This is a genomic window from Noviherbaspirillum suwonense (assembly GCF_900182955.1).
GTDB lineage: Bacteria > Pseudomonadota > Gammaproteobacteria > Burkholderiales > Burkholderiaceae_D > Noviherbaspirillum_A > Noviherbaspirillum_A suwonense.
In genome coordinates, this window is record NZ_FXUL01000023.1 from 1 (window position 1) to 56,516 (window position 56,516).

At 65.6% G+C, this 56,516-nt stretch carries 50 protein-coding genes and 5 tRNA genes (1 of these 55 running past the window's edge); 29 read left to right on the top strand and 26 right to left on the bottom strand.

Annotation, left to right across the window (positions count from 1 at the left end; genetic code table 11):
* The coding region (locus QOL82_RS22835; protein WP_283444716.1) for a hypothetical protein at window positions 1-153 on the top strand (153 nt) is incomplete at its 5' end.
* A 7-nt stretch (window positions 154-160) separates the two neighbouring features.
* Here the strand turns inward: QOL82_RS22835 and QOL82_RS22840 are convergent.
* The 6 genes from QOL82_RS22840 to QOL82_RS22865 all read right to left on the bottom strand — a co-directional run bounded on the left by QOL82_RS22840 (window position 161) and on the right by QOL82_RS22865 (window position 8,052).
* Complete coding sequence (locus QOL82_RS22840; RefSeq protein ID WP_283444629.1) at window positions 161-2,506, bottom strand: response regulator; 2,346 nt, start codon at window positions 2,504-2,506, stop codon at window positions 161-163.
* Window positions 2,503-2,943 (bottom strand): response regulator, encoded by a 441-nt coding sequence (locus QOL82_RS22845; RefSeq protein ID WP_283444630.1) that lies wholly within the window; start codon window positions 2,941-2,943, stop codon window positions 2,503-2,505. Before QOL82_RS22845 ends, QOL82_RS22840 begins: the two co-directional genes overlap by 4 nt.
* On the bottom strand, window positions 2,927-5,293 hold the full coding sequence (locus QOL82_RS22850; protein WP_283444631.1) for an ATP-binding protein: 2,367 nt from the start codon (window positions 5,291-5,293) through the stop codon (window positions 2,927-2,929). Before QOL82_RS22850 ends, QOL82_RS22845 begins: the two co-directional genes overlap by 17 nt.
* Before the next feature lie 808 nt (window positions 5,294-6,101).
* The gene (gene panC, locus QOL82_RS22855) at window positions 6,102-6,941 is read right to left on the bottom strand and encodes a pantoate--beta-alanine ligase (RefSeq protein ID WP_283444632.1); all 840 of its coding nucleotides are present in this window, start codon (window positions 6,939-6,941) and stop codon (window positions 6,102-6,104) included.
* 51 nt (window positions 6,942-6,992) lie between these two features.
* Complete coding sequence (locus tag QOL82_RS22860; protein ID WP_283444717.1) at window positions 6,993-7,817, bottom strand: segregation and condensation protein A; 825 nt, start codon at window positions 7,815-7,817, stop codon at window positions 6,993-6,995.
* Between the two features lie 28 nt (window positions 7,818-7,845).
* Entirely contained in the window at window positions 7,846-8,052 is a 207-nt protein-coding gene (locus tag QOL82_RS22865) for a DUF3460 family protein (RefSeq protein WP_283444633.1), read from the bottom strand.
* A 79-nt stretch (window positions 8,053-8,131) separates the two neighbouring features.
* Between QOL82_RS22865 and bamE (QOL82_RS22870) the strand changes: the two genes are divergently transcribed.
* Window positions 8,132-8,644 carry an outer membrane protein assembly factor BamE domain-containing protein gene (gene bamE / locus QOL82_RS22870; RefSeq protein ID WP_283444634.1) on the top strand — a complete coding sequence of 171 codons (513 nt, stop codon included), beginning with the start codon at window positions 8,132-8,134 and terminating at the stop codon, window positions 8,642-8,644.
* Window positions 8,645-8,670: 26 nt separating this feature from the next.
* On the opposite strand, the gene QOL82_RS22875 is transcribed toward bamE (QOL82_RS22870), so the two are convergent.
* The 3 genes from QOL82_RS22875 to metG form a co-directional block, all read right to left on the bottom strand.
* Window positions 8,671-10,359 carry a SulP family inorganic anion transporter gene (locus QOL82_RS22875; protein WP_283444635.1) on the bottom strand — a complete coding sequence of 563 codons (1,689 nt, stop codon included), beginning with the start codon at window positions 10,357-10,359 and terminating at the stop codon, window positions 8,671-8,673.
* Window positions 10,360-10,472: 113 nt separating this feature from the next.
* A complete protein-coding gene (locus QOL82_RS22880; RefSeq protein ID WP_283444636.1) occupies window positions 10,473-10,952 on the bottom strand; it encodes a GNAT family N-acetyltransferase in 480 nt (159 codons plus the stop codon).
* Between the two features lie 4 nt (window positions 10,953-10,956).
* Window positions 10,957-13,044 (bottom strand): methionine--tRNA ligase, encoded by a 2,088-nt coding sequence (metG, locus tag QOL82_RS22885; protein ID WP_283444637.1) that lies wholly within the window; start codon window positions 13,042-13,044, stop codon window positions 10,957-10,959.
* Between the two features lie 166 nt (window positions 13,045-13,210).
* Here metG and gltX point away from each other — a divergent pair, with 166 nt between their 5' ends.
* From gltX to QOL82_RS22920, 7 genes are all read left to right on the top strand, one after another.
* Window positions 13,211-14,599: a glutamate--tRNA ligase gene (gene gltX, locus QOL82_RS22890; protein ID WP_283444638.1), complete on the top strand. Its 1,389-nt coding sequence runs from the start codon at window positions 13,211-13,213 to the stop codon at window positions 14,597-14,599.
* Between the two features lie 155 nt (window positions 14,600-14,754).
* Window positions 14,755-16,308, top strand: a complete 1,554-nt coding sequence (locus QOL82_RS22895; protein WP_283444639.1) for a hybrid sensor histidine kinase/response regulator — start codon at window positions 14,755-14,757, stop codon at window positions 16,306-16,308.
* Window positions 16,309-16,462: 154 nt separating this feature from the next.
* Window positions 16,463-16,538: transfer RNA gene (locus QOL82_RS22900), tRNA-Ala, on the top strand.
* Between the two features lie 50 nt (window positions 16,539-16,588).
* Window positions 16,589-16,664: transfer RNA gene (locus QOL82_RS22905), tRNA-Glu, on the top strand.
* A gap of 141 nt (window positions 16,665-16,805) precedes the next feature.
* Window positions 16,806-16,881 (top strand) — tRNA-Ala (locus QOL82_RS22910).
* Window positions 16,882-16,959: 78 nt separating this feature from the next.
* Window positions 16,960-17,035 (top strand) — tRNA-Glu (locus QOL82_RS22915).
* Between the two features lie 104 nt (window positions 17,036-17,139).
* A tRNA-Glu gene (locus QOL82_RS22920) sits at window positions 17,140-17,215 on the top strand.
* Window positions 17,216-17,323: 108 nt separating this feature from the next.
* Here the strand turns inward: QOL82_RS22920 and QOL82_RS22925 are convergent.
* Both QOL82_RS22925 and bamE (QOL82_RS22930) read right to left on the bottom strand, forming a co-directional pair.
* Window positions 17,324-17,749: an Hsp20/alpha crystallin family protein gene (locus QOL82_RS22925; protein ID WP_283444640.1), complete on the bottom strand. Its 426-nt coding sequence runs from the start codon at window positions 17,747-17,749 to the stop codon at window positions 17,324-17,326.
* 114 nt (window positions 17,750-17,863) lie between these two features.
* Window positions 17,864-18,373, bottom strand: coding sequence for an outer membrane protein assembly factor BamE domain-containing protein (bamE, locus tag QOL82_RS22930; RefSeq protein ID WP_283444641.1), 510 nt, complete (start codon window positions 18,371-18,373; stop codon window positions 17,864-17,866).
* Between the two features lie 159 nt (window positions 18,374-18,532).
* Here bamE (QOL82_RS22930) and rpsO point away from each other — a divergent pair, with 159 nt between their 5' ends.
* From rpsO to ugpQ, 14 genes are all read left to right on the top strand, one after another.
* On the top strand, window positions 18,533-18,802 hold the full coding sequence (rpsO, locus tag QOL82_RS22935; RefSeq protein ID WP_283444642.1) for a 30S ribosomal protein S15: 270 nt from the start codon (window positions 18,533-18,535) through the stop codon (window positions 18,800-18,802).
* A gap of 188 nt (window positions 18,803-18,990) precedes the next feature.
* Window positions 18,991-21,105 carry a polyribonucleotide nucleotidyltransferase gene (gene pnp / locus QOL82_RS22940; protein ID WP_283444643.1) on the top strand — a complete coding sequence of 705 codons (2,115 nt, stop codon included), beginning with the start codon at window positions 18,991-18,993 and terminating at the stop codon, window positions 21,103-21,105.
* Window positions 21,106-21,413: 308 nt separating this feature from the next.
* Entirely contained in the window at window positions 21,414-22,340 is a 927-nt protein-coding gene (locus tag QOL82_RS22945) for a diacylglycerol/lipid kinase family protein (protein WP_283444644.1), read from the top strand.
* Window positions 22,337-23,170, top strand: a complete 834-nt coding sequence (locus QOL82_RS22950; protein WP_283444645.1) for a metallophosphoesterase family protein — start codon at window positions 22,337-22,339, stop codon at window positions 23,168-23,170. Before QOL82_RS22945 ends, QOL82_RS22950 begins: the two co-directional genes overlap by 4 nt.
* 23 nt (window positions 23,171-23,193) lie before the next feature.
* Window positions 23,194-24,117, top strand: a complete 924-nt coding sequence (locus QOL82_RS22955) for a DUF808 domain-containing protein (protein WP_283444646.1) — start codon at window positions 23,194-23,196, stop codon at window positions 24,115-24,117.
* Window positions 24,118-24,183: 66 nt separating this feature from the next.
* Window positions 24,184-26,604: a penicillin acylase family protein gene (locus QOL82_RS22960; RefSeq protein ID WP_283444647.1), complete on the top strand. Its 2,421-nt coding sequence runs from the start codon at window positions 24,184-24,186 to the stop codon at window positions 26,602-26,604.
* Window positions 26,605-26,815: 211 nt separating this feature from the next.
* On the top strand, window positions 26,816-28,126 hold the full coding sequence (ugpB, locus tag QOL82_RS22965; protein ID WP_283444648.1) for a sn-glycerol-3-phosphate ABC transporter substrate-binding protein UgpB: 1,311 nt from the start codon (window positions 26,816-26,818) through the stop codon (window positions 28,124-28,126).
* Window positions 28,127-28,149: 23 nt separating this feature from the next.
* Entirely contained in the window at window positions 28,150-29,034 is an 885-nt protein-coding gene (gene ugpA / locus QOL82_RS22970) for a sn-glycerol-3-phosphate ABC transporter permease UgpA (RefSeq protein ID WP_283444649.1), read from the top strand.
* A complete protein-coding gene (ugpE, locus tag QOL82_RS22975; RefSeq protein ID WP_283444650.1) occupies window positions 29,031-29,879 on the top strand; it encodes a sn-glycerol-3-phosphate ABC transporter permease UgpE in 849 nt (282 codons plus the stop codon). The genes ugpA and ugpE overlap by 4 nt, the downstream gene beginning before the upstream one ends.
* Before the next feature lie 63 nt (window positions 29,880-29,942).
* Window positions 29,943-31,013, top strand: coding sequence for a sn-glycerol-3-phosphate import ATP-binding protein UgpC (locus QOL82_RS22980; protein WP_283444651.1), 1,071 nt, complete (start codon window positions 29,943-29,945; stop codon window positions 31,011-31,013).
* Between the two features lie 49 nt (window positions 31,014-31,062).
* Window positions 31,063-31,956: an NHL repeat-containing protein gene (locus QOL82_RS22985; protein WP_283444652.1), complete on the top strand. Its 894-nt coding sequence runs from the start codon at window positions 31,063-31,065 to the stop codon at window positions 31,954-31,956.
* Window positions 31,957-32,049: 93 nt separating this feature from the next.
* Window positions 32,050-33,084 carry a sugar-binding transcriptional regulator gene (locus QOL82_RS22990; protein ID WP_283444653.1) on the top strand — a complete coding sequence of 345 codons (1,035 nt, stop codon included), beginning with the start codon at window positions 32,050-32,052 and terminating at the stop codon, window positions 33,082-33,084.
* Complete coding sequence (locus QOL82_RS22995; RefSeq protein WP_283444654.1) at window positions 33,068-33,763, top strand: MgtC/SapB family protein; 696 nt, start codon at window positions 33,068-33,070, stop codon at window positions 33,761-33,763. The genes QOL82_RS22990 and QOL82_RS22995 overlap by 17 nt, the downstream gene beginning before the upstream one ends.
* 29 nt (window positions 33,764-33,792) lie before the next feature.
* Window positions 33,793-34,542, top strand: coding sequence for a glycerophosphodiester phosphodiesterase (ugpQ, locus tag QOL82_RS23000; protein ID WP_283444655.1), 750 nt, complete (start codon window positions 33,793-33,795; stop codon window positions 34,540-34,542).
* A gap of 21 nt (window positions 34,543-34,563) precedes the next feature.
* Here the strand turns inward: ugpQ and QOL82_RS23005 are convergent, their stop codons facing one another.
* The 4 genes from QOL82_RS23005 to glpD are packed head-to-tail and all read right to left on the bottom strand — an operon-like array spanning window position 34,564 to window position 38,506.
* Window positions 34,564-35,361, bottom strand: coding sequence for an HAD-IIB family hydrolase (locus QOL82_RS23005; RefSeq protein ID WP_283444656.1), 798 nt, complete (start codon window positions 35,359-35,361; stop codon window positions 34,564-34,566).
* Window positions 35,362-35,416: 55 nt separating this feature from the next.
* On the bottom strand, window positions 35,417-36,262 hold the full coding sequence (locus QOL82_RS23010; RefSeq protein ID WP_283444657.1) for an endonuclease/exonuclease/phosphatase family protein: 846 nt from the start codon (window positions 36,260-36,262) through the stop codon (window positions 35,417-35,419).
* A 37-nt stretch (window positions 36,263-36,299) separates the two neighbouring features.
* Window positions 36,300-36,989 carry an MgtC/SapB family protein gene (locus QOL82_RS23015; RefSeq protein ID WP_283444658.1) on the bottom strand — a complete coding sequence of 230 codons (690 nt, stop codon included), beginning with the start codon at window positions 36,987-36,989 and terminating at the stop codon, window positions 36,300-36,302.
* A complete protein-coding gene (gene glpD / locus QOL82_RS23020) occupies window positions 36,986-38,506 on the bottom strand; it encodes a glycerol-3-phosphate dehydrogenase (protein ID WP_283444659.1) in 1,521 nt (506 codons plus the stop codon). The genes QOL82_RS23015 and glpD overlap by 4 nt, the downstream gene beginning before the upstream one ends.
* A gap of 332 nt (window positions 38,507-38,838) precedes the next feature.
* Between glpD and QOL82_RS23025 the strand changes: the two genes are divergently transcribed.
* Both QOL82_RS23025 and QOL82_RS23030 read left to right on the top strand, forming a co-directional pair.
* A complete protein-coding gene (locus tag QOL82_RS23025; protein WP_283444660.1) occupies window positions 38,839-40,305 on the top strand; it encodes an iron-containing redox enzyme family protein in 1,467 nt (488 codons plus the stop codon).
* 133 nt (window positions 40,306-40,438) lie between these two features.
* Window positions 40,439-41,203: a regulatory protein RecX gene (locus tag QOL82_RS23030; protein WP_283444661.1), complete on the top strand. Its 765-nt coding sequence runs from the start codon at window positions 40,439-40,441 to the stop codon at window positions 41,201-41,203.
* 27 nt (window positions 41,204-41,230) lie between these two features.
* On the opposite strand, the gene QOL82_RS23035 is transcribed toward QOL82_RS23030, so the two are convergent.
* The 5 genes from QOL82_RS23035 to QOL82_RS23055 form a co-directional block, all read right to left on the bottom strand.
* The gene (locus QOL82_RS23035; RefSeq protein ID WP_283444662.1) at window positions 41,231-42,676 is read right to left on the bottom strand and encodes an amidase; all 1,446 of its coding nucleotides are present in this window, start codon (window positions 42,674-42,676) and stop codon (window positions 41,231-41,233) included.
* Complete coding sequence (locus tag QOL82_RS23040; RefSeq protein WP_283444663.1) at window positions 42,649-43,938, bottom strand: TRAP transporter large permease; 1,290 nt, start codon at window positions 43,936-43,938, stop codon at window positions 42,649-42,651. Before QOL82_RS23040 ends, QOL82_RS23035 begins: the two co-directional genes overlap by 28 nt.
* Window positions 43,935-44,447: a TRAP transporter small permease gene (locus QOL82_RS23045; protein ID WP_283444664.1), complete on the bottom strand. Its 513-nt coding sequence runs from the start codon at window positions 44,445-44,447 to the stop codon at window positions 43,935-43,937. Before QOL82_RS23045 ends, QOL82_RS23040 begins: the two co-directional genes overlap by 4 nt.
* An 87-nt stretch (window positions 44,448-44,534) precedes the next feature.
* On the bottom strand, window positions 44,535-45,557 hold the full coding sequence (locus tag QOL82_RS23050) for a DctP family TRAP transporter solute-binding subunit (protein WP_283444665.1): 1,023 nt from the start codon (window positions 45,555-45,557) through the stop codon (window positions 44,535-44,537).
* Between the two features lie 189 nt (window positions 45,558-45,746).
* Window positions 45,747-46,094: a hypothetical protein gene (locus QOL82_RS23055; protein ID WP_283444666.1), complete on the bottom strand. Its 348-nt coding sequence runs from the start codon at window positions 46,092-46,094 to the stop codon at window positions 45,747-45,749.
* Between the two features lie 197 nt (window positions 46,095-46,291).
* Between QOL82_RS23055 and QOL82_RS23060 the strand changes: the two genes are divergently transcribed.
* Both QOL82_RS23060 and QOL82_RS23065 read left to right on the top strand, forming a co-directional pair.
* Complete coding sequence (locus QOL82_RS23060; RefSeq protein ID WP_283444667.1) at window positions 46,292-46,759, top strand: YsnF/AvaK domain-containing protein; 468 nt, start codon at window positions 46,292-46,294, stop codon at window positions 46,757-46,759.
* Between the two features lie 51 nt (window positions 46,760-46,810).
* Window positions 46,811-47,950 carry a YsnF/AvaK domain-containing protein gene (locus tag QOL82_RS23065; RefSeq protein ID WP_283444668.1) on the top strand — a complete coding sequence of 380 codons (1,140 nt, stop codon included), beginning with the start codon at window positions 46,811-46,813 and terminating at the stop codon, window positions 47,948-47,950.
* Window positions 47,951-48,000: 50 nt separating this feature from the next.
* On the opposite strand, the gene QOL82_RS23070 is transcribed toward QOL82_RS23065, so the two are convergent.
* The 5 genes from QOL82_RS23070 to QOL82_RS23090 form a co-directional block, all read right to left on the bottom strand.
* Entirely contained in the window at window positions 48,001-49,122 is a 1,122-nt protein-coding gene (locus QOL82_RS23070) for a hypothetical protein (protein WP_283444669.1), read from the bottom strand.
* A complete protein-coding gene (locus QOL82_RS23075; RefSeq protein WP_430438528.1) occupies window positions 49,112-50,185 on the bottom strand; it encodes a TAXI family TRAP transporter solute-binding subunit in 1,074 nt (357 codons plus the stop codon). Before QOL82_RS23075 ends, QOL82_RS23070 begins: the two co-directional genes overlap by 11 nt.
* A gap of 15 nt (window positions 50,186-50,200) precedes the next feature.
* Window positions 50,201-50,893: a hypothetical protein gene (locus tag QOL82_RS23080; RefSeq protein WP_283444670.1), complete on the bottom strand. Its 693-nt coding sequence runs from the start codon at window positions 50,891-50,893 to the stop codon at window positions 50,201-50,203.
* A 173-nt stretch (window positions 50,894-51,066) separates the two neighbouring features.
* Window positions 51,067-51,909, bottom strand: a complete 843-nt coding sequence (locus QOL82_RS23085) for a hypothetical protein (protein ID WP_283444671.1) — start codon at window positions 51,907-51,909, stop codon at window positions 51,067-51,069.
* Window positions 51,906-53,717: an HD domain-containing phosphohydrolase gene (locus tag QOL82_RS23090; protein WP_283444672.1), complete on the bottom strand. Its 1,812-nt coding sequence runs from the start codon at window positions 53,715-53,717 to the stop codon at window positions 51,906-51,908. The genes QOL82_RS23085 and QOL82_RS23090 overlap by 4 nt, the downstream gene beginning before the upstream one ends.
* A 133-nt stretch (window positions 53,718-53,850) precedes the next feature.
* Between QOL82_RS23090 and QOL82_RS23095 the strand changes: the two genes are divergently transcribed.
* Window positions 53,851-54,315: a FecR family protein gene (locus QOL82_RS23095; protein ID WP_283444673.1), complete on the top strand. Its 465-nt coding sequence runs from the start codon at window positions 53,851-53,853 to the stop codon at window positions 54,313-54,315.
* Complete coding sequence (locus tag QOL82_RS23100) at window positions 54,315-54,908, top strand: OmpA family protein (RefSeq protein WP_283444674.1); 594 nt, start codon at window positions 54,315-54,317, stop codon at window positions 54,906-54,908. The genes QOL82_RS23095 and QOL82_RS23100 overlap by 1 nt, the downstream gene beginning before the upstream one ends.
* A 549-nt stretch (window positions 54,909-55,457) precedes the next feature.
* Here the strand turns inward: QOL82_RS23100 and QOL82_RS23105 are convergent.
* On the bottom strand, window positions 55,458-56,516 hold the 3' portion of the coding sequence (locus QOL82_RS23105; protein WP_283444675.1) for a hypothetical protein. Its footprint extends 279 nt past the window's final position; the window shows 1,059 of its 1,338 coding nt (coding positions 280-1,338); its start codon lies off the right edge, out of view; it ends in the stop codon at window positions 55,458-55,460.

A 56,516-nucleotide genomic window follows, 5' to 3' on the forward strand; every position in this document is an offset into this window, starting at 1 on the left:
GCGCGGCCGCTGAAGCGGGCGATCCAGCAGGAAATCGAGAACCCGCTGTCCAAGGCCATCCTGCAGGGCAAGTTCGGGCCGAAGGACGTGATTGCAGTCGATGTCCGCAATGGTGAACTGGTGTTCGAGAAGGGCGCCGGTTCGCCGGCGTGAAGCCCGGTCAGCCGGGGCGGTTTTCCGTCGCGGCTTCCTGGGTTGAATGGAGTGAACTGACCGACTGCTGCAGCACGCGCGCCAGCGTCTGCAGTTCGACCGGCTTGGTCAGGTGCAGGTCGAAGCCAGCGTCGCTGGAACGTTGCCTGTCCTCCTCGCTGCCCCAGCCGGTCAGCGCGACCAGGTAGGCCGCCCGGGTCTGCTCGTCGGCGCGGAGGCGGCGGGCCACGTCATAGCCGTTCATTCCGGGCAGGCCGATGTCGAGAAACACGACATGGGGTTCGAAGGTGCGCGAGGCCTGCAGTCCCTCGTGGCCGTCATGCGCGGTCATCGTCTGGTAGCCGCTAATGCGCAGCAGCAAGGCCAGCGCGTCGGCGGCGTCGATGTTGTCGTCCACGATCAGCACCCGCTGCTCTGCCGCGGCGGCCGCGATCGGCGGCGCGTCGCGGACCTCGGTTGCCGAACCGGCCGGCGGTGCGGCAACCATGTCGATCCTGGCCGTGAAGGTGCTCCCCTGTCCGGGGCCGCCGCTTTCACAGCCGATCGCGCCGCCGTGCATGTCGACCAGCCGGCGCGCCAGCGACAGGCCGACGCCCAGTCCGCCGCGCGCCCTGTCCAGCGTGCTTTCGACCTGGGCGAACAGGTCGAATATCCTTTCCTGCATGTCGGCCGGGACGCCGGCGCCGTTGTCCGCGATGCGGATCGCGACCTGCCGGCCTTCCGCTTCCACCGACAACGTGATGCTGCCGCCGTCCGGCGTGTATTTGGCCGCGTTGTTGAGCAGGTTTGCCAGCACCTGCGCGAGCCGGGTCAGGTCGCCGTTGACCCAGATGATTTCCCCGGGCATCCGCACATCGAGCTGGTGGCCGTGCTGCTGGATCAGCCCCTGGCTGCTTTCGAGCGCATGCTCGACCACGCTCTGCACTGTCACCGGCGCGAGCTGGAGTTCGATCTTGCCGCTGCCTATCCGCGAGATGTCGAGCAGGTCGTCGACCAGGCGCAGCATGTGGCCGAACTGCCGCTGCATCATCGCGCGGGTCCGGCCGGCGCCGGCCGCATCGTCCTGGGTCAGGCCGAGCAGGTCGAGGCCCGCGGAAATGGCCGCCAGCGGATTGCGCAGCTCGTGCGCCAGCGTCGCCAGGAATTCGTCCTTGCGCCTGTCCTCGTCGAGCAGCGCCTTTTCCATCTGCTTGCGCTCGGTGACGTCGAGGTTGATGCCGAACATGCGCAGCGGCTTGCCCGCCGCGTCGAAATCGACCTTCCCCAGTTTCGACAGCCAGCGTATCCCGCGGCGCGGATGGCATATCCGGAATTCATGGCAGAAGTCGGGCGTTTCGCCTGTCAGCGCCTTGCGGATCTGCTGCTCGGTCTGCGCCAGGTCGTCAGGGTGCAGGCAGGCGCGCCAGTCGGCATAGGCCGGCCGGCCGAGCGCCGGGTCGCGGCCGTACAGCACATAACTTTCAGGCGACCAGTTGATCGTGTCGGCCGGTATGTCCCATTCCCAGACGCCGGACCGGGCCGCCGACAGCGCCATTTCGAGGCGTTGGGCGCTGGCCTTGATCAGGGATTCGGCATGGCGCCGCTCGGTAATGTCATGGGTCACGCCGAGCACATAGTTCACCGCGCCGTCGGCGCCCAGTTCAGGCACCAGCCGCGCAGCATAGTCGTGCCGGGCCGGCCCGATGCCGGAAGAAAACTCGATCGACTGCGGCTGTCCAGACGTGAATGCCGCTTCCATCGCGGTTTCCCACAGCTGGCACAGGTGTGCCGGGGCGCCGAGTTCGCCGCTGGTCTTGCCGATGAAGTAGGCGGCCGGGTGGCCGCTCGAGCGTTCGGCCGCGGCATTGACGAAGACATGGCGGTAGGCGCGGTCGAAGCGGCTCAGGATGTCCGGCGTATTGTCCGCAATCATCCGCAGTTCGCGCTCGCGGTCCATGATCTCGCGGCCCATCTTCCAGCGTTCGACCGCGTTCGCGACCACGCGCGTCAGCGCAGGCGAGGTCAGGTGCTCCTTGCTGAGGTAGTCCTGCGCGCCGGCCCGCAGCAGCAGCGGGCCGAAGCTGCATTCGGCGGCGGCGGTGAGGACCACGACCGGGCACAGCGCCGCATTGTCGGCGCCGCGCAGCGCGTCCAGCACTTCCGGGGCTTCCATGTCCTGCAGGTAGTAATCGAGCAGGACGCAGTCCGGCATGCGGCCCGCGGCGGCCGCGATCGCCGCCAGCGCGGCCTGGCCTGTCTCCGCCTCGGTGAATGCGTAATGTTCGTCCGAGCCCTGCAGCAGCAGGCGGCGCATCTCCGCCCGGTCGTCGTCGTTGTCGTCGACGATCAGGATATGCATCAGTCCCTTTTTCATGGATGCTCCAGCATGCGGCAGGGCAGCGTGGCATTGCCCAGCCAGTAGATGATCAGCTCGGTCATGTTGTTCAGGTGCTCGGGATACTTCACCGGCTTGACGTGATAGGCGTTGGCGCCGGCGGCATAGCAGAAATCCACGTCGCGGGGATTACCCGATGTGCTGACGACGATGACCGGGAGATTCTTCAGCAGCTTGTCGGACTTGATCAGGGTGAGCGCCTCGCGGCCGTCCATGCCGGGCGTGTTCAGGTCCAGGATCACCAGGGCCGGCGGCGACGCCGCGTCCCGCAGCGCGTCCATGCATCCGTCGCCCGTCACGACGCGCTGCAGGCTGGCGGGGATGCCCGAAAGTTCCAGCGCCTCGCGCATCGTGGCGGCATCCTCGTCGGAGTCTTCGACCAGCAGCAGTCGGGGCAGGTCAGGTATCTGGTGCATGTGATGTCGCGGTCCCTGCTGGTAAGGAAAAATAAAAGGTGCTGCCCTGATCGGGCTCGGAATCCAGCCAGACCTGGCCGCCGTGCCGCTCGACCAGCTTCTTGACGATCGCAAGGCCGGCGCCGGTGCCGCCGCCGAATGCGTCCCGCCCGTGCAGCCGCTTGAACATCTTGAAAAGCTGGTCGAAATGCCGCGGCCGTATGCCGATGCCGTTGTCCCTGACGAAATAGACCGGGCCGGTCCCGGTGTCCTGCGGCCAGTGGGCGCGCCGCGCCAGTTCATGCGGCGCAAGGTAGCCGATCTCGATGTGCGCCGACGGCTTGTCGTTGTACTTGAAGGCGTTCGACAGCAGGTTGACGAACACCTCGCGGATGCGGACCCGGTCGCACAGCGCATTGGGCAGGCTGCGCGGGATCAGCACTTCGGACGCCTTCTCGGTGCGGCGCGCATCCACCATTTCCAGCGCCTCGGCAACCACCTCGTCGATGCTGACATCGTCGAAATGCAGCATCACCCGTCCGACCCGCGAGAAATGCAGCAGCGAGTCGAGCAGGCTGTCCATGCGCAGCGTCAGACGCTTGAGACCGTCCAGACGTGCACGGCTGGATGGGTCGGTCAGGGTGCCGGTCTCGCCGAGCTGGTGGACGTACTTGAAAATGCCGCGCAGCGGTTCCTTCAGGTCGTGGCTGGCGATATAGGCGAAGGCGTCGAGTTCCTCGTTGCTCTGCGCCAGGTCGGCATTGAGTTCGGCCAGCTGTTCGGCGCGGCTGACGATCAGTTCCATCAGCGTGATCCGGAAACGGATTGCGCTGTCGATCTCGACCGCTTTCCACGGGCTGGACTGGCCCTGGACCGATGCGGTGAAAATCTCGAAGCTTCGCCGCGGCGTCAGCCGCGCGCCGTGCGGGCCGGTCACCATCGGCTTTTCATCCGGGTCGCCGGCCCACTTTATGGTGCCGCGCATTTCCGGGCGAAACCAGATCACCAGGTTGCTGTGCCGCTGCGACAGCGAGATGGCGAGCAGCCCGCTGGCGACGTCGCCGATCCCGGCGCCGCCTGCATAGTCGCGGCCCAGGCAGTGGCTTGCCACCACGGGACGGAACGGCGTCATGAGTTCCGGCCGGGTCTGCAGCCAGCCTTTCAATGCGTCCAGCTGCGGCTCGGAAGGCGTCTCGCCGATGCGCCACCAGCGGTCGCAATGGAACAGCGCGACGCCGCCGGCATCCATTGCGTCGAGCAGGTTGGGCGTACTGTCGCACATGGCCGCCAGGTCGCCCTGGCGCGCCGCAAGGGTGATCAGCTGCTGCTGGATTTCGTCGAGCTTCAGCCGATAGGCCAGCTGCCCGCGTTCCTCGGCCGACTGGTGCTGCAGCGAGACAATCTGGGCCAGCAGTTCGCAGGCGGCGCGCAGGCCATAGGGAAACCGGGCCGGCCCTGAGTAATGATGGCCTGCGATCAGGCCCCAGAGCTTGTCGCCGCGGCGGATCGACATCGTCAGGCCCGCGGTGACGCCCATGTTCTGCAGGTATTCGGTATAGATCGCCGACGGCGCGCGCAGTGCGCAGTAGGTCATGGTCAGCGCCTTGCCGGTGGTCGGGTGGGCCAGCGGCACCATCTCGGCGATTGGCACGCCGACCTGCTGCAGCGGCCGTATCCAGACTTGCCGGAAAACTTCCCGCGCCGGCTCGGGAATGTCCTCGGCAGGATAATGCAGGCCCAGCCAGGGCGACAGGTCGGCGCGCCGGCTTTCCGCGACCACCTCGCCGTGGCCGTCCTCGTGAAACTGGTAGACCATGACCCGGTCCAGCCCGGTCAGCGCCCGTACTTCGGCCGCGGCGATGTCGCCGAGGTCCTGCAGGCTGGCCGCCTGCTGCAGCCGCGCGACGCTGGCCTTCAACCGGGACAGGTAATCCGGCGCTTCCTTGCCCGCCCGCTCGGTTTCCTCGAATTCGACGATTGCCACGCCGTCGATGGTATGCACCGAAACATCGAGCAGCATGTCTGCGTCCCGGGCCGGGTGCGAGAAAAGGTAGATCGGATTGCAATCGGTCGAGTTGCATTCGAGGAAGCTGCGGACGCGGTTGGCGCCATCGTCGCCCAGCACCGTTGCCAGCGATGCGCCAGCCAGCGCAGACGCCGGATGGCCCAGCACCTGTTCCGTATTCTCGCTGGCCTGCAGGATGAGGAGATCGTCCGGCTGCACGACCAGCAGGGCGCCATGTGTCTGGATGCAGCCTGGCGTCTGCACAGGTTCGCTTGCGCAATTGTCTATGCTCGTGCCGAAACGCTTGATGCTGTAAGGCTGGCCGTGCCAGGGCAATGCGGCGTCGCCATCGATGGAGATTGTCACCAGAAACTCCCGTCTTCAGCGCATCCGTGCGGCGCGGGCGCCGGGACGCGCAGCACGCTCGCCGACGCCCGGTCCGGGGACATGTCGGCGACCTGCCTGTCATTGAACAGCATGCCTGTCTTTCTCCATGGATTTCGGGCCCGGTTTCGACCATGCCGTGTTCGGTTGAGGATCACATAACCAAGAGTTGGTTATAAACCGGTTTGCATTTTCGCGCCAGTCGAATGCAGCCGGCAGAGCATACACGCGAAAAACCGCGCGCCGTACGATTGCGCCAGTTATCCACAATTTATGTGGTCAACTCTGTGTATAAGTTGGGAGGCGCGACGGCAAATTGTTGATTCATATCAGAAATATTTTTTCGACATCGCCGGTGTCATTCATTAGGCGCAAGCGCTTTGTTATCCCCAGTTTGTGTGCGTTATCCTGTGGATAAGTCAGGGGTAAAAAGGGCAACTGCTTGATCTTTAAGTACAAATACGCTCGGGTCGAAAAATGCGCAGCAAACCGGGGGTTACGCTCGAAAGACCGGTCGGAGGCGGGTTGAAGATCATCGTCGGCCGGCATGGTCCAGGGCCGGTAAATTGTCCACAGATTTTGTGGGCTACCCTGTTGATAACCATGCCTGCAACGCGCCAAGTGCTTGATCTGATGCGAAATTAATCTTGTCGAGAAAAACAGGCAGGGGAGGGATGGCGGCAATTGTGGATAAATGCCGGCGCACGACCGGCATCGGCCCTCGTCAGGCCGAAAACGAAAAAGGGGCGCAACGCGCCTGCACGCGTTACGCCCCGGCTTGCCGCGCCGATTACACTTCGAGGTTGTCGATCAGCCGCGTCACGCCCAGCTTGGCCGCCGCCAGCACCACCATCGGCTCCGCCTGCGCAATATCGCCGGCCGACGGCGGCTGCAGGTCGATGCGCTTGCGGATCGAGATGTAGTCCGGTTTCCAGCCGCGCGCGGCCAGCCTGGCCATTGCGTCGCGTTCGAGCGTGAAGATGTCCGGCTGCCCCTGGCGCACTTCCTCGGCGACTTCATTGAGCGTGCGGTACAGCGCCGGCGCCTCGGCGCGCTCCTGCTCGGACAGGTACATGTTGCGGGACGACAGCGCCAGGCCGTCTTCGGCGCGGTAGGTCTCGGCGGCGATGATTTCTGTCGGCAGCGCAAACTGGCGGCACATGTTCCGCACCATCATCAGCTGCTGGTAGTCCTTCTTGCCGAACACGGCGCTCTTCGGCTGCACGCAGGAAAACAGCTTCAGCACCACGGTCGTCACGCCGGTGAAGAAGCCCGGCCGGAATTCGCCTTCCAGGATGCCGCCGAGGTCGTTCGGCGGGTTCACGCGGAACTGCTGCGGTTCCGGGTACAGGTCGCGCTCGGTCGGCGCGAAGAGCACGTACACGCCTTCCTTTTCCAGCTTTTCCACGTCGGCGTGGAAGGTGCGCGGATACTTGTCGAAGTCCTCGTTCGGCCCGAACTGCAGCCGGTTGACGAAGATCGACGCGACGATGGGGTCGCCATGCTTGCGCGCCAGCCGCATCAGCGACAGGTGGCCTTCATGCAGGTTGCCCATGGTTGGCACGAACACGGTGCGCAGCTGGCCGCGCAGCTGGTCGCGCAGTTCATCGATGGAAGAAATGATTTTCATGATGGCCTTCAGGTTGGGACGCCACGCGTTGCGCAGCCAAAATACCGGCTCTCAGCTCGGTGTGTAGGATAGCCGAACATAGATGGGCGCGTAGGCCTCGGCCTGGGTGATCTCGATCAGTGTTTCCTTGGCCAGCTCGAGCAGCGCAATGAAGTTCACCACCACGACCGGCACGCCGAGGCCGGGGTCGAACAGGTCGGAAAACTCGACGAAGCGGGCCGACTGCAGCCGCCGCAGGATGCCGGTCATGTGCGCCCGCACCGACAGCGCCTCGCGGCCTATGGTGTGATGCGCGACCAGCTTCGCGCGCTTGATCAGGTCGGACCAGGCGGCCTGCAGGTCGGCCGCATTGACCTCGGGCCAGCGCAGCACCATGCTCTGCTCGATGTGGATCTGCGCGGCCAGCGTGTCGCGCCCCAGTTGGGGCAGCGCGTCGATCTGGCGCGCGGCCAGTTTCATCTGCTCGTATTCCAGCAGCCGCCGGACGAGTTCGGCGCGCGGGTCGGCAGCCTCGTCGTCGTCGGCGCGCTTGACCGGCAGCAGCATGCGCGACTTGATCTCGATGAGCATTGCCGCCATCAGCAGGTATTCCGCGGCCAGCTCCAGGTTGTGCAGCCGCACCTGCTCGATGTAATGCAGGTACTGGCGCGTGACCTGCGCCATCGGTATGTCGAGGATGTTGAAGTTCTGGCGGCGGATCAGGTAGAGCAGCAGGTCCAGCGGGCCTTCGAATGCATCGAGGAAGATCTCCAGCGCATCCGGCGGGATGTAGAGATCGTTGGGCATCTTCAGCAGCGGCTCGCCATAGAGCCGCGCCTGTGCGGCCGGCCCGGCGTTTTCCGCTGCGACAGGCGTCGCTGCGCCGTCAGCCGCCAGTTCGCCGTTCACGCCTGTAACCTGCAAGTCAGCTATTCTGGTAGACGTAAGGCTTCTGGCTGACCCGCGCCATCCTCAGTCGCTCCTGGGTGTCGAGATCGACTGCGGGCTTGTCCCACAGGCGGGCGCGGCCGGCGCGCTGCTCGGCTTCGAGCTGGGGATTGCTGGCCTTGAGGCCCGAAAGGAATTCGGTCAGTTCGGACTGGTAGCCCTGCTTCTGCTTGCTCAGTTTCATGAGGTTTTGGACAATGTATCGGGTAGCGGGAGGCGCTATTCTACCCTGACTTGCTCTTGCTTCAGGCAAAGGAGAATGGATGAAACGACCACTTGCAGCCGCGTTCGCGCTGGCCTGCGCGCTCGCCCTCGGCGCCTGCGACCGTAATGGCAACCCGATACAGGAGTTTGGCTTGGATAAACTGGCGAAGGGCGTTTCCACCGAGTCCGACGTGCGCGGCGTGATGGGCCAGCCCGACACGGTATGGGAACAGGACGACGGCGCGCGCACGCTCGAATACCCGAAAGGGCCGGAAGGCGCGCGGACCTGGATGTTCGACATCGACCGCGACGGCAAGCTCAAGGACTACCGCCAGGTGCTAAGCGAAGCCAACTTCGGCGCGATCCGGCCGGGCATGAGCCGCGACGAGGTCAGGCACATGCTGGGCCGGCCCAAGAGCGTCGCCGAGTACCGGCTGAAGAACGAGGAAGTCTGGGACTGGCGCTACCTCGACCCGACCAACACGCCGCGCTTCTTCAATGTCCATTTCGACAAGGCCACCGGCCGCGTCACGCAGACATCGTCATCGCCCGATCCCGCCATTTCGGGCTGAAGCCGGGCGAGGTGGCTTAACCGCGCTCAGGCCGCGAGGGCTTCGTCCTTCACCAGCGCCAGCGCCGCATGCAGGTCGCGCACGCAGTTTTCCCGGCCCAGCCGGTCGAGGAAGCCGCTGCGCTCCATCATGGCGCGCGGCTGGTGGTTGGCGCCGCACAGGATCAGCCGGCCATGGTGCCGCAGCAGCGTGCCGTGGATCTGCTCCAGCGCCTCGAGGCAGGTGACATCGAGGTTGATCAGCTTGTGCAGCTCCAGTATCAGCACCCGCGGCGGCAGCCTGTCCGGGGCCAGCAGCGCTTCGAGCTTGCCCACGGCACCGAAGAACAGCGAGCCGAAGATGGCGTAGGCTTCGACGCCGGTCGGCAGCGACGACGGCAGGAACTGCGGCTGCACCGGCTCTATCGTCGTCAGGCTGGAAATGCGGTAGATGAAGAACACGCAGGCCAGCACCAGCCCGACCTCGACCGCCACGGTCAGGTCGATTGCCACCGTCAGCACAAAGGTCGCCAGCAGCAGGATGCGGTAGGGCAGCGTCAGGCGCATCATGCGCGGCAGCGAATGCCACTCGAACATGTTGTAGGCGACGTAGAGCAGGATGGCCGCGAGCGCCGCCAGCGGCACGTGGCGCGCCAGCGGCGCGGCGGCCAGCATGATGACCAGCAGCGTCGCGGCATGGATCATGCCGGCCACCGGCGACGACGCGCCGGAACGGATGTTGATGACGGTGCGGGCGATGGTGCCGGTGGCCGGCAGGCCGCCGGCGAAGGGCACCAGCATGTTGGCGATGCCCTGTGCCATCAGCTCCTGGTTCGGGTCGTGCCGGTCGCCGATAAGGTTGTCGGCGACCTTCGCGCACAGCAGCGACTCGATCGCGCCTAGCAGCGCGATCGTCAGCGCCGGCGCGAACAGCTCGCGCAGCAGGTCCAGCGAGAACACCGGGACCGCCAGCGCCGGCAGGGTCTGCGGGATGCCGCCGAAGCGGCTGCCTATGGTGTCGACGTCGAGCTGCAGCAGCACCGTCGCGGCGGTGGCCGCGACCAGCACGATGATGCTGCCCGGCAGCGCGCGCAGCAGCCGGAACCAGGCCTGGTCGCGCAGCTGCGCGCTGCGCCGGCCTGCGAACAGCCGCGGCCACAGGAAGACGACGGCGAGCGAGGCCAGGCCCAGCGCCAGCGTGGCCGGGTCGACGCTGCCGGCATGCTGCGCCAGCATCCGGATCTGGCCGAAGAAGTCGCCTGGCATGCGGCCGATGTCCAGGCCGAAGAAATCCTTGAGCTGCGACAGCGCGATCAGCACCGCGATGCCGTTGGTGAAGCCGACCACGATGGCGACCGGCATGTAGCGGATCACCGAGCCCAGCTTCAGCGCGCCCATCGCCAGCAGCATGACGCCGGCGTACATGGTGGCGGCCAGCAGGTTGCCGTAGCCGTACTTCTCGATGATGCCGTAGATGACGACGATGAATGCGCCGGCCGGCCCGCCGATCTGCACCCGGGAGCCGCCCAGCATCGAGATCAGCAGGCCGGCGATGATGGCGGTCATGATCCCTGCCTGCGGCGTTGCGCCGGATGCGATCGCGAAGGCCATGGCCAGCGGCAGCGCGACCACGGCGACCGTGACGCCAGCGCCGAGGTCGCGGCCGAATCGGGTGCCGTCGTACGTCCGCAGCTCGTCCAGCAGCCTGGGGCGAAAGCGCAGGCGGAAAGCAGGCATCGGGGCCTCCCGTTGTCGTTGAACCTGGCATTCTGCGCCTGTTTTGGCGGCCCTGGCAGCCTGGTTCGAGCTGCCTTGGCCTGCGTCAGCCCGGCGCCCGGCGTCTCAGCGCTTCAGCGCTTCAGCACGCGCCGCATCATGACCGGCGCCGGCTCGGCGGGATTGGCGTGTGCGTATTCCAGTTCGGGCGCGAGTTCGAAGCCGTAGGCCGCGTACAGGTCCAGCAGCCGCGGCTGGTCATGGCGCACCGCGAGCCGCAACTCGGCTATGTCGGACTGCTGCGCCTGGTGTATCACCGCTTCGAGCAGGTGCTCGGACAATTGCCGGCCGCGCCATGCGGGCAGGATGCCCATGCGGACGATTTCCCAGACCGCGCTCTCGCCGTCGGCCGGCAGCCAGCGCACCGAGCCGGCCGGCGCCTCGTCTATCATCAGGATCAGCCCGCCGCCGGCCTGCAGGTCGGCGGCAACCCGTTCCTCGCTTTCGCCGTGGCCGGAGGAACTGGGCGCGACCCGGCCGCTCCATGCCTGCCGCGTCATCGCGGCGATCAGCGCGGCGTCCGCCAGGGTCGCTTCCTGCAGCAGCAAGTCCATCGCGTCAGCTGATGCGCATGCCGGGTTCGGCGCCCGGCCACGGGTTGAGGATGTAGATGCCCGGGCTGGCTTTTTCATCGGCGGCCGAGGCGGCCAGCACCATGCCTTCCGAGACGCCGAACTTCATCTTGCGCGGCGCCAGGTTGGCCACCAGCACGGTCAGCTTGCCGACCAGGTCCTCGGGTTTGTAGGACGACTTGATGCCGGAAAACACGTTGCGCATCCGGCCCTCGCCGGCGTCCAGCGTCAGGCGCAGCAGCTTGTCCGAGCCTTCCACCTCTGCGCAGTCGACGATGCGGGCAATGCGCAGGTCGACCTTGGCGAAGTCGGCGATGCCGATCTCGGCGGCAAGCGGCTCGATGCCGGCCGGAGCCGCTTCGGCAGCAACCGGTGCCGCCGACGGTGCAGCCGCCGGCGCGGCAGCCGGCGCATCGAACAGCGCGTCGAGCATTTTCGGCTCGACCCGCGTCATCAGGTGCGCATAGGTATTGATGCGATGGCCGTCCGGCAGCGCCGTGCCGGCATCGCTCCACTGCATCGGCGCGACATTGAGCAGCGCCTCGACCTGGCGCGCCACTTCGGGCAGCACCGGCTTCAGGTAGATCGTGAGGATGCGGAATGCCTCGATCAGCCGGCTGCAGACTTCCTGCAGCAGCGCCGCCTGTTCCGGCTTCTTCGCCAGTTCCCACGGCTTGTTGGCGTCGACATAGGCATTCACCGCGTCGGCCTCGTCCATCACCGCGCGCAGCGCCTTGCCGTATTCGCGGCCCTCGTACAGCGCCTGGATCGCGGGGCCGGCGTCGCGCAGCCGGCGCAGGAACGGGTCGGCCTCGGTGGCCCAGGACGTGGCCAGCACGCCGTCGAACTTCTTGCTGATGAAGCCGGCCGCGCGGCTGGCGATGTTGACGTACTTGCCGATCAGGTCGCTGTTGACGCGGGCGATGAAGTCTTCCGGGTTGAAGTCCACGTCCTCCACCTTGGCCGACAGCTTGGCCGCGATGTAGTAGCGCAGCCACTCCGGGTTCATGCCGACTTCGAGGTAGCGCAGCGGCGAGATGCCGGTGCCGCGCGACTTCGACATTTTCTCGCCGCTGACCGTGATGAAGCCGTGGACGAACACGTTGTTGGGCACCTTGAGCCCGGCGAAGTGCAGCATCGCCGGCCAGAACAGCGTGTGGAAGTAGGTGATGTCCTTGCCGATGAAGTGATACTGCTCGGTCGCCGGGTCGGCCATGAACGCGTCGTAGTCGCGGCCGGTCTTGCTGAAATAATTCTTCAGCGAGGCCAGGTAGCCGATCGGCGCGTCCAGCCAGACATAGAAGTACTTGCCCGGCGCGTCCGGGATCTCGATGCCGAAATAGGGCGCGTCGCGGCTGATGTCCCAGTCGCCCAGGCCCTCGTCGCCTTCCAGCCATTCGCGCGCCTTGTTGGCGACCTCGGGCTGCAGCCGCTTGTCGTCGAGCGCCCAGCCGCGCAGGAAGTCGCGGCACTTCGGGTCGGACAGGCGGAAGAAATAGTGCTCGGAGCTTTTCATCACGGGCGTTGCGCCCGTCAGCGTCGAATACGGGTTGATCAGTTCCGTCGCCGCATAGACCGCGCCGCAGACCTCGCAGGAGTCGCCGTACTGGTCCTTCGCGTGGCATTTCGGGCATTCGCCCTTGATGTAGCGGTCGGGCAGGAACATGGACTTGACCGGGTCGAAGAACTGCTCGACGGTCTTCACCGAGATCAGCTTGGCGTCGTCGCGGAGCTTGCGGTAGATGTCCTGCGACAGCTGGTGGTTTTCCGGGCCGTCGGTCGAATGCCAGTTGTCGAAGGCGATATGGAAGCCGTCCAGGTACTGCTTGCGGCCGGCGGCGATGCCGGCGACGAATTCCTGCGGCGTCACGTTCGCTTTTTCCGCGGCGATCATGATGGGCGCGCCATGCGCGTCGTCGGCGCCGACGAAATTGACCTCGTTGCCCTGCATGCGCTGGAACCGTACCCAGATGTCGGCCTGGATGTATTCCATGATGTGGCCGATATGGAATGCGCCGTTGGCATAGGGCAGGGCGGTGGTGACGAAAAGCGTGCGCGGCTGTGGCTGGCTCATAAGGAAGTGCGTTCGGTAAGGGAAATGTGGACGACCGGCTAAAACAGTAATTCTAGCAGTCCGGGCGGCAATGGCATGGCCGGTGTCCATGGCCGGGGACGCTCGCGCTAGAATGGCGCTTTTCCCAGAACACGGCCCGCGCAGGCGAGGCCGCCATCACTCCGCCATGACCGTACGCACCCGTTTCGCCCCCAGCCCGACCGGCTTCCTCCACCTGGGCGGCGCCCGCACCGCGCTGTTCGCCTGGGCCTATGCCCGCCGCTTCGAAGGCGTTTTCATCCTGCGCATCGAGGACACCGACCTCGAGCGCTCGACGCCGGAAGCGGTGCAGGCCATCATCGACGGCATGCAGTGGCTGGGCCTGCATCATGACGAAGGCCCGTTCTACCAGATGCAGCGGATGGACCGCTACCGCGAAGTGGTCGCGCAGATGCTGGCGGCCGGCACCGCCTACCATTGCTACTGCACGCCCGACGAGGTCGAGGCGATGCGCGAGCGCCAGCGCGCCGCCGGCGAGAAGCCGCGCTACGACGGCACCTGGCGGCCCGAGCCGGGTAAGACCCTGCCGGCCGTGCCGGAAGGCCGCAAGCCGGTGGTGCGCTTTCGCAATCCGCTGGACGGCGAAGTGACCTGGGAAGACGCGGTCAAGGGCCCGATCACCATCGCCAACCGCGAGATGGACGACCTGATCATCGCGCGCCCGGACGGCACGCCGACCTACAACTTCTGCGTGGTGGTGGACGACTGGGACATGAAGATCACCCACGTGATCCGCGGCGACGACCACGTGAACAACACGCCGCGCCAGATCAACATCCTGAAGGCGCTGGGCGCGACGCCGCCGATCTACGGCCATGTGCCGATGATCCTCGGCGCCGACGGCGAGAAGCTGTCCAAGCGCCACGGCGCGGTCAGCGTGATGGAATACCCGGCGCAGGGCTACCTGCCCGAGGCGATGCTGAACTACCTGGCGCGCCTGGGCTGGAGCCACGGCGACGAGGAAATCTTCACGATGGAGCAGTTCTGCGCCTGGTTCGACCTCGGCCACCTGTCGAAGTCGCCGGCGCAGTTCAATCCCGAAAAGCTGGCCTGGCTCAATAACCATTACATCAAGGCGGCCGACAATGAACGCCTGGCGACGCTGGCCCGGCCGCTGCTGGAACGCGACGGCGCAGACTTTGACGGCGCGCCGCCGCTGCCGGCCGTGATCGCGCTGATGAAGGAACGGGCGGCCACCGTGGTCGAACTGGCGGACGCGGCAATGCTGTTCTACCGCCAGCCCCGGCCGGATGCGGCGCTGCTGCAGCAGCACCTGAACGACACGGTGAAGCCGGCGCTGGCCGACTATGCCGGGCGGCTGCGCACGGTCGCCTGGGACAGGGCTGCGCTGGCGGCGATGCTCAAGGAAGTGCTGGCGGCGCACAAGCTGAAGATGCCGCAGCTGGCGATGCCGCTGCGCCTGCTGCTGACAGGGCAGCTGCAGACGCCGTCGATCGACGCGCTGGTCGAGCTGTTCGGCCGCGACACGGTGCTGGAGCGGCTGCAGCGCGGCTGACCATCCGGCACGGCCGGATTTATGATAAAAATGTGTGCGTAGCAATCTTTTTCGCCGCTTTTATGGCAGAGTGGCCAGGATAGCGGCACAGATTCAAGCCCGGCCTGACATCGCGTGACGCCGTTGCCCTGGCCGGGCATCATAAAAGGCGTTCTATGCAAGCGCACAAGACGGAGACAGGAACAAGCGATGCGCTGGCCGAACTGGCCGGCGCCAACGAGCTGGAAATCTACCGGCGTATTTTCTACGCATCGCCCGACTATATTGCCTTCAGCCGACTGTCCGACGGCTGCTTCATCGACGTCAACCCCGGCTTCGAGCGCATGCTTGGCTTCCGGCGCGAGGACGTGATCGGCAAGACTTCATATGAAGTCGGCATCTGGCCCGAGTCCGGCGCCGACCAGCGCAAGGAATATGCGAGGAAGCTCCTGCAGGAGCGCGCGGTGCGCGACTATCCCGGCCATCTTCGCACCGCGCGCGGCACCATCATCGATGTCGAGGCCTCGGCCAATATCGTGCAGGTCCATGGCGAGGAGCTGCTGATCGCCATTGTGCGCGACGTCACCGAGCGCAACCGGGCCACCGCCGCGCTGCACGAGGCCGACCGCCGCAAGGACGAGTTCCTGGCGATGCTCGCGCATGAGCTGCGCAACCCGATCGCGCCGATCAGCATGGCCGCGCAGCTGCTGATGGGCGCGCCGGGCGACGAGGTACGCGTGCGCCAGATCAGCCAGGTGATCGCGCGCCAGGTCGGGCACATGGTCAACCTGGTCGACGACCTGCTCGACGTGTCGCGCGTCACGCGCGGGCTGGTGGCGCTGGAGCAGCATGCGCTCGACCTCAACGCGCTGCTGCCGGACGCGGTCGAGCAGGTCCGCCCGCTGATGGACGCGCGGCGGCACACGCTGGTCGTGCAGCCGTCCGCCGAGCCGGCCTGCATCTGCGCCGACCGGCTGCGCATCGTGCAGATTGCCGCGAACCTGCTGACCAATGCGGCCAAGTACACGCCCGAGGGCGGCCATGTGACGCTGGCCGTCAGGCTGCTGGCGCAGCACGTGGAGCTGACGGTCAGCGACAACGGCATCGGCATCGCGCCCGAACTGCTGCCGCGGGTGTTCGACCTGTTCACCCAGGCCGAACGCTCGCCCGACCGCTCGCAGGGCGGTCTCGGCCTCGGCCTGGCGCTGGTCAAGAGCCTGACCGAACTGCACAAGGGAACGGTCGCCGCCGACAGCGGCGGCATCGGGCAGGGCAGCGTGTTTTCCGTGCGCCTGCCGCGGCTGGACATTCCGATCGTGATCGCCGGCGCCGCGCTGCAGCCGCCCGCGGCGGCGCTGCCGGCGCGGGCGCTCAGGATCCTGCTGGTGGATGACAATGTCGACGCCGCCGATACGCTGGCCGCCTACCTTTCCGGGCTCGGCCATGAAGTCGATGTCCGGTATGACGCCCGCAGCGCGCTCGACCTGCTGGATGCAGGCCTGCCCGATGCCGGCATCTTCGACATCGGCCTGCCCGAAATCGACGGCTGCGCCCTGGCCCGCCAGCTGCGCGCCCGGCCCGGCGGCAGGGCCTGCAGGCTGCTGGCGCTCAGCGGCTATGGCCAGGACCGCGACCAGGAGGACGCGCGGCGCGCAGGATTCGACCGCTACTTCGTCAAGCCGCTCGATACCGGCAGCCTGGCGGCGCTGCTGGCGCAGTGGGCGGTGTGACCTGCGTCCTTGGCAATGGCCGGGGCCGGCGCTCTTTCGGGGCGGCGATGCTGCGCCGCCAGCCCGGCGCGGCCATTCCCGGACGCTTTGTCGCGGCGGCCGAAACCCGGGTTTGTATTGCTGAAAACCTTTGCTATAATGCGCGCCTGTTCGGGGGGGTATAGCTCAGCTGGGAGAGCGCTTGCATGGCATGCAAGAGGTCAGCGGTTCGATCCCGCTTACCTCCACCAACATGGTTTCGGCAGTACGCATAGCGGTACAGGCAGCACGGACAGTTTCTGTCCCCATCGTCTAGAGGCCTAGGACATCACCCTTTCACGGTGAGTACAGGGGTTCGAATCCCCTTGGGGACGCCAGCACGGGCCCGCCAGCCGAGCAGTCGGCTGGCGGGTTTTGTTTGAAAATTGCCCAATTCATCAGGGCGATGATCGGAAGTTTTTCGGAAAGCGGATTTACAGCCTTTGTATTGCTAGGCTATAATCTCGGGTCCGTCGCAGGGGGGTATAGCTCAGCTGGGAGAGCGCTTGCATGGCATGCAAGAGGTCAGCGGTTCGATCCCGCTTACCTCCACCAACGCTTCGGATCGCAGGGCAGTGGAAGTAAAGCAGCAACAGCAGTATCGGTAGTGGCCAGCAGTACGGGCAGGTTTCTGTCCCCATCGTCTAGAGGCCTAGGACATCACCCTTTCACGGTGAGTACAGGGGTTCGAATCCCCTTGGGGACGCCAGCATCATCCGGCAGCATGCCGGGAAGTGGATACAGCAGGGCCGCGTTGCGGCCCTTGTCTCGACGGTCCACGCGGGACCGCAACATGCAGTACGGACAGTTCATGTCCCCATCGTCTAGAGGCCTAGGACATCACCCTTTCACGGTGAGTACAGGGGTTCGAATCCCCTTGGGGACGCCAGCATTGCAGAAGGGCCGGATGAAAATCCGGCCCTTTCTGTTTCCAGCGCCCGGTCGCCGCCGGCATTGCCTGGCCATCGGGCGCCGGCTGCTTCAATCGCGCATGCGCTTACTGCACGGCGATCTGCTTCGGCTGGTCCGCCGCCTTCTTCGGCAGGGTCAGGGTCAGCACGCCGTTTTCAAACTTCGCCACCGCCTCGGCATCCTCGACTTCGCCGGCCAACGTCAGCACGCGGGAATACTTGTGCGAACGGCGTTCGGTAAGCAGCGCCTTTTCACCTTCCGCGACCTCATTGGCGACAGTCGACTCCGCGTCGATCGACACGCGCCTCTTGTCTACCGAGATGCGGATTTCCTCTCGGGTCACGCCCGGCAGTTCGGCTTCGATCCGGTAAGCGGCGCCGGTGTCGACGACGTTCATGCGCGGCGCCAGCGGCGCGTTCTCGAGCAGGCCGCCGACGAGGCGTTCGAAGTTGCTGTCGAAGGCACGGGTTTGCAGCAGGGGGAAAGCACGATTACGCAGAATGACATTCATCTTATTTTCTCCTGGGTTCGATTTGGAGCGTCGCTCCGATGTTCCGTAAATAGGGCGCGGCAAACCGATTTCAAGTGTCCGAAAATGGCGAATTCAAATTTTTTGAGCGGTGGTTTACCGGCGGCTGCCCAACGGCCAGGCCATGTCCGGCGTGCGACGCGGGTCGGGTCCGTTCTGCATCATCCGCACGATGCCCGCGTTGTCGAAATGCACGTGCATCACCGAGTCCCAGGCATTGCTTTCGCGGTAGGGGTAGGACCAGACTTCCAGCTGCGGCAGCCGCAGGTAGGAAGTTGCGCTGGGCGCGCCTATCGTATGCAGCACATCCTGCTTGGTCGACTTGCCGGGCTCGATGCGGCTGAAATGCGCGGTGTCGAGCACCTGTTCATAGGAGACGAGCCGGCCGTCGGCGCCGATGCGGGCCATGAACGTGGCCTGGCCCCACGGGCCGGTCATGTATTCGAGCAGGTGCGTGTTGCCTTCGCCGTAGCGGTGGGTCGGCTCGCCCAGCCGCGCGACGATCTGCGCTTCGGATTCTCCCGGCTGGGGCGGGGCGGTGTAGATGCTCGCGCAACCGCCGAGCGCGGCCATTGCCAGCAGGGCGGCAGCCAGGTAATTTTTCATTGTCGTGCTCCTGTCAGCGGTGTAATTAGTTAGGGTTTGAATCGCCGGCCGTATTCCGCTATACTCGCCGGTCCCGTCCATTCCGGATGGGATTTAATCAACTCGTCGTTCACGGTGCCAGGGGTCATGTCTCCAGGCACCGCATGTGAAAGGTATATCATGGCGCAAGAAAAAAGCAGCAAGGCAGCGATCATTGCGGACAACGCACGCGGCCAAAACGATACCGGGTCTCCTGAAGTGCAAGTCGCACTGCTGACCGCCCGCATCAATGAACTCAACAGCCACTTCAAGGCCCACACCAAGGATCACCACTCCCGCCGTGGCCTGATCATGATGGTCAACCGTCGCAAGAGCTTGCTGTCCTACCTGAAGGGCAAGGACGCGACCCGTTACCGCGCCCTGATCGAAAAGCTCGGCCTGCGCAAGTAAGCTCGTTGCCAGCCTGCAAAATCGTGTGAAATGCCTGCATCAGTGAACTGATGCGGGCATTTTTCGTTTTATGGTTCATCGGGCCTGGCGGCGGGTGCATGAAGATGGCGCGCCGCGATGCGTGCCGTCGGTAATGAGGTGGAACGACAGCTCCTGAAAATCTGTCGGCATATTAGAAAGGAACGCCCGTGTTTAACAAAGTAAGCAAGACCTTCCAGTATGGTCAGCACCAGGTCACCCTGGAGACTGGCGAGATCGCTCGCCAGGCTTCCGGCGCCGTCCTCGTGTCGATCGAAGACACCGTCGTGCTGGCCACCGTGGTCGCCCGCAAGGATGCCAAGCCGGGCCAGGATTTTTTCCCGCTGACCGTTGATTACGTTGAAAAAAGCTACGCAGCCGGCCGCATTCCCGGCGGCTTCTTCAAGCGCGAGGGCCGTCCTTCCGAGAAGGAAACCCTGACCTCCCGCCTGATCGACCGCCCGATCCGCCCGCTTTTCCCCGAGGGCTACCTCAATGAAGTGCAGATCATCATCCACGTGCTGTCCGTCAATCCCGAGATCGACCCGGACATCGCCGCGATGATCGGCGCGTCGGCCGCGCTGTGCGTGTCCGGCATCCCGTTCGCCGGCCCGATCGGCGCCGCCCGCGTCGGCTATGTGAATGGCGAATACGTGCTGAACCCGACCGTGTCGCAGCTGGCGAAGACCAAGCTCGACCTGGTGGTGGCCGGCACCGAGACCGCCGTGCTGATGGTGGAATCGGAAGCGCAGGAACTGTCGGAAGAAGTGATGCTGGGCGCGGTCGTCTTCGGCCACGACCAGATGAAGGCCGTGATCGACGCGATCCATGAACTGGTGCGCGACGGCGGCAAGCCGGAAGTCGAATGGAAGCCGGCGGCGAAGAACGAGGAACTGATTTCCCGCGTCACCGGCCTGGCCGAAGGCAAGCTGCGCGAGGCCTACCAGGTCCGCGACAAGCAGGCCCGCACCGCCAAGCTCAAGGACGTGACGTCCGAAGTCGGCGCGGCCCTGTCCGCCGACGGCATCAGCGCGGACAGCGTCGATGTCGGCAATATCCTGTTCGACCTGGAAGCGAAGATCGTCCGTTCGCAGATCCTCGAAGGCGAGCCGCGCATCGACGGCCGCGACACCCGCACCGTGCGCCCGATCTCGATCCGCACCGGCGTGCTGCCGCGCACCCACGGCTCGGCGCTGTTCACCCGCGGCGAAACCCAGGCGCTGGTCATCGCCACGCTGGGCACCGCGCGCGACGAGCAGAAGATCGACGCGCTGATGGGCGAGTACAGCGACCGCTTCATGCTGCACTACAACATGCCTCCGTTCGCCACCGGCGAAACCGGCCGCGTCGGCACGCCGAAGCGTCGCGAGATCGGCCACGGCCGCCTTGCCAAGCGCGCGCTGCTGGCCGCGCTGCCGGCGCCGGAAGACTTCAGCTACTCGGTGCGCCTGGTCTCGGAAATCACCGAATCCAACGGCTCGTCGTCGATGGCGTCGGTCTGCGGCGGCTGCCTGGCGCTGATGGACGCGGGCGTGCCGATGAAATCGCACGTCGCCGGCATCGCGATGGGCCTGATCAAGGAAGGCAGCAAGTTCGCGGTCCTGTCCGACATCCTGGGCGATGAAGATCACCTCGGCGACATGGACTTCAAGGTGGCCGGCACCGCGCAGGGCATCACCGCGCTGCAGATGGACATCAAGATCCAAGGCATCACCAAGGAAATCATGCAGGTCGCGCTGGCGCAGGCCAAGGAAGGCCGCATCCACATCCTGGCGAAGATGCAGGAAGCCGTGCCGCATGGCAAGGGCGAGCTGTCCGACTTCGCGCCGCGCCTGATCACGGTCCGCATCAATCCGGAAAAAATCCGTGACGTGATCGGCAAGGGCGGCGCAGTCATTCGTGCGCTGACCGAGGAAACCGGCACCCAGATCGACATCAGCGACGAAGGCATCGTGACCATCGCGTCGGTCGACGCCGCCGCCGGCCAGGAAGCCAAGCGCCGCATCGAAGAGCTGACCGCATCGGTCGAAGTGGGCAAGACCTACGACGGCACCGTGCTGAAACTGCTGGACTTCGGCGCCATCGTCCAGGTCATGCCGGGCAAGGACGGCCTGCTGCACATCAGCCAGATCGCCAACGAGCGCGTCAATGCGGTCGCCGATTACCTGAAGGAAGGCCAGCAGGTCCGCGTCAAGGTTCTGGAGACCGACGACCGCGGCCGCCTGAAGCTGTCGATGAAGGCGGCAGCGGCGCCTGAAGCCGAGGCAGCGCAGCCACAGGCATAATTCATCCTGCCCGGAAATCCCCTCCCGGCCCGACGGCCCGGAGGGGATTTTTCATGGGCGGCGCGGGAAACCGGCGGCGGGCGCCGGGCCGGCCGTCATGACATCGGGCCGGGGAAGCCGCCGACATTCGTATAATGCAATGTTCGCAACTTCTTCATCCAGGCCCGACCATGATTTTTCGCATGCCGATGTGAGCCAACAGACCGAACAGCCCGGCTGTCCTCCTTATACTGCCCGCTGCCCTGTCACGTCGCCGCCAGGAACCCATAGCCAACTTTTACCGCCAGATGCCAGCCACCCAGCCCGCCATGCCGTTTTTCATCATCCTGAATGCCGCTTCCGGCCACAAGGAAGCCGGCGACACGCGCTCCATCATCAGCCGCGTGATGCGGGAAGCGGGCAGGGAGCATCACCTGCGGCTTGTGGAAAATCCGCAGGACCTGGCCGAGATTGCGCGAACCACGGTCGCGCAGGCCAACCAGGTCGGCGGCGCGGTGGTGGTGGCCGGCGGCGACGGCACCATCAACACGGTGGCCAATGCGGTGCTGCCGAGCGCCTGCCCGCTGGGCATCCTGCCCAGCGGCACGTTCAATTATTTCGGACGCACGCACCGCATACCCGAAGACACGCAGGAAGCGGTGCGGATGCTGCTGAACGCCAGCCCGCAGCCGGTGCAGGTGGGCCTGGTGAACGACCATATCTTCCTGGTCAATGCCAGCCTCGGTCTCTATCCGAAGCTGCTGGAGGACCGGGAAGCGTGGAAGCAGCAGTACGGCCGCAGCCGCATGGTGGCGATGTGGGCGGCGCTGGCCAGCGTGATCGGCGCCCGCCGCCAGCTGCACCTGCACCTGACGCGCGGCGGCGAGGTTGCCAGCTGGCGCACGCCGACGCTGTTCGTCGCCAATAACAAGCTGCAGATGGAGCAGATCGGCATGGCCGAGGCGGATGCGCTGGACAAGGGCTTCCTGGTGGCGATCGCGCCGCGGCCGGTGGGCACCGGCGCGCTGCTGTGGCTGGCGCTGCGCGGCGCGCTGGGCACGCTGGGCCAGGCCGGCGACGTGCGCAGCTTTGCGCTGCGCGAGATGGAAGTCAGGCAGTCGAAACGGCATAGCCGCAGCATCAAGGTCGCGGTGGACGGCGAAATCCTGCGGCTGCATGAGCCGCTGCGCTTCAAGGTGTCGCCGCAGCCGCTGTACCTGCTCAAGGACACCGTGTCGACGGGCGGCGCGGCATGAGCGTGGTCATGCAGATTTCGGATACCCATTTCGGCACCGAGCAGCCTGATGTGGTCGAGGCGCTGCTGCGCATGTTCAAGGAAGAGAAGCCCGACCTGGTCATCCTGTCGGGCGACATCACCCAGCGCGCGCGCCGCAGCCAGTTCGCCGCCGCCCGCGCCTTTGCCGACCGGCTGGCGCCGACGCCGCTGGTGGCCATTCCCGGCAACCATGACATACCGCTGCTGAACATGGGCATGCGCCTGCTGGCGCCGTACGCCAATTACAGCCGCGCGTTCGGGGCCGAACTGGAGCCCGAGTTTTCCGCGCCGCAGCTGCTGGTGATCGGCGTGAACACGACCCGCCCGTACAAGCATGCGGATGGCGAGGTGTCGGTGGCGCAGGTGCAGCGCGTCGCCACCCGGCTGATGCGGGCGTCGCCGGAACAGCTGCGCATCGTCGTCACGCACCAGCCCATCTGCGCGCTCGTGCCCGAGGACGAGGTCAATGTGCTGCAGGGCCATGCGGGCGCGGTGCGGCGCTGGGCCGAGGCGGGCGCCGACCTGGTGCTGGGCGGGCATATACACCTGCCCTATGTCATCCCGCTCAATGAACGCCATCCCTACCTGGCGCGGCGGATGTGGGCCGTGCAGGCCGGCACCGCGGTGTCGTCGAGGCTGCGCCACGGCGCCAATAACTCGGTCAACCTGATCCGCTATGCCGACGGCCAGCGGCCAGCCTGGGCCTGCAGCATCGAACGCTGGGATTTCCAGCCGCAGAACCGTCACTTCATGCCGGTCAACATCACCGCACTCGACCTCGACCGCAGCCTGGCCGCGGTCGCACCCTAATCTCAATAACCAAGGAGTTCTTAATGGCAGCAAGCAGCCTGTTGGCGCTGATTGACGACATCGCCACCATCCTCGACGATGTATCGGTAATGGCCAAGGTGGCTGTGAAGAAAACCACCGGCGTTCTCGGCGACGACCTGGCGCTCAATGCGCAGCAGGTCACCGGCGTGAATGCCGACCGCGAGCTGCCGGTGGTATGGGCGGTCGCGAAGGGATCGATGCTGAACAAGCTGATCCTGGTGCCGGCGGCGCTGGCCATCAGCGCCTTCGTGCCGTGGCTGATCACGCCGCTGCTGATGCTGGGCGGCGCCTACCTGTGCTTCGAGGGATTCGAAAAGGTCGCGCACCGCTTCTGGCCGCATGGCGGCGACGAGGAGCACGAAAAGCTGGCGCTTGCGCTGGCCGACCCCAAGGTCGACATGGTCGCGCTGGAAAAGGACAAGATCAAGGGCGCGGTGCGCACCGACTTCATCCTGTCGGCCGAGATCATCGCCATCACGCTGGGCGTGGTCGCGAATGCGCCGCTGCTGACGCAGGTGACGGTGCTGGCCAGCATTGCCATCGCAATGACCATCGGCGTCTATGGCCTGGTCGCGGGCATCGTCAAGCTGGACGATGCCGGCCTTTACCTGAGCCAGCAGGCGGGCGGTTTCCAGCGCAGCCTGGGACGGGCCATCCTGGTCGGCGCGCCGTGGATGATGAAATCGCTTTCCATCATCGGCACGGCCGCGATGTTCATGGTGGGGGGCGGCATCCTGGTGCATGGCGTGCCGGCGCTTGGCGAGATGATGCATCACATCGAGGAAAGCGCGCATGCATTGCCGGGCGTGGGCGGCGTGCTCGGCTGGCTGGCCAATCCGCTGGGCGGCGCGATTGCAGGCATCGTCGCCGGCGGCATCGTGTTCATGGTGGTGAGCCTGGCGAAGCGGCTGTTCAAGCGCGGATAAAACAGCGCGGATAGCCGGCGCGGATAAGCAGCGCGGATAAAAAAATCAACTATAAGGAGACGAAGGATGCAAATCGTATTGCGCACATTGCCGGCGGCCGTGCTGGCCACGCTGGCACTTTCCCTGGTCCCGGCGCTGCCGGCCGAGGCCAGGCAGGCGATGGAGATGGAGACCCATCGCGTGGCCGGGCTGTCCAGGCCGGCCGAGATCCTGGTCGACCGGTGGGGCGTGCCGCATATCTATGCGCGCAGCCAGGACGATGCGATCTTCGCGCAGGGCTTCAATGCCGCGCGCGACCGCCTGTTCCAGATCGACCTGTGGCGCCGGCGCGGGCTGGGCCAGCTGGCCGAAGTGATGGGGCCGGCCTATGTCGCGCAGGACGAGGCGACCCGGCTCTTCCTGTACCGGGGCGACATGCAGCGCGAGTGGCGCGCCTACGGCGACGACGCCGAGCGCATGGCCCGCGCGTTCACCGCCGGCATCAACGCCTATGTCGACTTCCTGCAGGCGCACCCGGAGCGCATGCCCTTCGAATTCAAGACGCTGGGCTATGCGCCGGCGAAGTGGCAGCCGGAGGACGTGGTGCGCATCCGCAGCCATGGCCTCACCCGCAACCTCAACAGCGAAGTCGCGCGCGCCGCGGTCGCCTGCAAGGCCGACCTGAAGTCGGACGAGGTGCGCTTCGGCCTGACGCCGCCGTGGCAGGCGGCGATGCCGGACGGGCTGGACCCGTGCCTGCCCAAGGACCTGCTGGCGGTGTTCCGGCTGGCGACGCAGCAGGTGCGGATCAAGAAGGACTCGGTGCGCGCGGCGGCTGCCGGCGCCGACATCCGGCTGGCCGCCGAAAGCAATCCCGAAGCGACCGAGGGCAGCAACAACTGGGTCGTCGCGCCGTCGAAGTCGGCCACCGGCCGCGCCATCATGGCGAACGACCCGCACCGCGCCTATTCGACGCCGTCGCTGCGCTACATCGTCCACCTGAACGCGCCCGGCATGAACGTGATCGGGGCAGGGGAGCCGGCGCTGCCCGGCATCTCCATCGGGCACAACGGCACCATCGCGTTCGGGCTGACCATCTTCAACATTGACCAGGAAGACCTGTACGTCTACGAACTGAACCCGGAGCGGCCGAACGAGTACCGCTACCGCGGCCAGTGGGAGCCGTTCCGCGTGGTGCAGGAACAGGTGGCGGTGCGCGGCGGCGCGCCGGCCACGGTCGAGCTGCGCTACACGCGCCACGGCCCGGTGATCTTCGTCGAAAAGGAAAAGAACCGCGCGTTCGCCGTGCGCTCGGGCTGGCTGGAGCCGGGCATGGCGCCGTACTTCGGCAGCGTCGGCTACATGCAGGCGAAGAATTTCCGCGACTTCAAGAAGGCCATGCTGAACTGGGGCGCGCCGACCGAGAATCAGGTGTATGCGGACGTGCACGGCAACATCGGCTGGGTGCCGGGCGGCCTGGCGCCGAAACGGCCCAACTGGGACGGCCTGCTGCCGGTGCCGGGCGACGGCCGCTATGAATGGGACGGCTTCTGGTCCGGCAACGAGATGCCGTACAGCTATAACCCGGCGAACGGCTGGTTTTCCTCGTCCAATGAAATGAACCTGCCGGCCGACTACCCGTACAAGGAGCGCAAGCTGGGCTTCGAATGGACCAACGGCTCGCGCCATGCGCGCATTGAGGAAGTGCTGGCGGCCACGCCCAGGGTGTCGATCGAGGATTCGATGCGGCTGCAGAACGACGACCTGGCGATCCCGGCGCGGCGGCTGGTCGCGCTGGTGCAGCCGCTGAGCGCGGCCGACCCGAAGGCGCACGCGGCGCAGCGTGTCTTCACCGGCTGGGACTATGTCGAGCGCGCCGACTCGGCGCCGGCGGCCCTGTATGAAGTCTGGCTGTCGCGGCATTTGGGGAATGCCTTCAAGAAGGCGGTGCTGACGCCGGAAGCGGCGGCCGCGATGGGCGCGCCGGACGTGGCCGTGGTGCTCGACGCGCTGGAAAAGCCGGATGCGCTGTTCGGCGCCGACGCGCAGGCCCGCCGCAACGCGGTGCTGCTGGAAAGCCTGGCCGGCGCCTATGCCGAGCTGGAGAAACTGCAGGGACCGGAGCCGTCGCAGTGGCAGTGGGGGAAACTGCACCATACGCTGATGGAGCATCCGCTGGCCGCGGCGATGGATGAGGCCGGCAAGGCGCGCCTGAATGTCGGCCCGCTGCCCAAGCGCGGCGGCGCCTACACGCCGAACCAGTCGACCTACCGGGCCACCGACTTTCGGCAGACCAACGGCCCGTCCTTCCGCGTGGTGGTGGACGTGGGCAACTGGGACAACTCGCGCGCGGTCAATGCGCCGGGACAGTCCGGCGACCCGGACAGCCCGCATTACCGCGACCTGGCGGACATGTGGCTGAAGGGCGATTACTTTCCGCTGCTGTATTCACGGGCGAAAGTGGTCGAATCGACGCGCCAGCGCATCCGCCTGCAACCGGTGAAATAGCACGCTGCAAGCCGCGCGCAAGCTGCTGTTTCGGCACGGCGGCTTGCTGCCGGAGCAGCAATGCACATAATTTCAAATAAATTGCACATACGTTCAACATCAGTTATATTCTCGCCAGCTTTCATGCTGGCAAACTTGCAGCGCAAGCCGACGATGGACCGTGTCGTAGCTGCCACGACAGTCCGCGCGAGAATATTGACAGGAGATCCGTATGTCCCACGCCAGAAAGGCGCTCTGCGTTGCCGTCCTGGGCGCCGCAAGCCTCACCTCCGCCCACGCGGCAACTGAAATCAGCTGGTGGTATTCGATGACCGGCGCGCTGAGCGATCGCGTGCTGGGACTGGCCGACCAGTTCAACAAGAGCCAGTCCGAATACAAGATCACGGCCACCTACAAGGGCGGCTACGACGAAGCGATGGCCGCCGCCATCGCCGCCTACCGCGCCGGCAATGCGCCCAACATCCTGCAGGTGTTCGAAGTCGGCACCGCGACCATGATGCAGTCCAAGGGCGCGATCGTCCCGGTGGCCGAGCTGATGAAGCAGGCTGGCGAGAGTTTCGATCCGTCGGCCTACGTGCCGGCGGTGTCCGGCTACTACACGTCGGCCCGCGGCGACATGCAGTCGCTGCCGTTCAATGCATCGACCACGGTCTTCTACTACAACAAGGACAAGTTCGCGAAAGCCGGCCTGGACCCGGAGAAGGCGCCGGTGACCTGGCAGGAAGTCGTGTCGGCGGCCGCCAAGCTCAAGGCCAGCGGCGAGAAATGCCCGTACACCACCGGCTGGCAGTCGTGGGTGCACCTCGAAAGCTTTTCGGCCTGGCATAACGTCGAGTTCGCCAGCAAGGGCAACGGCCTGGGCGGCCTGGACACGCGCCTGAAGTTCAACAGCCCGCTGCATGTGCGCCATATCGAAAACCTGTCGAACTGGATGAAGCAGGGTTATTTCAGCTACGGCGGACGCAAGAGCGAGCCGGATGCCAAGTTCTTCTCCGGCGAATGCGCGATGCTGACGTCGTCGAGCGCCACCTACGCGAACATCGCGAAGAACGCGAAGTTCAAGTTCGCGGTGGCGGCGCTGCCTTATTACAACGACGTGCCGGGCGCGCCGCAGAACACCGTGATCGGCGGCGCTTCGCTGTGGGCCATGAGCGGCAAGAAGGCGGAAGAAAACAAGGGCGTCGCCCAGTTCTTCAAGTTCCTGTCGCAGCCCGAAGTGCAGGCCAAGTGGCACCAGGACACGAACTACCTGCCCACCACCAAGGCGGCGTACGACATGACCAAGAAGTCCGGCTTCTATGAAAAGAACCCGGGCACCGACGTCGCCGTGCAGCAGATGATCGTCAAGACCACCGACAAGTCCCGCGGCATCCGCCTGGGCAATTTCGTGCAGATCCGCAACGTGATCGACGAAGAGCTGGAAAACGTCTGGGCCGGCAAGAAAACCGCGAAGGAAGCGCTGGACGCAGCGGTCAAGCGCGGCGACGAGCAGCTGGTCCGATTCGAAAAGGCCAACCGCTAGTCGGCAGGCATACAAGAGCCATCATGGAAAAACGCGCCCGCTACAAATCTGCCTGGTTGCCCTACGCCCTCGTGGCGCCGCAGCTTATCGTATCCGTACTCTTCTTCTTCTGGCCTGCGGTGCAGGCGCTGTACCAGTCGGTGCTGCTGCAGGACGCCTTCGGCAGCAGCGTGCAGTTTGTCTGGTTCGAGAACTTCGAGAACCTCTGGAACGACCCGAACTACCTGGAGTCCTTCAAGACAACCGCGATCTTCTCGGTGTCGGTGGCCGTGCTGGGACTGGCGATCTCGCTGATCCTCGCGGTCTTTGCCGACCGCGTCGTGCGCGGCACGGCGGTCTACCGCACCTTTCTGATCTGGCCGTATGCGGTGGCGCCGGTGGTGGTGGGCGTGCTGTGGATGTTTCTGCTGAGCCCGTCGCTGGGCATCATCTCGCATGCGCTGCGGCCGCTCGGCATCGAGTGGAACCATGCGCTCAACGGCAGGCACGCGATGATACTGATCGTGATTGCCGCGGTGTGGAAGCAGATCAGCTATAACTTCCTGTTCTTCCTGGCCGGCCTGCAGTCGATCCCGAAGTCGCTGATCGAGGCCGCCGCGATCGACGGCGCCGGCCCGGTGCGCCGTTTCTTCAGCATCGTCTTCCCGCTGCTGTCGCCGACCAGCTTCTTCCTGCTGGTGATTAACATCGTCTACGCGTTCTTCGACACCTTCGGCATCATCGAGGCGACCACGTCCGGCGGTCCGGGCAAGGACACCGAGATCCTGGTCTACAAGGTGTTCTCGGACGGCTTCAAGGGCGGCGACCTCGGCGGCTCGGCAGCGCAGTCCGTGGTGCTGATGTTCATCGTTATCACGCTTACCGTGGTCCAGTTCCGTTACGTTGAAAAGAAAGTGAATTACTCATGATCGAGCGTAGACCCATTCTCGACATGATCAGCCACCTGGTGCTGATCCTGGGCGTGCTGATCGTCGCATTCCCCATCTATGTCGCCTTCGTCGCCAGCACGCAGACAGTCGAGCAGTCGTCGATGTCGCCGATCTCGCTGATACCGGGCGACCAGTTCATCCAGAACTATTCGCAGGTGCTGGGCACTGGCACCACCCGCGTCGCGGTGGCCCCGGTCGGCCGCATGATGTGGGTCAGCCTGGTGTCGGCGCTGGCCATCGCCATCGGCAAGATCGCGATCTCGATGCTGTCGGCCTTCGCGCTGGTCTACTTCCGCTTCCCGGGACGCAACCTGTTCTTCTGGATGATCTTCCTGACCCTGATGCTGCCGGTGGAGGTGCGCATCACGCCGACCTACAAGGTGGTGTCCGACCTCGGCATGCTCAACAGTTATGCCGGGCTGACCGTGCCGCTGATGGCCTCGGCCACCGCGACTTTCCTGTTCCGGCAGTTCTTCCTGACCGTGCCCGACGAGCTTGCGGAGGCGGCGCGCATCGACGGCGCCGGGCCGATGCGTTTCTTCAAGGACGTGATCTGGCCGCTCTCGCGCACCAATGTGCTGGCGCTGTTCGTCATCATGTTCATCTACGGCTGGAACCAGTACCTGTGGCCGCTGCTGATCGCGACCGAGCAGGACATGTACCCGATCGGCATCGGCATCAAGCGCCTGATCGCCGGCGGCGACGCGGCAGTGGAATGGAATATGGTGATGGCCACCCTGATCATGGCGATGCTTCCGCCGGGCCTGGTCGTGGTCATCATGCAGAAATGGTTCGTCAAGGGCCTGGTCGATTCGGAGAAGTAGACCAGCCGGCAGGCGCGTAGAAATCAGACCGCGGCAACCGTGCCGCGGCACAGGAAAAACCCCATGGCACAAGTACACCTGAAGAACATCACCAAGACCTACGGCAACGGCGCGAAATCGGTCGCCGTCATCCACGGCATCTCCATCGACATCGACGACGGCGAGTTCGTGGTCATGGTCGGACCGTCCGGCTGCGGCAAGTCCACGCTGCTGCGGATGGTGGCGGGGCTGGAGGAAATCACCGGCGGCGACATCGTCATCGGCGACCGCGTGGTCAACAACCTGGAACCGAAGGACCGCGACATCGCGATGGTGTTCCAGAACTATGCGCTGTATCCGCACATGAGCGTGTACGAGAACATGGCCTACGGCCTGAAGATCCGCGGCTTCTCGAAGCAGGACATCGAGACGCGCGTGCAGAAGGCGGCCGGCATCCTCGAACTGGGCGCGCTGCTGCAGCGCACGCCGCGCCAGCTTTCGGGCGGCCAGCGGCAGCGGGTGGCGATGGGCCGCGCGATCGTGCGCGAACCCGCGGTCTTCCTGTTCGACGAGCCGCTGTCCAACCTCGACGCCAAGCTGCGGGTGCAGATGCGCCTGGAGATCCAGAAGATGCACCGCGCGCTCGGCACCACCAGCCTGTACGTGACCCACGACCAGGTCGAGGCGATGACGCTGGGCCAGCGCATGATCGTGATGAACGGCGGCCGCGCCGAGCAGATCGGCACGCCGGCCGAAGTGTACGGCCGCCCGGCCACCACCTTCGTCGCCAGCTTCATCGGCTCGCCGCCGATGAACCTGCTGCGCGGCCAGTCCGGCGCGGCCGGGAAATTCCAGCTCGACGGCAATGGCGCGGTGACGCTGCCTGCCGGCGTCGTCGCGCCGGTCCAGGGCGAGTGCGTGATCGGCGTGCGTCCGGAACACCTGCGCCTCGGCCAGCCCGGCATCGAGATGGAAGTCGAGATGGTCGAGTCGCTGGGCGCGGACCTGCTGGTGCACGGCCGCGCGGGCAGCCAGACGCTGGTGATACGCACGCCTGCCGGCACCGCCGTGGAGGCCGGGCAGAAGGTCAGCGCCGGTTTCGACGCATCGACCGTGCACTGGTTCGACGCCGCCACCACGCAGCGGCTCAACTGATATCGCTGCCCTCGATGGCGGCATAATAAAAAGCAAACGGAGGGACGACATGGGCAGGCTTGCATTCCGATTCCTTGCGCTGATGGCGCTCTGCGGCTCCGCCGGCGCGGCCGACGTGCTGGGCGCCAGGCCCGCGCACCTTGGCGCCGAGCTCCCGGCCGTTCCCAACGCCGAGGCGATCGCGAACCGCATCTGGGCGCCGGAGATCGACGCCGGCTATGTGCCGCAGGGCGTGACGGTCGCGAACGGCGAGGTGCTGATATCGAGCTACCGCAGCACCGACCCCAAGGTCGGCACCGGGCCGTGCCGGGTCCACCGGATCGATCCGGCCAGCGGCCGCACGGTCGGGCAGTTCGACATGCCGCCGGGCTGCGGCCATGCCGGCGGCATGGCGTACCTGGGGCAGGGCATGCTGCTGGTGGCCGACACCCGCAGGCTGTACAAGATCGACATGAAGCGCGCCTTTGCCGGCGAGGCCGACGCGGTGGTCGCCACGCTGAACCTGACCGGCGGGATGAAGGGTTCGCTGGTCGACTTCGACGGCAAGTCCATCTTCATCGCCTCGTCCGAGAAGGATGCGTCCAAGGCCCAGGCCTTCTTCCTGCCGCTGTCGCTGTTCGACACGCACAACGGCGCGACGCTGGAGCCGTCGCAGGCCAGCCGCAGCTTCGCGATCCCGGCGGAGGCGCAGGGCGCCGCCTTCGATCGCGACGGCGGCCTGTGGATGACCTTTTCCAACAGCAAGTTCGGCCGCCTGCAGAAACTCGATCCGGCCAGCGGCGCGGTGCTGGCCTCGCATGACATGGTGATCGGCATCGAGGACATCGCATTCGACGAGACCGGGCGCCTGTGGACGGTTTCCGAGGCAGGCTCGCTGCGCTGGTCGCGCTGGCAGGTGTCCTACCCGGTCGTGTTTTCGATCGATCCGCAGCGGCTGCGGTAAAAGGGCGCGACGCACGCCGTATCATGACGACGATGGACACATTCACCAGCAGTGCCGGCCGCCCCAGGCCGCCGGCTGCCTCCGGAGGCCGGCATGCGCGAAGATAAGCAGATCGTTCCCTCCACCGACGACTCGGCGCAGTACATCAACGCCGTCACGGTGGCGCGGCTGTACTACTACCAGGACATGACCACCACGGTCATCGCGCGCGAGCTGAACCTGTCGCGCTCCAAGGTTTCGCGCCTGCTCAGCTTTGCGCGCGACAACGGCCTCGTGGAAATCCACATCAACGACCCGCGCGACCATCCGCAGCAGGTCGAGGCCGCGCTCAAGGAGCGCTTCGGCCTGCCGCATGCGCACGTGGTCACGGTGCCGGAGATGGGCGGCGAGCGCGAGTGGCTGGAGCGTGTCGCCAGCCACGCCGCCAGCTACCTGAACCGGCTGGTGCAGTCGAACATGGTGATCGGCCTGGCCTGGGGCAACACGGTCAACGAGATCGTCTCGCGCCTCACGCCCAAGGCGACCGTCAACGTCGAAGTCGTGCAGCTTAACGGCTCGGGCACGACGCACAGCATGTCGAACGCATTCAGCAGCGAGATCATCATGCGCTTCGCCACCAACTATGGCGCGCGGCCGCAGCCCTTCCCGGTGCCGGCGTTCTTCGACTATGCCGAAACCAAGACCGCGCTGTGGCGCGAACGCAGCGTGCGCCGGCTGGTGGAGCTGCAGCAGCGCTGCGACATCCTGCTCTACAGCGTCGGCGCGCTGGCGGCCGAAGTGCCCAGCCAGATCCATAGCGGCGGCTACCTCGACCCGCAGGACCTGCAGGCCGTGACCGAGGCGGGCGCGGTCGGCGACATCGCGACCGTGTTCTTCCGGGCCGACGGCAGCTACAGCGACATCGCGCTCAACAGCCGCACCAGCGGACCCGACCTCGAACTGTTCCGGCGGGCCAGGCATTCGATCTGCGTGGCGTCGGGACGCGGCAAGATCGAAGGATTGCGGGCGGCCCTGAAAGGCGGCTTCATCAATGAACTGATCATCGATGAGCCGACCGCCAGGCTGCTGCTCGAAACCAGTAACGCCGATGAAGCGGCGCAGAAAACCCCAGATGACCGACACCGTTGAATACAAGATCCTGATGCACCTGCTGGCCGCGCTGGTGGCCGGCGGCCTGATCGGGCTGGAGCGCAGCTACCAGGGAAGGCCGGCAGGCTTCCGCACCCACGTGCTGGTCTGCGTGTCGGCCAGCATGCTGATGCTGGTGACGCTGTACCAGTCGGTCTGGTATGGCATGAGCGTCGCCCATGCGCCCAGCAGCACCGACCCGACGCGGATGGCGCAGGGCATCATGACCGGCATCGGCTTCCTCGGCGCCGGCGTCATCATGAAGGACGGTTTCTCGGTGCGCGGCCTGACCACCGCGGCGTCGATCTGGATCACGGCCGCGATCGGCATCCTTGCCGGCATCGGCTTCTACTTCCCGGTCATCGTGGCGACGGTGCTGACGGTGTCGGCGCTGTCCTTCTTCCGCTGGCTCGAAGGCGTACTGCCGTCGTATTACTATGCGCATCACGTGGTGCGATTCCAGCGCGGCGACGTGCTGGCCGAAGATCCGCTGCGCCAGCTCATCGAAGAGCATGGCTTTTCCATCGCCAACATGAGTTACGGCATGCAGGACGGCGGCCGCACCTTCGAGTACCGGATGGTCATCCGATCGCGCGACCGCGCCAACGTCAGCCAGCTGGTCGACTCCTGGCGCAGCATGAAGCATGGCGTGATCGAGTTCCGGATCGACCCTGCCTGACAGTTTTCAACCCAGGAGTAATGCAAGTCATGTGGCCTTATCCCAGAATCATTGCGCATCGCGGCGGCGGCACGCTCGCCCCGGAAAACACCATCGCCGGCCTGCGCTGCGGCCTCGAGCACGGCTATCGTGCCGCCGAATTCGATGTGATGCTGTCCGCCGACGGCGTGCCGGTGCTGATGCATGACCCGGCGTTCGGCCGCACCGTGCCCGGCATCGGCAACGTGTCGGAAACCAGCGCCGCGCTGCTGGCGACGATGGACGCCGGCAGCTGGTTCGGCCCGAAGTTCGCCGGCGAGCCGGTGCCGAGCTTCGCAGAGGTGATCGCCTTCTGCCACGAGAACGGCATCTGGATGAATGCCGAGATCAAGCCGTCCCCCGGCTATGCCGCCGAGACCGGCCGCGCCGCGGCGGCGCTGCTGAAGCAGGCGCTGGCGGAGCAGGGCGGGCAGCGGCTCATGCCGCTGTTCTCGTCCTTCTCGCCGGAAGCGCTGATGGCGGCCCGCGACATCGCGCCCGAGATCCCGCGCGGCCTGCTGATCGGCCAGGTGCCGGACGACTGGCAGGCGCGGCTCGAGCAGGTGGGCGCCACCGCGCTGCATACGAATTACAAGAACCTGAAGGAAGAGCAGGCCAAGGCCGTCAAGGACGCCGGGTTCGGCCTGTTCTGCTACACAGTGGACGACCCGGCGATTGCGCGGCGGCTGCTGGACTGGGGCGTCGATGCATTCTGCACCGACCGGGTGGACCTGATCGCCGCGGACTTCGCAACGCGCTGACGCGGCAGTGTGTCCTGGCGGCTAACGGCGCACGGCCAGCAGCCGCTGCGCCAGCTCGGCGAAACCGTCGCCGCCGCGCCCGTTGGTCACGTAGGCCGGCGGATGCGTCAGGTCGGCGGCAAATTCCGCCACGTTCGCCACGCCCACCGCCTGCGGGAAATAGCCGAACATCGGCTCGTCGTTGGGCGAGTCGCCGATGAAGAGATAACGCCGCCGCGCCTGGTCGAGGTCGATCGCATAGCGCTCCTGCATCATCCGCCGCGCCATGCTGAGCTTGTCGTAGTCGCCGAACCAGCCGTTGACATGGATGGAGCTGATCTTGGCCGTCATGCCGGCGGCGCGCATCAGCGCCGCGATGTGCTCGACCTCGCTCCTGGACAGCGCCGGCACGTCCTCGCAGAAGTCGATGGCGATGTCGGCGATGCGGCAGAACTGGTCGGACGCCAGCGCGCATCCGGGCACGGCCGCCAGGATGTCGGCGGCGACCACTTTCAGGCGGTAGGCATTGGCGGCGCGGGTGGCGTCGTCCACCAGGAAGCGCTGGCGCAGTTTCCTGGCCTCGTGGTCATGCCAGAAGTAGAACGCGCCATTCTCGCCGACCACCGCGTCGACCGGCCACATCCGGGCGAAGTGGTCGCACCAGCCCGCCGGACGGCCCGTGATCGGCACCACCAGCAGGCCGCTTTCGTGCAGCGCTTCGAGCGCCGAATAGGCATGCGCCGGCAGCCTGCCGTCGGTGGTCAGCGTGTCGTCGATGTCGAGAAACAGGCCCTCGATGTTTGCCAGGTCGGCATCGGGCAGGTCGTGCAGTGGCAGCATGCGAAAATCTTTCAGGCGTTTGTTTTAGTGGTTGTCGTGTTGTTGGCCGCGATGTTCATCGCAGTGTGAGGAGCACAGGCTGGTGGTCCGACGCCTGCGTGAGGCCATCGACCCGGACGTCGTCGATGCGCGGCAGCAGGTCGCCGGTCACGAAGATGAAGTCGCTGGCATAGGCGGCGGGCCACTGGTGGCGGTCGTAGATGCCCAGCGTCGGCGGATGCGCAATGCCCGGCCAGCGGGCAGTCCAGGCGTCATGCAGCGGCAGGCTGCCGTCGGCGTAGGGCTGCCGCAGCAGCGCATGCAGCGGGTCGTCGGGCTTGAAGTTGAAGTCGCCGGTGATGATGGCGGTGGCCGGCCGCGGCAGGCTGCGGTAGGTGCCCTCGCTGCGGTCGAGTTCGATGAATGAACGGGCGTCCGCGCAGGCTTCGGCATGCAGCGCGCGCACCGCTTCGAGCTGCGCCGGGCGCTGCAGCGCCGAATAATATTCGAGGTGGGTGGTCATCACGCGCACCAGGCCGAACGGCGCCTCGAGCACGGCTTCGAGCAGCAGGCGGCGCATGTTCCGCGTCGACGGGTCGGGCGGCGCCGGCAGCAGGTGCCGGTAGACCTGCCGCACCGGCAGCCGCGACAGGATCATGTTGCCGAAGCGGCGCCGGCGCTGGCCGTCCGGCAGGTCGATGGCGACGCCTTCAACCGCGGTATAGCCCGGCAGCAGCGCCGCCAGCGCGGCGAACTGGTCGCGGTCGTCATTGTCCTTCAGCGCCGGAAAGTTGTCGGCGACTTCCTGCAGGCACAGCACGTCGAAGTCGGCCAGCGCGCGCGCATGGTCGACGATGCGCGCCAGGTCCACGCGGCCGTCGCAGCCGCGGCCCCACTGGATGTTCCAGGTGATCAGGCGCATCGGATGTCTCCGCGGGATAGGGCGGCTGCGCGGGTCGTCATGCCGGCTCGATGCGGAATTCGAGCACGCTGCCGTTGGCCTTGTGCCATGTCTGCGCGAGGCGAGTCGCATTTTCGCGGTCGCGCGAGCGGATCACCATCCGGTACTCGAAGACCCGTCCCGACTCTTCCATGCTGTAGCTCATGTTGGCGATGGAAAAGCCATGCTCGGTAATGAGGTCGCGCAGCGCATCCTCGGTCATCACGCTGGCGCAGGAAAAGCGCACTACGTGCAGCGCATAGTAATAAGCCGGCAGGATGCGCTCGATCCAGCGGAAGATGGACAGCGCGGCAATGGTCAGCACCGTGACCACGATGACGGGAAAATAGAAACCGATGCCGGCCAGGATGCCGATCGCGGCGGTGATCCAGATCGACGCCGCGGTGGTCAGGCCGCGCACCGAGAGGCCGTCCTTCATGATGACGCCGGCGCCGAGGAAGCCGATGCCGGTCATGATGCCCTGCGCCATCCGCGTCGGGTCGGTGCGCACGGTGTCGGCCAGCGGCGCGATGTACCAGACCGACTGGTACAGGGTCACCAGCATCAGCATGCTGGACGACACGCAGACCAGCACGTGGGTCCTGAAGCCGGCCGGACGCCCGTGGTAGCTGCGCTCCAGCCCGATCAGGCCGCCCGCGCAGAGCGCGGTCAGCAGGTGCAGCAGGATGCTTTCATTCAGGGCGTTCATGCTGAAAACGGCGTGATCCTGCTGTTCTCCATGTAACGGGCGAAGTGATCGCGCTGCTGCGGCGTCATGTGCAGGCCGGCCTTGGTGCGGCGCCACAGGATGTCGCCGGCCTCCTGGGCCCATTCATGCTCGATCAGGTAACGCACCTCGCGTTCATACAGCCTGCCGCCGAAGTGCTCGCCGAGGTCGGCAGGCTTGCGGGCGTCGCCCAGTATCTCGATGGCATTGCTGCCGTGGCGCTGCATCAGCGCGGTCAGCAGCGATTCCGGCATGTCCGGGTAGCGCTGGGTCAGCTGCGGCAGGAAGGCGGCCTGGCCGCCGGGCGGCAGGTCGCCGCCGGGAAGCGCTTCCGACCCGGTCCACTTGCCGTTGGCGCCGCCCATCCACGGCGCGAGCTTGTCGAGCGCCGCTTCGGCCAGCTTGCGGTAGGTCGTGATCTTGCCGCCGTAGACCGACAGCTGCGGCACGTTGACCTCGCCGTCCTCCAGCACCAGCGTGTAGTCGCGGGTGACCGCGGACGGGTCCTCGCTGCCGTCGTCGTACAGCGGGCGGATGCCGCTGTAGCTCCAGACGACCTGGTCCGGCGTCACCGGCTTGGCCGAGTAGCGGCTGACCTGGCTGCACAGGTAGTCGAGCTCCTGCTGGCTGATCGCGCCGCCCTCGCTGATGCTGTTGACCACCATGTCGGTGGTGCCGATCAGCGTGAAATCGCGCTCGTAGGGAATCATGAAGATGATGCGCTTGCCGCTGTCCTGCACGATGTACGCATGGTCGCCTTCGTACAGCTTGGGCACCACGATATGGCTGCCCTTGACCAGCCGTACGCTGGCCTTGGTGCGCGCATGGCCCAGCGTGCCGGCGACCTGGCTAACCCAGGGGCCGGCCGCGTTGACCAGCATGCGGGCGCGCACGGTCTGGCGCTGCTGCGTGGCCGTGTCTTCCAGTTCCGCGTGCCACAGGCCGCCGTCGCGACGGGCGCTGATGAAGCGGGTGCGCGGCAGGATGCTTGCGCCATGCTCGGCCGCCGAACGCAGGTTCAGCAGCACCAGCCTGGCGTCGTCGACCCAGGCGTCGGAATAGATGTAGCCCTTGTGGAACTCGGTCTTGAGCCCGGCGCCGTACGGCGTGCGCAGCAGGTCGATGCCCTTGGAGCGGGGCAGGGTGGTCTTGCCGCCCAGCCTGTCGTACATCAGCAGGCCGGCGCGGATCATCCAGCCCGGCCGCAGGCCCTTGGCATGCGGCATCACGAAGCGCAGCGGCCAGGCGATGTGCGGCGCTATCTTCAGCAGCACCTCGCGCTCTGCCAGCGCTTCGCCCACCAGCCTGAATTCGTAATGTTCGAGATAGCGCAGGCCGCCATGGATCAGCTTGGTGCTGGCCGATGAAGTCGCGCTGGCGAAGTCGTTCTGCTCGCACAGCGCGACCGACAGACCGCGGCCTGCGGCGTCGCGTGCGATGCCGGCGCCGTTGATGCCGCCGCCGACGATCAGCATGTCAACCTGGGAGGGAATATGCATGGTAGCTGCGTCCGTCAATAAAGATCAGTCAATGAGGGGTCACGCCGGCATGAATTTCTATTCAGAAACTACAGGTGAACAGATGTGCCGAGCCTATGAATTTCTGTAAATATACGCCGATTTGAACGGATGTGCAATGTGTCTGAAACAATGTGCAAGCGTTGTCGAAAAGAATGCGCTTGTAGGGATTGTCCGACCCGCATTCCTCCTGTTGGCTGATTGTTGGCAGGCACTTCGGTGCCGATAATCCGGGGACTAGTTGGCCCAGGCCAATCCATATGCCGGCGACGCTGCTACAACGATGCCGCCAGTGCCGAGGAAGAGACGAAACCATGCTGAACCAGCCGATGCAGTTGAGTGAACAAATCCATTACAGGCAGCCTGACCGGGCCGCGCCGGCCACGCCGCTGCGTCGGCTGTACCGCGACCTGATGCGCGACGAGCCGTCGGCGCGGGCGGTGGACGATGCCGATGCATACCTGCGCAAGCAGCTTGCCGCGACCGACGCGCTGGAGTCCGACCTCCCGGCGGACATCGACGATATTTCCGACTGGATCGTGCATAACACCGCGCTGGTCGGCGAGCAGTACCGCAAGTACCTGCAGGATCGCAAGGCCGGCGGCCCGCGCCAATATTTTTCGAACAAGTCGCATGCACTGTATTTCCTGAAATCGGTCGCGCCGACCAAGCTTGTCGACGGCGCCTGGCTGTACGGCCTGGTGCCGCACTGGAACGACGCCCGCTTCACCGCGCTGATCCGCATCTATCTCGAGGAACTGGGCGACGGCGTGCCGGACAAGAACCATGTGCTGCTGTTCAAGCGCCTGCTGTCGACCCACGGCTGCGACCGCTGGGAAAACCTGAGCGAGGATCATTACGTGCAGGGCGTGCTGCAGCTGGCGCTGGCGCGCCATGCAGGCAATTTCCTGCCGGAAGTCATCGGTTTCAACCTGGGCTACGAACAGCTGCCGCTGCACCTGCTGATCTGCGCATACGAACTGAATGAACTGGGCATCGACCCGACCTATTTCACGCTGCATGTGACCGTCGACAATGCCGACACCGGCCATGCGCGCAAGGCGCTCGAGGGCCTGCTCGAAACCATGCCGCGCATCGGCGACCGCGCCAGCTTCATGGCCCGCGTGGCGCGCGGCTACAAGCTCAACATGCTGGGCGCCGGCACCAACTCGGTCATCGACGAATTCGACATCGACCGCGAGATCGTCGCGCTGTTCGCGGAAAAAAGCGTGGTCGGCAAGGAAGCGCATTCGGACTACTGCCGTATCGGCGGCCGTGCGATCAACGACTGGCTGGCCGACCCGGCGCAGATTCCCGCCTTCCTCGATGCGCTGGTCGAACGCGACTGGATCCGTCGCGGCCAGGATCCGCAGAACAGCCGCTTCTGGCGCTTGCTGCAGGGGGAGCGTGCCGAGATGTTCGGCGTGTTCTCCGCCTACGAGCAGCAGGTGATCTACGACTGGATCGCCGACGGCTGGGAAGGTGCGCAGCGCCGCCAGATCAGCTTCCGCGCCCGCCAGCGGCTGATGGACACGCTGGGCGAGCCGGCGCAGATCGGCTGGCATGGCGTGCGCGGCGTGCTGCGCAACCCGGCGCAGCGCAGCGCGGCCGAGGACCAGACCGACTTCAATGTCGAGCTCCGCACGCTGGAGGAAACCCTGGCCGGCATGGAAAGCCGGGACGAGGCGATGCGACTGCTGACCAAGCTGATGTCGCCGGCCAGCCACCACAGTCCGGCCGGCCTGATGGCCACGCGCATCTACAGCCGCATGCTGGGATAAGGGCCGATAAGGGGCCGCGGCGCGGGAGACGGAATGTCCCGCGCGCCGTGGGCCTTGCCAGGCGAGCCGCGCCGGAAACGGCCGACAGCCGCCATGCGCAGGCTGGCGGGCCTTGCAGTATCATCGAGCGATCATGTACCTGATCAACAATAAAACCGGTTTGCCCGAGCCGCTGCCCGAGGACGAAGAGCCGCCTGCCAAGGTGGCGAAGCCGGCCCGGAGTGGCAGCAGTTTTTCCGGAAACAGCCTGTCGCGCAAGAAAGCCGCGCCCATTCCCGGCGAATACAGCCGCACGTCCGACCGCAAGCCGCGCAAGAGCGCGCCCCCCGCCGTCCCCGGCGAAATCACCCGCACATCCGACCGCAAGCGCACGCCGACCGCCCGTCCCGAGCCTGGCGCGAAGCGCGAGAAACCGGCGCAGTCGGCCAAGTCCTACGCAGTCTGGCTGCTGGCGCGGCAGGATTACAGCGCCGCCAGCCTGCGCCGCAAGCTGTCCTCGCGCGGCTACGACGACAGCGAGGTCGATGGCGCAATGGGCTTTGTCATCGACAACCGCTACCAGGACGACCAGCGCTTCGCCGAGCAGCGTTCGCGCGGCTCGGAAAACCGGGCCGGCAACCTGCGCATCGAGATGACGCTGCGGCAGAAGGGCATCGACGCCGGCCTCGCGAAAAGCCAGGTGCAGCAGCTCGCGCCCGAAGAGGAGCGCGTGCTGCATGCGGTGGGGAAATTCCGCGACCAGGTCAGGAAAGGCGGGATGACGCAGGAACTGAAAACCAAGATCTACCGCTTCCTTGCCTACCGCGGCTTTTCGTCCAGGGCCATCCGCGCCGGCATCGAGTCGCTGGGCGTGGACGGCGCATGGGCCGAGGACGCCGGCGACGAAAGCCTGGACTGAGGTCAGTCCCGCTTTCCGGCCGGCTGGTCAGTCCGCCAGCGCCGGCCGGCGGCGGCCCGCCAGCGTGGCCTGCTCGAATGCATGGCCCATCTGCAGCAGGGCCAGTTCGCCCTGGTGGCGGCCGATCAGCTGCAGGCCCACCGGCAGACCGCCGTCGGTGAAGCCGGCCGGCACCGACAGCGCCGGGTGGGTGGTCGCGGTGATGGTGTAGCAGGAACGCATCCAGTCGATGTAGCTCTCCATCTTCACGCCGGCGATTTCCTCGATATACGGTTTTTCGATGTCGAACGGCGGCACCTGGTTCACGGGCGTAACCAGGAAGTCGTAGGTTTCCATGAAGCGGTGCATGCGGAGGAACAGCGCAGTGCGCAGCTTCTCGGCCCGCGCCAGCTGCGCGGCGCTGAGCTTGCGGCCGGCTTCGATATTCCAGACGATGGTTTCCTTGAGCACGCCCGGATGCCGGTCCATCACCGCGCCGTAGTGCAGCTCGAACGCATATGCGCGCAACGCCATGAAGATGTCATGGGCGTCGCGCATGTCGGGATAGGCGTCCTCGACGATGCAGCCCAGGTCCTCGAAGACCTTGCGCTGCGCGTCCAGCGCCTTGACCACTTCCGGGTCCACCGGCAGGCCGCCCATGTCCATCGCCCAGGCGATGCGCCTGCCCTTCATGTCGCGCTCCAGCGGCGCGCGGAACTGCGCGCCGTCCTCGCTGATGGCCAGCGGGTCGCGCGCGTCATGGCCGGCCATGACCGACAGGTGCAGCGCCAGGTCGGCCACGCTGCGCGCCATCGGTCCGTACACCGACAGGCTGCCCCAGCCGTTCTGCGACGGGAAGTCGGGCACCCGGCCGACCGAAGGCCGCAGCCCGACCACGTTGCAGAAATTGGCCGGGCAGCGCAGCGAGCCGCCCATGTCGGTGCCGTCGGCAAGCGCGACCATGCCGGTCGCCAGCGCCACGGCCGAACCGCCGGAGGAGCCGCCGCAGGTCTTGCCGAGGTCGTAGGGGTTGCGGGTCGCACCGAACACTTCATTGAAGGTCTGCGAGCCGGCGCCGAATTCCGGCGTGTTGGTCTTGCCTATGCTGATCGCGCCGGCCGCCTGCTGCCGCTCCACCAGCAGCGCGCTGCGGGTCGGCACGTAGTTGGCGTGCACGCGCGAGCCGTAGGTGGTGCGCATGCCGCGGGTCATGATCAGGTCCTTGTGCGCAACCGGCAGCCCGTGCAGCGGACCGAGCGGCTGGCCCCGGGCCTGCGCGTCGTCGGCGGCCAGGCTGGCCGCCATCGCCTGTTCAGCGTGCAGCGTGACGATGGCGTTGACCTTCGGGTTCACCGCCTCGATCCGTGACAGGTGCGCCTGCATCACGTCCCGTGCCGACAGATGGCCGGCGCGGATCTGCGCGGCCATGTCGACCGCGCTCAGGTAAACGATGTCGTCCTGCATGTTCAGTACCCCAGGGATTGCGGCAGCCATAGCGCCAGTTGCGGGAAGGCGGTCACCAGCAGCAGCGCCACCAGCATCGCGCCAACCATCCACAGCGCCCAGCCTACCGTGGACTCCATGGTGACGCCGGCGATGCGGGTGGTGACCATCAGGTTGACCGCCATCGGCGGCGTGAACTGGCCGATCGCCATGTTCATCGTCAGGATGATGCCGAACCAGACCGGGTCCCAGCCGTAGGCGGTGACGATGGGCAGCAGGATGGGCAGGAACACCAGGAAGATCGAGACCGCGTCGAGCAGCATGCCGGCGATCAGCATCATGATGGTGATCATCAGCAGCATCAGCGCCTCGTTGGAGGTGAAGCCCAGCAGCAGCTTGGCGAACGCGTCGAATGCGCCCAGCGTCGAGCCGGCATGCGCGAATACGCCGGCCAGCGAGATGATCAGCAGCACCACCGCCGAGATCTCGGCCGACTCGACCAGCACTTCGTAGACCTTGCGCAGCGTCAGCGTCCGGTACACGAAGAGGCCCACGAAGAAGCCGTAGAAGGCCGCGACCACCGCCGCCTCGGTCGGCGTGAAGAGCCCGGTGCGCAGGCCGCCGAGGATGATCACCGGCGCCAGCAGGCCCCAGATCGCTTCCTTGAAGCTGTCCCAGAAGCGCGGCGTCTCCTCGTCGGCGTCCAGGCCCCAGCCGTGCTTGTGCGAGAACCAGAGCGTGGGAATGATCAGCGACAGGCCGGCCAGGATGCCGGGTATGACGCCGCCGGCAAACAGCGCCGGCACCGATGCGCTCGGCACCAGCACGCTGTAGACGATCAGCGCAACCGACGGCGGGATCAGGATGGCGGTGGAGCCCGCGGCCGCGATCAGCGTGGCGGAAAACGGCTTCGGGTAGCCCTGCTTGAACATCGCCGGGATCATCACCATCGCGACCGCGGCCGCGTCGGCCGGCCCGGAGCCGGATATGCCGCCCAGGAACATGCAGACCAGGATCGCGACGATGCCCTGCGCGCCGCGGCGTCGGCCGACGATGGCCGAGGCGAAGCGCACGATGCGCAAGGCCACGCCGGCCCGTTCGAACATCATGCCTGCCAGGATGAAGACCGGCAGCGCCAGCAGCGGATACTTGGCCACGCCGTTGTACGCATTGGTCGGCACCGACATGATGCCCAGCCCTTCGATCAGGATCACCGCGGTGCCGCTGACGCCCAGCGCCACCGCCAGCGGCGCGCCGATCGCCATCAGCAGCGCGAAACCCAGGAACAGGATGATGCTGCCTTCGGCGATCATGGGCGGCTCCCGGCATTGCGCACGGTGCGTACCAGGCGGCCCAGGATGCGCAGGAAGATCACCACCGACAGCAGCGGCAGCCACAGGCTGTAGAGCCACTGCGGGATGCCGATGCCGGGCGACGTCGTGTCGTACTGCCAGTCGTCGAGGAACAGGAAATAGCCGTACCAGGCCATGACCGCGAACATCAGCATGCCCAGCAGCAGCACCAGTATCTCAAGCGGCCGGGCAAGCGACGCCGGCAGGCGCTCGACGATGAAGGTCATGCGGATATGGCGGTCGCGGGCGAAGGCGGCGGCGGCGCCGAACAAAGTCAGCACCACCATCAGGAAGATCGAGAATTCCTCGGTGAACGCGAAGGACACGTTGGTGAAATAGCGCACCAGCACGTTGGCGAAGGTAATGACGCAGATCAGGGCCATGGCCAGCGCGGCGCAGGCCTCCTCGATCTTGATCGGCACCCGGGGCTGGTCTTCGGGCGCGTCTTTTTTTTCAGGCAGTTCACTCATGGTTGCGGCGGATGGGGCGGCCGGGCGGCCTTGTAAAGAAAAACGCCGCCGGCGGCAAGGCCAGGCGGCGACGGGTGCGGGAGGCGCTTACTTGCGCGCGGCGATGTCGGTTTCGGCCTGCTTCACCAAAGCCGGGCCGATGGTTTTCGCCCACTTGTCGTAGACCGGCCGGGTCATTTCCTTGAACGGCGCGATCTCGGCGGCCGACAGGCGGGTGACCTTGACGCCGCTGGCTTCGACTTCCTTGTAGGCGCTGCCGTCGGCGGCGGTCAGGCCCTTGCGCGCCATCGAGGTCTCTTCCTTGCCTGCCTGCAGAGCGGCTTCGCGCACCGCGTCCTGGTCGGCCTTGTTCCAGCCATCCCAGACCTTCTTGTTGACCACGAAGATCAGCGGGTCGGCGACATAGCCCCAGATCGTCAGGTACTTCTGGCCGACGGCGGCGATCTTGGCGCCGGTGAAGACCGAGATCGGGTTTTCCTGCCCGTCGACGGCGCCCGACGCCAGCGCCGGCTGCGCATCGGCCCAGCTCATCTGGGTCGGATTCGCGCCCAGCGCGGTGAAGGTGTCGTTGAACAGCGGCGAGCCGACCACGCGGAACTTCATGCCCTTCATGTCGGCCGGGCTGCGGATCTCGCGCTTGGAATTGCTGATCTCGCGGTAACCGTTCTCGCCCCATGCCAGCGGCACCACGCCATTTTTCTCCAGCACCTTGAACAGGTCCTGGCCGGTCTTGCCCTGGGTCAGCGCGTCGAGCGCGCGGTAGTCCGGCAGCAGGAAGGGCATCGAGAACAGGTTGAGTTCCTTGACCTGCGGCGACCAGTTGATCGACGAGCCGACCGCCATGTCGATCACGCCCTGGCGGATCGCGGTGAATTCGCGGGTCTGGTCGCCGGCCACCAGCGAGGTGCCCGGATACATCTTGATATTGATGCGGCCCTGGGTTTTTTCCTTGACCAGCTCCGCCCAGCGCTCGCCGCCCTTGCCCCACGGGAAAGCGGTGCCGAGGACGGTGGACAGGCGGTATTCAGGCTGGTATTTCTGCTGGGCGTAAGAAGGGGCGGCTGCCGTGAACGTAGCGGCGAGCGCAATGGCGACGAGGGATTTCTGCAAGGTTGTTCTCCATTTGACAGGCGGCTGGCCTTGGCAGGACGCCGCCCTGAATTGTAGGTGCGCTGCTGTTTTACAGCAATCTTGTACAGGAGGCAACCGGGAAAGGGAGATGGCTTGCAACGAAAGCCGGATAGCATCAACCCGCCGCGGGCCGATGCCGGCGCGGCGGGGTCGTCGGCTACAGCGGCGTCAGTAGCGGTACGGGTTGTTCGGCCGGCGGTCGTAGCGGTTCGGCACGCCGTCGCCGTCGCGGTCCCAGTGGCGGCCGCCATGGTGATGCCCATGCCCGCGCCATTCCTCGCGGTAGATCGGGCGCGGCTGGACATAGACCGGTGCCGGCTGCACATAGACCGGGCCGGGCTGCACGTAGGCCGGCGGCCCGAGGTAGCGTGGCGGCGGGCCGTAGGGAGCCGGCGCTATATAAGCGCCAGGCACGCCGACATTGATATCGACATCGACCCGCGCCATTGCCGGCGCAGCCGCCAGCAGCGCCGCGCCGGCCAGCAGGGTAATCAGTCCAGAGCTCAGGATCTTCATTTCATTCTCCATCGTTAATGATTAATTAAACCGCGAATCCGGTCATAAAGCCAATGGATACGCGTAAGCATCGTTACCAGATGTTTCTGGCAACTTTTTAAGTAAGAAAGCGCTGACGCCGATAAGGGTGTATGTCTGATTCCTTGCCCGGTGTTTATAGAGAAAAATGCAACTCCTGATCCATTCCGGGGCATGCGATGACACAGCACAACGACCAAACGCCCGCGGGCGTCGTCGCACAGCGGCAAGCAGCGGGGAACACGTTGTCCGAAGGCGAGACGCGCGTGCTGCCGGTGCTTGAAGAGCAGCTGGAGATTCGCAAGGTCCCGGTGGAAACCGGCGCGGTAAGGGTGAGAAAGATCGTCCACGAGGAAAACCGCACGGTCGACCTGACGTTAATGCAGGAGGAAGTCAGCGTTACACGGGTGCCGGTAAACAAGGTGGTGGAAAACACGTTCCAGCCACGTCAGGAAGGCGACACGCTCGTCATCCCGATTTTCGAGGAAGTCGTAACCCGGCACCTGGTATTGGTGGAGGAAGTGCGTATCACGACCCGCCGCAATCCCGAAGCAAGCAGGCAGCAAGTTACCTTGAAGCGCGAAGAAGCGGTGGTCGAGCGCTATGACGCGGCAAGCGGGAGCTGGAAGCCCGAACCCACGCTATAGCCCATCGCCCACTATTTGCAAGACCATCAAGCTACTCTAAGGAGCACCAACATGGACCAGACCGTCATAGGCGTATTCGACACGTACGAGCATGCCGAGCGTGCGCAACAGCAGCTGATTTCACGCGGATTCTCCGCCAACGATGTGCAGGTCCGCGCGCATGGCGCGGACCTTTCCGGAGCAGGGCGCAGCGGCACGACCGCAACGACCACCACCACGACCGACCATGATGTCGGCTTCATGGACAGCGTCCGCAACTTCTTTTCCGACCTGTTCGGACCGGACGCGGACGATGCCGGACACTATTCCGAAGCGGTGCGCCGCGGCGGCGCGGTCGTGGCGGTCACGGTGTCCGACGAATCCCGCGTCGACAGCGCACGCGAGGCGCTTGCGGCCACCGGGGCGGTCGACATCGAGAAGCGCGTCGCCGAATGGAAGGAGTCCGGATACCAGGGCTACAGCCCCGCTGCGGCTCCCTATACCCGCGACGAAATCGCGCAGGAACGTTCCCGCGTGATCCCGGTGGTCGAGGAAGAGCTGGAAGTCGGCAAGCGCCAGGTCGACCTGGGCTCGGTGAGGGTGGTGTCGCGCATGGTCGAGACCCCGGTCAATGAATCGGTCACGCTCCGCGAGGAACATGCCAGCATCGAGCGCCGTCCGGTCGATCGCCCGGCGTCGGAAGCCGACCTGGCCAATTTCGGCGGCGAGAGCATCGAGGTGCGCGAGACGGCGGAAAAAGCCGTGGTCAACAAGACGGCCCGCGTGGTAGAGGAGGTCAGCGTGGGCAAGACTGCAACCGAGCGTACCGAGCAGGTCAGCGACACCGTGCGCAAGACCGTCGTCGATGTGCAGAACGACGGCAGGAACACCGGCGCCGGCATCAGCGGCAGCATGATGGGCACCACTGCCGACAACATGGCCGCCACCAATACGTCGGCGGACTATGACGACGCGTTCCGCAGCGACTGGAACACCCGTTACGCCAGCATGGGCGGCAGCTACGACGACTATGCGCCGGCCTACCGCTACGGTTCGACGCTGGGCGCGGACACCCGCTACAAGGGACGTTCGTGGGACGAGATCGAGTCCGATGCGCGCAATGACTGGCAGACCCGCTATCCCAACAGCACCTGGGAAAACTTCAAGGCCGCCGTGCGCCACGGCTGGGAACGGGTAAGCGGCCAGCGTTAATCGCCGCTGATCTTACTGGCCCCGACAACGCCCTGCATCGCAGGGCGTTTTTATTTGGCGGCCCCGGCCGCGGCGTCCAGCAGGTCGAGCATGGCCGGGTCGTGGGTGCAGGCGCGCGGCGGCAGGCCGGCCCAGTTCAGCGTGGCCAGCGGTGCGCCATTGTCGATCAGTTGCTGCGCGAGAAGGTGCCTGCCGTCCCGTACCACCGCATGCAGCAGGCTGTCGCCGCGCACGTGGTCGCGCAGGTCCAGCGGCTGGTCGAGGATGATGAGGCCGTTGACCAGCGTGCCGAGATTGCAGGGCAGGCCGCTTTCGAACAGGAATTTCTGCTCGTGGACCTGCTGCTGTATCGTCGTCTCCTGCAGCGCCTTGTCCTTTTCCAGCAATTCGCGATGGCTGTGGTGTTCCGCTTCGCGTTTTTCCTGCTCCAGCAGCGCGGCCAGTTCATTGAGCTGCCGCTCCATTTCCCGGGCGCTGTCGAACCGGCCGGCAAGGCCGTCCGGCTGCGTCGCCGGCGCGGCAGCCGCCTGCGATGGATGATCGTGCGCCGACGCGCCGGGCGACGCCGGCTCGGCGCCAGGCGCCGTGTCCCCGCGCGTCGCGAGCAGCTGCGCGGGCAGCCACAGCAGAATGCCGCTGACGGCGGCCAGTGCGGCGGCAAGCACGGCCGCGTTGAGCAGGCCCGGCTGCTGGAAATAGAAACGGTCCAGCGCCAGCAGGCCGGCCGCCATCGCCAGCGGAATCAGCAGCAGCGCGGTGATTGCCAGCGGCGCCAGCCGGCGCGTCGACGACGCCGGCCAGAAGCCCAGCCGCTGCAATGCAAACAACTGCTGCGCGCCGACCAGTCCATAGAGCACCCATAGCAGGCTACGGTAAGGCTTCCAGTGCATCGAGGCCGCGGCCAGCGGCTGCGCCTTCTGCAGCAGGCCCAGGCCCAGCGCCAGGCTTGCAAACATCAGCAGCGGCGCGGCGATGGCGCACAGCAGCAAATAGAAGCCGAATGTCTGGCCGGCCGCCGGCCTGGACTGCCGCGGCACGGGCTGCGGGCGCAGGCAGGTCCAGGCGCTGATGGCGAGCAGCGCGGTCAGCAGGCACAGCCCGGTCAGGTCCGCGCCATTGCGCAGCAATGCGATCATCGCCGCCCAGCCGTCCACGCGCATCTCAGCTTCCACACAGCCCCATCACCTTTTCCTGCTGCGTGCAGCTGCGCGCCGCCGGTCCTGCCGGGCGCGACTGCCGCAGGCCGGCCGGCGCCCCGGCGCCCTGCTGCGCGATGCAGTTGCGCATCGCCCGTTCCATCGGCGGGTAATAGCTCCAGCCCTTGCCCAGCGCCGGCAGTTCCAGCTTGACTTCCTTCCACTTCGCATGGCCCTGCGACTGCAGCGTGTCGAAGTTGCGGCACAGGGAATCGGCGAATGCGTTCAGGTAGCGCGTGGTGTGCTCGAGGTTGTAGTCATAGGTGACCAGGAAAGCCTTCACGGTCAGCGTCGGCACTTCCTCGGTGATCCAGTTCGGGTAGCTCGACGGACGGATCGCCGCCGGGTAGTAGGTCTCGACGGCGCGTTTGCTTTCCCTGGCCTTGTCGTCGAGCTTGAGCAGCTTGATGAACTGGCGCGCTTCCGGCTTCATGTCGGCGAACAGCTTGGCCGGCTGGCCCGCGACGATGACGGCGACATCCACCGACTTGTCGGTCGTCAGCCTGATCAGCGCTTCCTCGTTGCTGACATAGGTCGCATTGCTTTCCGGCAGCGGCTGCTCGAACATCAGCCGGTAGAGCGTGGTCGCCGACAGCGCGGTGCCGCTGCCCACCGGGCCGATGCTGAGCTTCTTGTCCTTGATTTCATGGATGTAGTTGAGCGGGGAATCGGCGCGGACGACGAAATAGATTTCCTCGTTGTACAGCGGCATGACCACCCGCAGCGGACGGATGATGCGGCCGGCGGCGCGGTTGCCGCTTGCCGCCTGGTCGAGGAACGCCTGGTAGACGTCGGACTGCACCAGCGCGAACTTCACGCCGGCTTCGTCGCGCAGCCGCGCGACGTTGTCCGCCGATCCCTTGGACGGCAGCACTTCCAGGTTGATGTCGGCCGGTTCGGCCACGAACTTGGCGAGGTCGCGGCCTATCTGTATATAGGTGCCGCGCTCCGATGCGGTGACGATCTTGTATTCCGCCCGGGCGAGCGCCGCGGTCGGCGGCAGGCCCAGCATCAGGAGGAGCAGGAGGTAACGTTTCATGGGCGGCTCCGGTAGTTATGGGGAAGACTTGCTGCACAGGTTCATCGCGCGCATCGCTTCGCTGCAGGCGGCGTTTTCGGCAGGCAGTGGCGGCACGGCAAGCGCGGCGGCTGCGGGCGCGGCGACGACGTTGCGGGCGACCGGCGGCGTCGGGCGTTCGCTCGCGGCGGCAGCGGCAGCGGCGGGGGCTGCACGCGCGGGCGCACGTGGGGCCGGAGCCGCCGCAAGCGGCGCGGCGGGAGCGGGGATCTTGCGAACGGTCGGCGCGGGGGCAGGCGTTGGGACGGCAGGGACTGGGACGGCGGAAGCAGGTGCAGTGGAAGCCGGTGCGGCGGAAGCGGCCGCCGGCGTGGGTTCGGTGGCCGCTGGCGCCGGCCGCGCCGCCAACGGCAGCAGCCGTTCCGGCATCGCCAGGATCGCCAGCGATGCGCCGACCAGTATCAGCAGCGACGCAAACCAGAGCCTGACCGGCCAGGCCGGCCTTGGCTGCGCCGGACCGGACTGCGGCATTGCAATGCTGGAGGAGATCGCATAGCCCGGCACCAGCGGCCGCATCGCGGGCGGGCCGGCGTCACCCGGCGCGGAGATAGCTGCGGCAACGGTCGCGTGCGGCGGATCCTGACGGTCAGCCCCGGCAGGAAACGCCGGCGATGGAATTTCGCTCGGCTCCTGGCCCATGGTTTCGAGCCGGGAAAATAGACGACTCATCGTCCGTCCTTGTTCGAATTGATAAATTTTTCCAGCGGGATGTCCCTGGTCGCCTGCGGGGAATCCGTGCATTTTCTGGAAAAGAACTTAGCAAATTATAACGAAAAAGGCTTAGTGGACAATGGAAATGTTAAACGACAGGATGCCTGCCATCCCGTATCGCGCAAGGAGCGTCACGCCAGGCTGGCCTGCCGGACCCGGCGCAGGTTGGGCTGGAAGAAGCGCGCGACCTGCAAGGCGCCGACATGGCGGTCGATGAACTCGACCTTGCCGGACGCGCCGAGCACGGTGTTCCATTCCGCTTCCAGCCGGGCGGTGGTCAGCGCGGCATGGGCTGGCGTCAGGGCCACCGACGGCAGCACGTCGGCCTCGGTCAGCGCGGCGGCCATCAGCGCCAGCCGCGGCCGGGTCACGAGGCTGGCCAGTTCCGGCCGCGGCGGCGCCGCCGGCGGCGTCACGATGCCGCTGTGCCAGTCGTGGCAGCAGCGCGCCAGCGGCACGCCGCACGCGCTTTCGGTCGCCAGGATCAGCGTCGCCAGCACCGCCCGGTCGGCTGCGGCGACGCCGGCGGCTGCCAGGTAGGGAGATGCGGCCTCGATCGAGCACAGTTCATGCTGGAACGGGTAGAGCCGCCGCCCGCCATCGTGGTGGAAGTCGTGCAGCAGCGCCGCCAGCAGCAGCAGCGCCTGTTCCTCCCTTGCAAGCGCCGCCAGCTGGGCTATCGCCAGCGTGCACAGCAGCACCTCGCGGTAGTGGCGGGCGTTGTGGTAGCCATTGGCCATGCCGGCGCCGATGCCGGCGTCGATGTCCCGCGCGGCCGCCATGCCTGCGCGGTGCAGCGGATCCGCAGGCGCCACGGCGGTGACCTGCATCGCCAGCGTGAACGCCTGCGCCAGCGGCGCCGGCGTCGCCGCGAGCGTGTCGAAGGCGGCGACGATGTCGCGGGCCGCCGCGAACGGGTCCATGTCGGCCGTCATCCGGAACGGCGGATGATCCAGCAGCGCAGCCATGCTCATGCGCGCTTTCCGGTGTTTCCGATGAAGGCGGCGACGTCGACATCGTCCATCTGCTCGGGCTTCAGGTAGCGCTCGCCGTAGCGGCGGTACAGGCCGGTGCTCAGGAAGAGGTCGAACAGGTCCGGGTCGATATGCCCGATCTGCTTCAGGTGGGCGAGGATGGCGATCGACTCCGACAGCGTCTTGGCCTTCTTGTACGGGCGGTCGCAGGCGGTCAGCGCCTCGAAGATGTCGGCAATGGCCATGATGCGCGCCGGCACCGACAGGTCTTCCTGTCCCAGGCCGCGCGGATAGCCGCTGCCGCTCAGCGTCTCGTGATGCGTGCCCGCATATTCCGGCACGCGGCGCAAATTTTTCGGCAGCGGCAGCTGTTCCAGCATGACGATGGTCTGCATGATGTGTTCGTTGATCTTGTAGCGGTCCTCGGCGGTCAGCGTGCCGCGCGAGACGCACAGGTTGTACAGCTCGCCCTGGTTGTACAGGTGTTCCGGCACCTTCATCCTGAAGCCGTAGGCCGGGTCCAGGCCCGGGCTTGCCGGGCGCGGGATCAGGTGATGCGGCTTGTCGGCCAGCAGCCGTTCCTGCGCCGGCAGCGGGGCCGGCGGCAGCAGCGAGACCCGCGACAGCTCCTCGTTGGACAGGCCCAGCCGGTCGTCGAAATGGCGCAGCCAGGTGCGGCCGGCGATCGCATGCAGCCGCTCGACCGCGGAAGCGGCCAGGGTCTCGCCGCCGATATTGCAGCCGGCGACGAAGGCGAAATCGTCTTCCAGCTCGCGCACGCTGGCCGCGAAGGCGGCGTCGGCCACGGCCGCGTCGACGCCGTCCAGCCTGGCCTGCAGCCGCGCGATCTCGGCGTCGCGCCGCAGGATCTCGAAGCGCAGCCGCACTTCATGGATGCGATTGTGGATGACTTCGAGCTTGGTCGCCTTCTCGACGATGTGTTCCGGCGTGGTGATCTTGCCGCAGTCGTGCAGCCAGGCGCCGATGCGGAATTCCCGCCATTCGTCGGCGCTGGCGAAGCGGAAATCGGCCAGCGGGCCGCTGTCGACGCCGCAGGCTTCCTCGGCCAGCATCATCGCCAGCTGCGGCACGCGTTCGCAGTGGCCGCCGGTATGGGCGCTCTTGGCGTCGATGGCGCCCGCCAGGATGCGCACCATCGCGTCGATCAGCTCATTCTGCGCCGCCATCAGGTGATGGTTCTCCAGAGCCACCGCGGCCTGGGCGGCCAGCGCCTCGACGAAACTCGTATCCTGCCGGCTGAAGGCGACCACCTGACCGCTCTGCCGGTCGGTCGCATTGATGAACTGCAGCACGCCGATGACCTCGCCGCCGCGCGGCGCCATCGGCACGGCCAGCATCGACACCGTGCGGTAGCCCGTTTCCAGGTCGAAGTGCCGGGTGCCGCTCAGGTCGAAGCGGGACTCGGTGTAGACGTCGTCGATGAACACGCTCTTGTTGTTCAATGCGACGTTGGTGCAGACATGGCGTTCGTCGGGCCGCCCGGTGTGCGGGTCGATCAGCGGGATTTCAACCGAGGGCAGGTGGTCGGAGCGCGAGCGCAGCGCAAAGCGCAGCCCGCCGCCCTCGGTCTTCAAATAGAGCGTCGCCGCGTCCGCATTGCAGATGCGCTTGCCCGCCATCAGGATATGCCGCAGCAGCTTGTCGCGGTCCCGCTCCGACGCCAGCAGCAGGCCGTTTTCCACCAGGCTGGCCAGCTGCTCGCGCACTTCGGTCAGGCTTTGCTGCATCAGCGGGGCGGCCGCGCGCGGCAAGGTGCAGGGGTCACGTAGCGTTGCTGGCATTTGCATGATTGGATCGCAAAAGAATAGTTTTCGTGTAAGGAATAATGTAGCATTGTATTGCAGTATGGAAATTAATTTGGAGTTTGATTGTTTCTGGGCAACAACTAGGGGGAGCGCGATGTTGAAAACGGGACGGAAAATGCGGCTGGCAGCCACCGCGGTGACAAGGACGATGGCGATCGCGATGGCACTGGCCTGCGCAACGGCGCCCGCCGTCGCGCAGGAGACCGGCGCAATCGGCTATGTGATGAAGGTCAGCGGCGAAGCGACCGTCGTCAATGACGGCAAGGCCGTTCCCGCGGAGGTCGGCACGCCGCTGCTGCAGGGTTCGACGCTGCGCACCGGCCCGGCCGGGTCCATGGGCGTGACGCTAAAGGACAACACCGTGATGTCCTTCGGACCGAACAGCGAACTGCGCGTCGCCGAATTTTTGTTCGCGCCCGCCCGCAATGAACTGAAGCTGACCGCCAGCATCACCCGCGGGACGATGAACTTCATTTCCGGCGTGATCGCCAAGCTCAAGCCCGAAGCGGTGCAGGTGCAGACGCCGACCGGCACCATCGGCGTGCGCGGCACCCATTTCCTGGTGAAGGTGGACGGCTGATGCTGGCCAGGCTTTCCGGCGCGCTGGTCCTGGCGGCCAGCGTCGCCCTTGCAGGCTGCGCGTCGAAGTCCTACGTGGTGCTGGTGGAAAGCCCCGATGGCAGCACCGGGGCGATCATCGTCGACAGCGGCCGCGGCGGCCAGCTGGTGAATCGCAAGAACCAGGGCGTGACGATGGACGGTGCGAACGGCGCGCCATTCGACGTCGAGGCCGCCCGCCTGCAAGCCGACTTCGCTGCCGCTCGGGACGCACAGCCGGCGCTGCCGGCGCGCTACCAGTTCTATTTCAATACCGGCGGCACCAGCCTCACCACGGAGTCGGCGAACTTCATCCCGGTGGTGCTGGAAGATGTGCGCCAGCGCGGCGCCGCGGCGGTGTCCATCATCGGCCATACCGACACGGTGGGGGATGACGCATCCAACGAAAAGCTGGGCCTGATGCGGGCGCGCTCGATCGCGTCGATGCTGCAGCGGACCGGCCTGCAGGCGCTGGAACTGAGCATCGTGTCCCACGGAAAACGCAACCTGCTGGTGCCTACCGCCGACAATGTGGCGGAGCCGCGCAACCGGCGGGTCGAGGTGAATATACGGTAACGGAGGCAGGTGATTGCGCCGGCAGCGAGGATGGTGCTTGTCGCGGTTGGCGAATAGGGCCATTGCCATGTGCTAGCGCGGTCTTTCGCTGTTTAACCTGGTCTCTATCGCTCCTCCATCGCGCGTTGGATAAAGCGTAGAGAAAGCAGCGATGTCGCGTCAAAACCGCTATTTGCTATCGCGGTCTTCAGTCGTGGTGATCTGTGCCTCATCCATGAGACTCGCCGCGCTATTTCGCGAGAAGTGGCGCACCAGCCCTGACGGAGGGTGACTTGTATCTACCCCATGTAACTTTCTGAAGTGTCTCTCGCAATGAATTCCGCCAGTTGGCCAGGCGTCGCTGACTTCGCGGATGAAAACAATACGCCAGCCGCCTGACCCACGCCTGCTTACTTCCTGTGCCAGCTAACGCTTCCGCTGTCCGCCACCTCATCAGGCACTGTAATCCGGCGTCGCGTGGCACGGCTGCGGAAACGTGAAATCGCCGTCGCGGCTTGCCATAGGTATTTACGCCCAGCCTGAGTCCATTAACCCGTCTAAATCCGTGTCCTAACGGTGTCGCGATTCAATAATGGTTTGCCAATCGGTGCCAAATAGCGTTGAGTAATGCGCTACTTTATTCAATTCAAACTTGCCAGACGGGCTTACCCAATGACTACAGCCGGCTTCGCAATTGGGAACGAGATATCCCGGTAAATACTTGTCACCCAGTATCCCGCCGAATAGGCCACCAACAGAGGTACCAATCATTGCCGCGACCGGTCCCTCCGTCGGCGAAGGGTAATTGTAAATGGCACTTACAGAATCGACTGTGACACTGCCGGTCGCATTGTCCACTGTTACCGGATGTAGGAATGCCCGGTCTTTTCCATTTGCCAGCTCATTTTGATTCTGGTATCCAACGAGGAAAAGATTTTCGTCTTTGTCCTGGATGAAGTAGACATTCTGGCCGAATGCGCGTCGGGAGCCGTCTGGCGTGCTGCTATCTGCTGGCAGCTTGTTATTGTCAACATTTAGATCATTTGTTCGGCGGAAAGCTTCGAAGTTAATGCGATTTCGCCCGTTAAATAATTCCATGGGTAAGGCTTGATAAAACTCTGAATGTCCGCTATCACTAACCATAAGCCTATACATGCCCTTATTTTTTATGATTGAAACAAATCGGGGCAACGCTGTATCGCTCGAGAATTTAAATTCTCGCAGGTTTTCCAGAACATAGGGGTTTTCCCGATTCCAGTAATAAGCAACCATCGATCTGCCGTTATATTCAAACGTTGCAAACAGATACCCTCCCTTACTACCAGGGCCGGAGGAGTCCGGGAGCCAGGCCAGGCTCGACGGATGTGTTTCATCTGGAAATCCGGCGAACGTGTTATTAAGTGATTGACTAAGTTCCCTGGTGAATGGTGCCGATCCTGCTTTCAACATTCCACTATTGGCGTCGAGACGGCTGGCAGGCACTTTGAAACCCATGATCGACCCTCGATCGCCTGTCGGTTTCGAGAAAGGCGAGGCCCATTGTTTGCTCTCATTATTGACATTTTCAGCATTGCTGATGAACACGCGAGACGTACCGTCATCCAGCTTGTGCGTCCGCACAATGCTCTG

Excerpts from the sequence above, each read along its gene's own strand:
- QOL82_RS23075 (WP_430438528.1), bottom strand. The coding sequence starts at position 50,185 with ATGAAACGTTACCTCCTGCTCCTCCTGATGCTGGGCCTGCCGCCGACC.
- QOL82_RS23010 (WP_283444657.1), bottom strand. The coding sequence starts at position 36,262 with ATGCGCCTGATCACCTGGAACATCCAGTGGGGCCGCGGCTGCGACGGC.
- panC (WP_283444632.1), bottom strand. The coding sequence starts at position 6,941 with ATGAAAATCATTTCTTCCATCGATGAACTGCGCGACCAGCTGCGCGGC.
- QOL82_RS23015 (WP_283444658.1), bottom strand. The coding sequence starts at position 36,989 with ATGAACGCCCTGAATGAAAGCATCCTGCTGCACCTGCTGACCGCGCTC.
- glpD (WP_283444659.1), bottom strand. The coding sequence starts at position 38,506 with ATGCATATTCCCTCCCAGGTTGACATGCTGATCGTCGGCGGCGGCATC.
- QOL82_RS22960 (WP_283444647.1), top strand. The coding sequence starts at position 24,184 with ATGCAAATCGTATTGCGCACATTGCCGGCGGCCGTGCTGGCCACGCTG.
- QOL82_RS23025 (WP_283444660.1), top strand. The coding sequence starts at position 38,839 with ATGCTGAACCAGCCGATGCAGTTGAGTGAACAAATCCATTACAGGCAG.
- QOL82_RS23045 (WP_283444664.1), bottom strand. The coding sequence starts at position 44,447 with ATGAGTGAACTGCCTGAAAAAAAAGACGCGCCCGAAGACCAGCCCCGG.
- QOL82_RS22980 (WP_283444651.1), top strand. The coding sequence starts at position 29,943 with ATGGCACAAGTACACCTGAAGAACATCACCAAGACCTACGGCAACGGC.
- QOL82_RS23095 (WP_283444673.1), top strand. The coding sequence starts at position 53,851 with ATGCGGCTGGCAGCCACCGCGGTGACAAGGACGATGGCGATCGCGATG.
- QOL82_RS23040 (WP_283444663.1), bottom strand. The coding sequence starts at position 43,938 with ATGATCGCCGAAGGCAGCATCATCCTGTTCCTGGGTTTCGCGCTGCTG.
- ugpE (WP_283444650.1), top strand. The coding sequence starts at position 29,031 with ATGATCGAGCGTAGACCCATTCTCGACATGATCAGCCACCTGGTGCTG.
- QOL82_RS23090 (WP_283444672.1), bottom strand. The coding sequence starts at position 53,717 with ATGCAAATGCCAGCAACGCTACGTGACCCCTGCACCTTGCCGCGCGCG.
- QOL82_RS22955 (WP_283444646.1), top strand. The coding sequence starts at position 23,194 with ATGGCAGCAAGCAGCCTGTTGGCGCTGATTGACGACATCGCCACCATC.
- bamE (WP_283444641.1), bottom strand. The coding sequence starts at position 18,373 with ATGAAAAATTACCTGGCTGCCGCCCTGCTGGCAATGGCCGCGCTCGGC.
- QOL82_RS22880 (WP_283444636.1), bottom strand. The coding sequence starts at position 10,952 with ATGGACTTGCTGCTGCAGGAAGCGACCCTGGCGGACGCCGCGCTGATC.
- QOL82_RS23085 (WP_283444671.1), bottom strand. The coding sequence starts at position 51,909 with ATGAGCATGGCTGCGCTGCTGGATCATCCGCCGTTCCGGATGACGGCC.
- gltX (WP_283444638.1), top strand. The coding sequence starts at position 13,211 with ATGACCGTACGCACCCGTTTCGCCCCCAGCCCGACCGGCTTCCTCCAC.
- QOL82_RS23065 (WP_283444668.1), top strand. The coding sequence starts at position 46,811 with ATGGACCAGACCGTCATAGGCGTATTCGACACGTACGAGCATGCCGAG.
- metG (WP_283444637.1), bottom strand. The coding sequence starts at position 13,044 with ATGAGCCAGCCACAGCCGCGCACGCTTTTCGTCACCACCGCCCTGCCC.
- ugpB (WP_283444648.1), top strand. The coding sequence starts at position 26,816 with ATGTCCCACGCCAGAAAGGCGCTCTGCGTTGCCGTCCTGGGCGCCGCA.
- QOL82_RS22865 (WP_283444633.1), bottom strand. The coding sequence starts at position 8,052 with ATGAAACTGAGCAAGCAGAAGCAGGGCTACCAGTCCGAACTGACCGAA.
- QOL82_RS22925 (WP_283444640.1), bottom strand. The coding sequence starts at position 17,749 with ATGAATGTCATTCTGCGTAATCGTGCTTTCCCCCTGCTGCAAACCCGT.
- QOL82_RS22990 (WP_283444653.1), top strand. The coding sequence starts at position 32,050 with ATGCGCGAAGATAAGCAGATCGTTCCCTCCACCGACGACTCGGCGCAG.
- QOL82_RS22995 (WP_283444654.1), top strand. The coding sequence starts at position 33,068 with ATGACCGACACCGTTGAATACAAGATCCTGATGCACCTGCTGGCCGCG.
- QOL82_RS22950 (WP_283444645.1), top strand. The coding sequence starts at position 22,337 with ATGAGCGTGGTCATGCAGATTTCGGATACCCATTTCGGCACCGAGCAG.
- QOL82_RS23005 (WP_283444656.1), bottom strand. The coding sequence starts at position 35,361 with ATGCTGCCACTGCACGACCTGCCCGATGCCGACCTGGCAAACATCGAG.
- QOL82_RS23100 (WP_283444674.1), top strand. The coding sequence starts at position 54,315 with ATGCTGGCCAGGCTTTCCGGCGCGCTGGTCCTGGCGGCCAGCGTCGCC.
- QOL82_RS22845 (WP_283444630.1), bottom strand. The coding sequence starts at position 2,943 with ATGCACCAGATACCTGACCTGCCCCGACTGCTGCTGGTCGAAGACTCC.
- ugpQ (WP_283444655.1), top strand. The coding sequence starts at position 33,793 with ATGTGGCCTTATCCCAGAATCATTGCGCATCGCGGCGGCGGCACGCTC.
- QOL82_RS23030 (WP_283444661.1), top strand. The coding sequence starts at position 40,439 with ATGTACCTGATCAACAATAAAACCGGTTTGCCCGAGCCGCTGCCCGAG.
- ugpA (WP_283444649.1), top strand. The coding sequence starts at position 28,150 with ATGGAAAAACGCGCCCGCTACAAATCTGCCTGGTTGCCCTACGCCCTC.
- QOL82_RS22945 (WP_283444644.1), top strand. The coding sequence starts at position 21,414 with ATGCCGTTTTTCATCATCCTGAATGCCGCTTCCGGCCACAAGGAAGCC.
- QOL82_RS22985 (WP_283444652.1), top strand. The coding sequence starts at position 31,063 with ATGGGCAGGCTTGCATTCCGATTCCTTGCGCTGATGGCGCTCTGCGGC.
- QOL82_RS22840 (WP_283444629.1), bottom strand. The coding sequence starts at position 2,506 with ATGAAAAAGGGACTGATGCATATCCTGATCGTCGACGACAACGACGAC.
- QOL82_RS23060 (WP_283444667.1), top strand. The coding sequence starts at position 46,292 with ATGACACAGCACAACGACCAAACGCCCGCGGGCGTCGTCGCACAGCGG.
- rpsO (WP_283444642.1), top strand. The coding sequence starts at position 18,533 with ATGGCGCAAGAAAAAAGCAGCAAGGCAGCGATCATTGCGGACAACGCA.
- QOL82_RS22895 (WP_283444639.1), top strand. The coding sequence starts at position 14,755 with ATGCAAGCGCACAAGACGGAGACAGGAACAAGCGATGCGCTGGCCGAA.
- QOL82_RS23080 (WP_283444670.1), bottom strand. The coding sequence starts at position 50,893 with ATGAGTCGTCTATTTTCCCGGCTCGAAACCATGGGCCAGGAGCCGAGC.
- QOL82_RS22875 (WP_283444635.1), bottom strand. The coding sequence starts at position 10,359 with ATGCCTGCTTTCCGCCTGCGCTTTCGCCCCAGGCTGCTGGACGAGCTG.
- QOL82_RS23035 (WP_283444662.1), bottom strand. The coding sequence starts at position 42,676 with ATGGCTGCCGCAATCCCTGGGGTACTGAACATGCAGGACGACATCGTT.
- QOL82_RS23055 (WP_283444666.1), bottom strand. The coding sequence starts at position 46,094 with ATGAAGATCCTGAGCTCTGGACTGATTACCCTGCTGGCCGGCGCGGCG.
- bamE (WP_283444634.1), top strand. The coding sequence starts at position 8,132 with ATGAAACGACCACTTGCAGCCGCGTTCGCGCTGGCCTGCGCGCTCGCC.